The organism is Christiangramia sp. OXR-203 (assembly GCF_034372165.1).
Lineage (GTDB): Bacteria > Bacteroidota > Bacteroidia > Flavobacteriales > Flavobacteriaceae > Christiangramia.
In genome coordinates, this window is record NZ_CP139698.1 from 2,306,131 (window position 1) to 2,363,801 (window position 57,671).

The window sequence follows — 57,671 nt, forward strand, 5'->3', positions numbered from 1 at the left end:
GGTAACCGGGACCGTTGGCACCAATGTTAGAAAATGAGCACTAAAGAAGATAAAAGCAATTCTCTACTGATTAAAAACGATGAAAATTCAATAAGAATTAATGTGATCGGACGAGCTTATCCTTCTGCTGACAATGATTGGGATAAAAGCTGGTTGAAATCTGAATTGGAATTTAAACTTGGCTCCTTTTATGGCAATATAAAAACTAAGGTCCAAATAGACGATTTCACCAACTTTGCGAAAGAGTTAGAAGAACAATATGAAACTCTTCTGACAAATTCATCTTTTGAACCTAGAGAAGAAAATATTAGACTAAACTTTACGAATCAATACGGAGGTTTTATCGAGGTACGATTCATTATAATGGATCAAGTTGGATTAGGGCATGAATTAACTGGAGAGTTTATAATTGACCAATCTTATCTGCCGAATATTCTCGATCAAATAAGAAGTATTATTCAATGTGATGGAAAATCTAAAAAGTGAAACGCTACAAAACACAGGTGCCAACATCGGTTCATCGCAAATAACGGGTTTATTCGAAAAAGTGTAATTTTAGAAACCAGGAAACAAAAGAGTTAATCCGACAAGTCCGGGTCCCTACTCCCGCAACTTGCGATAACCGTAACCGTTGTGCAAAATTTTAATGAAAAGCCGAATTAATAATGAGATATCTCTTAATTTTACTACTAACAACTACAAGAAGTTACTCTCAAAACAAAAACACAGTTAATTGGATAAACGAAAATTTAATAAAAATTGAAGATTCAAACCCTGATTCTTCTCCAGAAAATTTCATTGGTAATATTCCTGACAAATTTGAAAACGCGAAAATATTCGGATTTGGAGAAGCAACTCATCACGGTAAGGAATTTTTTAATATAAAAGCAAAATTCTTTAAATACTTAGTCGTCAATAAAAATGTAAAGGCTTTTTTGATGGAAGAGTCTTATCCAGCAGAGTCGGCAATTAATGAGTGGATAAGTGGAGGAAAAGGAGATATAAATACTATCGCAGAAAATTTCAGCATTCACCCATGGCGGACACAAGAAGTTGCGAATCTTTTAAAATGGATGAGAAGTTATAATTTGAATAAACCTATAAAAGATCAAATTCGTTTTTATGGTATTGATATTCAAAATGTTCAAGGCATAAATATTAAAATCCGTGAGTTTGCAAAAGCGCGTAATATTTTAATTGATGAAAAATTACTTTCGGTATTAGATAGTTGTGTAAATAAAAAAGTTAACTACAACTCTCCATCTGATTGGGCAGATAAGCATAACCCAGAATTGCAAAAAATCAAGAATGTAATTGTAGATTCTGAGATAAAATCTTCAAGTAATTCACTTCAAGAAACTAGGGATGTTCTTAGATCTTTAGACTATTTAATGGACTACACCTATTATGTTCAAGATAATGGTAGTAATGTTCGAGATTTGAAAATGTTTGAAAATGCTGAACATATTATTGATAGCCTTACTAAAAACGGGAAAGCTTTTATTTGGGCGCATAATGAACATATAAACAATCTTGAAAGAATTTCATACGGAAGCGGTTGGACTAGTCTAGGAGCACATTTAAATGAACGGTATCATAATGATTACTACAGCGTAGGATTCGATTTCGGAGTAGGCAATTTGTTAGGATATGTAGCAGAAAAAAACAAACCACATCATTGGGAAATTTTTACCGTCGATAAACCTTTCAAAAGAACATATTCAAAAACGCTATTTGAAGCGAATACGAATATTTTTTTTCTAGATATAAATAAACTTTCGCAAGACGATGAAATTGATTTCTTTAATAAAAAAGAGAAACAGTTAATTTTAGGAGGGCCAGGATATAATCCTAAAGATTTTCATTTAATACCGAAAAAGATTTCAGAAATGTATGATGGATTAATTTTTGTGAAAAAGATTTCTGTACCAGATTATAATCTAGAGAGTCTATAAAACTTTGCACAACATCGGTTCATCGCAAATAACGGGTTTAGTCGAAAAAGTGTAATTTTAGAAACCAGGAAAGAAAAAAGTTAATCCGACAAGTCCGCAACCCTACTCCCGCAACTTGCGATAACCGTAACCGTTGTAGCCAATACTTTAATAAAAAATACTTAAAACATGAAAAATTCAATTCTCATTCTATTATTTCTTTATCCAGTTCAATTCTTTAGCCAAGTAATTGATGAATTGCCTACAGATGAAAATGGAAATTTATATTATAGTGAAGTAATTCAAGTTGAAAATGCTGATAAAAATGAACTTTATTTGAGAAGTAAGCAATTCTTTGCTGAGATATTTAAATCTGCTAATGACGTTATTCAAATGGATGACAAGGATTCAGGAATTATAATCGGGAAGGGATTTAATGATATTTACATCACAGTAATAGGCATTGCCACTCCAATACAAATGTGGTATTCAATAAAAATTCAGTCAAAAGATGATCGTTATAAATACGACATATATGATATATATTTTAAAAGTTATCCCGGGCAATATGGAGTGACTACAACTAGTGCAGAAAAAATGTTTGACAAAGAGAAATACTATAAAAATAATGGCAAACCAAGAAATGTTCTAGAAAAATATAAAATTGAGACAGAGGCAAAAATTAAAAATCTTGAAAGTGCAATAAAATCAAAAATGGAAAACGCGGCTATTTCGAATGATCAAGATAAGGATTGGTAACAAAGATTTAGAAAAAGTACTGGCTACAACAACGGTTAATCGCCAATAAGCGGCACCGTTAGTAAGAAAATAATAAACTTGACCAACAACACAATACTAAGCCGACAAATCCGCGTTCCTTACTCCGCCAACTGGCGATAACCGAGACCGTTGGCAATAATTAAAATTTAATGAAATACTTAATAACATTAGGACTAATCATAAATCTTATCGCCTGTAAAAAACCAGCTGAGGATAAATTTAATATAGATGTTAAAGTGAAAGGAGATTATTCTGGATATCTGTATTTAATTACTAATAAAAAATTAGATAGCTCATTTGTTATAAATGGAAAAAGTCAATTTTCAGGAACAGTTGATTCTCCATTGAAAGCTGGAATAATTACAGACACCATTTCAGGTTATAACAAAGAATTTTATTTGGAGAATAATAATTTAGAACTGGAAATTAATGTTACAAAAAATGATTTTGGTAATGGTCCAGTTGATTGGATAATTGTAGAAAATGTTACGGGATCAAAAACAGAAAAAATTAGAGAAAATTTTGAAGAATTTAAATCTGTGAATGCTGAGAAAGAAAACTGGAATAAAAAGCTTTATAATGAATTACATAAATTAATTACAGAAAACCAAAACAATAGACTGCCTGGCGATCTACTTGCAGAAGTTTCTTCAACTTTCACATTAAAAAAAATTCAGCTTGAAAACTTATATTTTAAGCTTGATAAAAAGGTTCAAGATCCTTTCACAATAAAAAAGTTGGAACAAAATATTTATCCAGATAAAATTTTGAAGGTAGGTGATCAATTATTTGACATTAAAGGTGAAAATTATCTCTCCAAGGAAGTTTCAACTCAAGATTTTAGAGGCGATATTTTATTGATTGATTTCTGGGCAAGTTGGTGCAAACCGTGTATAGATCAGTTTCATGAATTAAAAACAATAGAAAAAAGGTTCAAAGAGGATAATTTAACCGTTATCGGAATTTCCTTAGAAGAAGAAAGAAATAAGTGGAAAAAGGCTATAGATAAATACAATTTAACTTGGACAAACATTTTTATCAATCAAAATATGACAGGTGAAATCTCAAAAATGTATGGTATAAACTCAATTCCATTTAATATTGTGATCAATAGGGAAGGTCAAATTATTGCAAAAAATGTAAGTGAAAATGATATATCCCAAATAATCGATGAATTAAAAGAAGCATCTTAGATTTTTAACTATTGCCAACAACGGCTCATCGCCAATAACGGGTATCATCGAAAAAGTGTAATTTTAGAAACCAAGAAATAAAACAAATAAGCCGACAAATCCGCGTCCCAACTCCCGCAACTGGCGATAGCCGAGACCGTTGTGCGTAATATTTTAATAAAATGAAGAACTTCACATTTTTAATTCTTTTGGCTTTCTCAAGTAGTTTGATAGCTCAAAATGAAAATGAAGATTTAGCTATATTTAGTAAAGGTGAAGCAGTTTATAATCTGATTTACGAAGATTTCGATATCCAATATGAGATAGACCATCTTGATACCACAAAGGTTGAAGAGAAAATTGAATATGAACTTTTAAGGGAGATGAAGTCTTCTATCCTCGAAAGGTCTTTGGAATATTATGAAGAGGTAATTGATAATTATCCTAACTCACAATTGTTATATAGAGCTTTAAACAACGCCGCACTAATTTCAAATCAATTAGATTATAAAGAAGAAGCGATTGAATATTATAATCAAATATTAAATAGTGAAGCCAATGATAAGGAGGAAGGTGGAGTTGGTTCAGGACTAATGGCAGAACCATACGCTCTTTATAAAAATCGAGCTGCAAAAAGTTTAGCTGAGATTTATATATCTCAGAAGAAGTTTAATGAAGCTTTAAAATATATAGACCTTACCAGTAAATATCCTTACCAACATTTTTGTGGAAATGAGTATGCCGCAGATGAAATTTACATTGCCACTTTATATACCAAGGCATATTTAGGATTAAATAAAGTGAAAGAAGCTTTAGATTATTCACCACCTCATATATTTTTCAATGGATTAGCAGATAATTCAGAAATTCTAATTTTAGCTTTAGAAACAATAGAAAATAATTTCTCAAAAAAGGAGATTGATTCAGAATTAGATAAAGGATTGAAAAGTATAAAAATGGTAGTTAAAGAAGATTATCAGGTTGGCATAGTGAACTTATTTGATAGAAATATTCAATTACCTGATGATTCCTTTATCAGTTATACAAATGAAAGTGAATTGAATGAAATTGAAAATTTGAGTGAGAAAGAAAATTATCAAAGAATATTTAAGAATTCTAAATTTTATAAAAGCCTCTAAAATACTACGCACAACAACGGTTAATCGCCAATAAGCGGTAGCATTAGAAAGAATATAATTAACTTGATCAACAAAGCAATACTAAGCCGACAAATCCGCGTCCCTTACTCCGCCAACTGGCGATAACCGAAACCGTTGGCAAGAATAGCTAAAAAAAAAAAATGAATAAAAGAAAGCTTTATATCGGTGCTGCAACTATAGGAGAATTAGAAGTTATAGAAGAAATATCTAATGATGAAGTTTTTCTTAAATCTCTAAATAAACCTAAAATTGATACATATTCGATCACATTTGATTATTTGATCCAATGTGGAGTAGATAAAGTTGTAACTGAGGATTTCGAAAATTTTATTTCTTCAGAAGAAAATCCTCAAATTTTTAATTTTTTAAAAAATAAAACTTCCAAAATTTCTTCTAACAAAATAGATGAATCCAGAGAAGCTATAGAACGAATTTTTAAATATTATTTACCAGAAGGATATAATTCAAATGAGAAATATGATTCCATCTGGTATATACAAAATCTATTAGAAAGCCTTGTTATAGCTGCTAATACTAACACCTCAGTTTTTAAAAATATGAGGAGCGTAACTTCTAATTTAGAAAAAGCTAAAGATGTGTTACCATTAGAATTATATAAACCTATTCATTTTCTGATTAATTCAATTAAACAAGATACTGTTGATTTACCATTTATAGGTCAATCTTTGGAGAAGCGAAATTTAGACCGATTCAATGAAATTTTTGAATCAAAAACTTTTGAAGAATATAAATTATCTCATTCTATTTTGGATACTCAAAATGAGAAAAAAAATTCTGCGATTTCAAATATTCAAAGGAATAGTGTTGATTTATATCGAAAAAATAAGGATTTTTTAAATATTCGAAAAGGAATTATAACTACTCTTTCAATTACACCTAAAATAATTGATGCATCTTTAGGAAAAATACCTGGCTCCATTGCAGACCTTGCTGTTAAGTTTTTAACTAGTTTAATTGAAATTCAAAAACGTGTAATAATATATGACCAAGAACCTCTATACGATGATTTATTTCGTAATAGAATTTTAATTCCCTTAAAGAAACAATTACAAGAAGAAGAATTAAGGAAGAATAAATAGTACAAAGCTACTCTTGCCAACAACGTATATCGCAAATGGCGGGTTTCATAGAAAAGAACTAAATTAGTTTCCATAATAAACTAAACCGTTAAGCCGACAAATCCGCATCCATGATTCCGCGCCACTTGTCGATATACGAGACCGTTGGGCTTAATTAATATGAAAAATATATGGTACAAATTAAATCTATTAAAATTAGTAAACTCTTTGGAGATAAAAATTACAATATAAAACTAAAAGATAATAAACTTATTCTCGTGGCTGAAAATGGCGCTGGAAAGACTACCATAGTTAATATAATCTATTATTTTATAAGTCGACAATGGACAAAATTATTAAAATATGATTTTAAATCTGTAGAAGTAAAATTTTCAGGCAATTCTATCAAACTCGAAAGAAGTGAAATTGATATTATAAATTCAGATAAGATTTCTAGACTTTTAAGAAGATATAGTCCATCAGTAAAAGAAAGATTTTATGAATTACTCAGAAACTATGATATTTCAGAATTAGCCGGAAATTATACTAAACTTGAATATCTAGCTGATGAATTAAGATTGCCAAAAAGTTTAATTATTGAAATTAGCCGTTATGCTGAAAGGGAACAAATAAATTTATTCGAAAGTAAACTTAGAGAAAAAGAACAACTGCTAACTTCCCTGATGGATACACAGATTCTATATTTGCCGACATATAGAAGGATTGAGCAAGATTTAAATGATATACTTCCCGATTTGAAGGAAGAGCTTAGTTCTTATAGGAAAAGAAAATTGCGTTACGTAAGAAATGAACCAGATATAGGTTATGTGGAACTAGTAGAGTTTGGGATGGAAGATGTTGTTGAGAAGGTAAACAGAAAACTATCCGATTTAAAAGAAGATTTCAACTCAAAGTTGAAAACCAATTTAACAGGAGGATATTTACGAGATGTTATAAATAAAAATTATTCAAAAATAACTTATAATCAAATTGAATCTTTAACGCCTAATTCGCTTAGAAGAATTTTCGATCGAATAGATGAAGATGTTTTATCAAAAAATGAAAAAGAAAAACTTTACATATTTATTAGTGATCTAAGAAAAGGGAAGACTATTGAAAAAGAAGAAAATAAAATTTTAGCTTACTTTATTTTTAAGCTTTCTGCGATCTATTCTGAGTTAGAAAAAAATGAAAAAGAGATTACACAGTTTATTCAAGTTTGCAACGAATATTCTACAAATAAAATATTCTTATATGATTATGTGAATTTTCAAATACTTATCCGTCCGCTAAAGCAAGGAGATGTTCTTTTTAACAAGCCTATTGAGTTCAAAAATTTATCATCAGGGGAGAAACAAATAGTATCACTTTTTAGTCACATTTACCTTTCCAATTTAGAAAATTACATCATTATCATTGATGAACCGGAACTGTCTCTATCTGTAACTTGGCAAAAGAGGTTTTTAGCAGATATAGCCAAAAATGAAAAATGTTTAGGATTAATTTCAGTAACTCATTCACCATTCATATTTCAAAATGAACTTGAGAACTATGCTCGAGGGTTAAATGAATTCGAAATAAATTCTTAGGTACAATGGAGGATAGTTTTTTAAAGAAATTAAAAGAAGCAGGAGATTCTTCACAAACATTATTTCTACGTCTCTTACAAGAATATAAATTATCAGAAAAATCTTTACATCTTTTTATTGAGGGGAATGATGATCCTGCATTTTACACGAATTACATAAGTAATTTAGCAGGAAATAATTTTCAAATTTATTTTTATAATAGCAAGAATAAATCCGGTGTATATTCAAATTATAATCAAATAAGCTGGAAATCCTATAATAAGAATAGAGTATTGTTTTTTGTTGACAAAGACTACTCAGATATTCTAAAATTAAGATATCCCATTGACCAGAACATTTTTGTTACAAAATATTACTCTATAGAAAATTACTTAGTCAATGATCAAATTGTTAGAAGAATTCTAACTGATTTAGTGCACATAACAGACCCATCAATTATTAATAACATTATTAAAAAATTCCATCAAGAACATAAGTCCTTCTGTGAGTATATGGTATTACTATCAGCTTGGATTATTTATCATAGAAAGAATGGAACAAATATCAATTTAGGAAATATTAGTTTATCACATATTTTTCAGTTTAATGCTAAATTGGAAATAGTAAAGTTGAATTCTCCCCAAGGAAAAAAATTACTGGATTATCTTGATGAAAAAACAGGAAATCCTGATTCATCAGGTTCCTGGAAATCAGTTAGAAAAATTTATTCCAGCCTATTAAAGATTAATGAAGATAAAATCCACCTTAGAGGTAAATTCGAAATTTGGTTCTTGGTAGCATTTATCAACGCCTTAATTGACAACTTAAACTCTTCTAGAAAAAAAGGAGAACCAAAAGCAAAAATGAATGTAAGTCTAAGTAGCTCTAATGCAGTTGCCTTATTAGCTACAAGACTTAGCATACCTCCAGATTTAAAAAGTTTTATATCAAATAACCTTTCGAAAATTAACTAAGCCCAACATCGGTTGATCGCAAATAACGGGTTTAATCGGAAAAGCGTAATTTTAGAAACCAGGAAATAAAATAGTTAATCCGACAAGTCCGCGTCCCTACTCCCGCAACTTGCGATAACCGTAACCGTTGTGCTTAATTATCTACAAAAGAAAAGAAATTCTAAGAAAATTTTTAATTCAAACCGTTAAAGAATAAATTCGTTGCCCAAATCTTTAAAACTTCAAAATTGAAAAAACTTATTCTAGCATCATTTATCTTATTCTTTACAAAAACATTCGGTCAAAATTTACAATTACGTAATTCACCTAAAATTGAAAGTGAAATTGTCTTCAAAGATGGAACCAAGGAAAAAGGGTTAGTTCGAATGAGTAGCTCAGTATTTGATATTAGGTTTAGAGAAACTCCAGAATCTGATGAAAGAAAAGTCGATTTTGAAAAAGTTGAAAAAATTATAACGCATCCAGATTCTACAAATGCCAGGGTATTTCAATATTTAGATAATTATAAGCATCGCTATAAAATGTTTGTCGAATTAGTTGAAGAAGACATTCTTAGTGTTTACATAAACTCTCCTAATGAACTTGAATTATTCTATTCTGACTTTGATTTAAGATCCGCAGAAGAATTAAGACGTGATGTAAGAACTGAAAATTCCTTCTATATTAAAATAGGTAAAACTCAAGATTTGTATTTGGCTAAAGAAGATCAAATACTTATTCCTGTTGAGAAAAGAAGAAAATTCACAAAAAAATATCTCGAACATTTTTCAGATTGTCCAGAATTAGTCCAAGCTTATAAAAACGAAGAAATCAGTCTAGAAAATTTATCTGACTTTATAGATTTTTATAAAGAGACTTGCAATTAGATAACTAAGCACAACAACGGTTAATCGCAAATAACGGGTATTGTCAAAAAAGTGTAATTTTAGAAACCAGGAAAGAAAATAATTAATCCGACAAGTCCGCGTCCCTACTCCCGCAACTTGCGATAACCGAGACCGTTGGCAGCAAGCCAAAATGAAATTCGTTTTACATCGAAATCCTAATTTTTTAATTCAATAAATATGAATAAAAATGTACTAATCGTTATCATTTTAATATTTAATTATTCCTACAGCCAGGAAACTGTCACGAAGGAGGTATTTGAGAAATCTGAAATAAATATTCTTTCAACCGAAATTATTGACACATCAATTGCTAATAGTAGAGCAGCTTTACAATTCAAGTTTATCGATTACTCGGATAATGAAATAAAATTTTATGAAGCTGAACTCGCAAAAGATGAATTTGTAAGTGTAACAAATTACAAGTATTTTTTTGGTGCAATTGGTTCAATTTCCATAATGACAGTTCCCTTCAAAATTCGATCAAAAAATGAACAAGGATATATAACCGCCAAGGCAGATGTTAAGAATATTGGTGTTTACTTACCATTAGCTTTAAAGGAAAGTAAAAGATATTGGTTAGATAATTCCACAAGCACACATAAATTTTCAATTGGATTTTTGATTGCACCTATGGCCCAAGAACTTAATGATAAAAACACCAGTGATTACTTTCAAAATTCAGAATCCTCTTATAGTGCGTTCATGCTTTCAACTTCCGTCGCTATTACCTACACCTATAATAATTTAACTTTTGCATTAATTCCAGTGGGATTTGATTTTGGATTAGATGACGCAGGAAAAGAATGGGATAACCATGCAAATTACTGGACTGGTTTCGGTATTGGAGTTGATACGAAGTTATTTGGATTTTAGGCCAGCTGCCAACAACGGTTAATCGCCAATAAGCGGCACCGTTAGAAAGAAAATAATTAACTTGACCAACGAACCAATACTAAGCCGACAACTCCGCGTCCCGCACTCCGCCAACTGGCGATAACCGAGACCGTTATATGCTATTGCTCCGCACAATTTTAGCTACTAAGAACAATAATTCTTCTAATCTGACAAGTACGTGCATGTAAGCCTTCATCTGACAAATCCGAAGTAAGAACTTCTAGTAAATCGATAACTTACAAAATTCAGATCCTAAATGAGGTTTTACATTTATCGTTCAATAGAAATTTCATGGGAAAGAACGCTGACATTTAATTGAATATTTACGCTAAAGAAGTTTCAATTGAAACTGGAAAAAAATTAAAGTGCGGCAAACTGGAGTTTCCAACGGATCGCTAAAACAACGACGGACGCTCACTCTTGCGCAATGATTTCAGTTAAGAAGATGATTAGAGATTTAAAATTTGGATGTTCCCGACAGCGGCAAATCTCCCGTTCTTACTCGGACGTATCGCAACAGCATATAACAACGAATATTCGCAATTGTGGCCATTTGAAATAAAATAGTATTTTTAGAATCCAACTAACAAAAACCTAAGCCGACAAATCCGAATACGTACAACCACAACTGACGATTATTCGAAACCGTTGGCAATAATTATGATATGAAGAAATTTATAATTTTACTACAAATATTGACGGCTTCATTTACCTATTCTCAAAGCGATCTTAAAGGTAAGTTTTGTAGCTCATTAAATGGAGTATTCAATTCAACCTGTATTGAGTTTCAAGAAAATACCAAATTTAAATTTTACACTTATGGCTGTTTGGGAATGGAGAGTACTGGAATCGGAGATTTTAGTTTTAAATCTAATAAACTTATTTTAAAATTTGATAAGTTGGCAACGAGTCAAAAAAGTCAAATTGAAATTGAAAATGTTCATAATCAAAATAAGAAAGACTCAATAAAATTACACTTTGAGATTTTAGATGGAAATCTAAACATGAGACCACTTCCAGCTAACATTTTATTAGGGTCAGATTCTTTCGACTTAATGAAAGCTTATCAAGCAAATGAAGATGGGGAAGCAATAATCTCAAAGGGGCGTAGCTCAAAAAAAGAAAAATATAAGATTCTATTTGTAGGCTATGAAATATTTGAGTTCGAGTTGTCTAACTCTTCATCTAAAAATATAGAGATTGTACTGGAATCACAAGGTCCAAGAATTATTTCTAATAAAGTTTACGAGTATGATATAGAAGAAGTAAAGGAAAATTTAATAATCCTAAAAGATGGTAATAGATTCAAGAGATCGAAATCATAACAATTGCCAACATCGGTTCATCACAAATAACGGGTATTTCCGAAAAAGTGTAATTTTAGAAACCAAGAGAGAAAATAGTTAATCCGACAAGTCCGCATCCTTACTCCCGCAACTTGCGATAACCGTAACCGTTGGCAACAATATTTTCAAGAAAAATTTGTATTTGATTCGATTTTGATGCAATTTTACATCAAACAATTAAGCTATGTCAAGACAAAGTATTTCATTCACAAAGGCAAACGATGAGTGGCTAAAATCACAAGTTGATAATCAAGAATATTCTAGCAAAAGTGAATTGGTGAACGACTTGATAAGACAAGCTCGTAATCAACAAATTCAAATAGATTATATAAAAAATAAAATTGAAAAAGCTGAGAAAAGTGGATTTACTACAGATAGTAAAGAACAAATATTAGCTCAATCGAAATCTATACTTAATGAGTAATTACAAATTAAGTAATGTTGCTAAAGAAGATTTAATTAGAATACACCAATTTGGAGTAAAAAGATTTGGAGAAACTCAAGCCGACAAATATTTTAATAGATTTTTCGAATATTTCAATTTGATTGCCGAACAACCTTTTTCGTTTGAATCTGTTGATTTTATAAACCCTGGATATAGAAGATGTGTTTGCGGATCAGACTCAATTTATTATAGAATAGAAAATAATATTGTTGAGATAATGACCATTATTGGCAGACAAGATCTTAGTAATATTTAATCAAGATATTGGAAGAAAATACGGTTGCCAACAACGTATATCGCAAATGGCGGGTTTAATAGAAAAGTACTAAATTAGTTTCCATAAGAAATAAAATCGCTAAGCCGACAAATACGCATCCATAAGTCCGCGCCACTTGTCGATATACGAGACCGTTGTGTGCAATCAGATAATTCAGTTGGTGAAGAAAAATATTTACATAAAACAACAGAATCACACTAAACTGTATATCCTGCCAAAGGATCAGATAGTTTTTGAATCAAACTTAAAAGAACATAATATTCCGTTCTATTCCGACCAGAATATTCAACCTTACACAGATACCGGAATAAGATATTTTGTTCTTGATTCTGACAGATATAAAATTGATCAACTTTTAAAAGACAAAGAAATCATAGCAAGTACAGAAACGATTCCAAGCTATGATTACAGGGATCAAAAGAAAATTGGAACAATTTCAATAATTGTAGTTAGTATTGTAATTATATTAACTTTAATAATACTTTACTTATAATGAGTTTTGGAGCTGGACACGTTCAGGATATGAATAATCGATTAAAACAGAATCGAGCAAATAAACCTTCTAAAAGAGCAAAATTCAAAGAAAATTATAGAGAGGGAATCTACTCCAAAAAACAAGAATCTGATAGAATTAAATTTCACCAGGTTCCTAAAGAAAAGTTAGAAAAAATAATAGAATCTATTAAAATAAAATCAAGAAGTGAAAATCAAAAACAGATTAAAATTCTAGTAATTTCATTAATCATAACTATAATAATAATGATTGCGGTTTTTAGCTTTTAATCCGTAAAGACTGCACACAACAACGGCTCATCGCAAATAACGGGTAGTTGATTGAAAATGGTTATTTTAGAGACCAATTATTAAAAGAACTAATCCGACAAATCCGCATCCTTACTCCCGCAACTTGCGATAGCCGGGACCGTTGTACACAAGTGCTCAATAAGGTTTCGAACTTTAAAATTTAAAAAATGAAATATATAATTTTCCTTTTTTTCATAATAACATTCACTTTAAAAGATAAGAAAAGTGAAAATCAAAATAATGAAAATGAATGTTTAGTGGAGTTGACTATTGATGGAAAAGGAAAAGTATTGTATGATAAAAATATAGTTTCAGATAAAGAAATTTCTGAGATTATTACGGAGAAAATAGAGGAATGTAAATCTAGCTACCGAGTGAAAATTTCTTCTAAAATGATCTTAAATTATAAAGAGAATTATAAAGATTTAGCAGATATAATATTGAAGTCAGTTGAAGACTTCCAATCAAAATATTCTTTAAATAAATTTAAAAAACCTTTGGATTCGCTATCAAATAAACAATTCCAAGAAGTACAAGCAATTTATCCCAATGAAATTATTGCTGATTTTTGCTGTAAGGATTAATAATTAGATTACTGTTTTCGCACCAGTGCACAACAACGGTTAATCGCCAATAAGCGGTAGCTAAAGAAAGAAAATAATTAACTTGACCAACAAACCAATACTAAGCCGACAAGTCCGCGTCCTTAATCCCGCAACTTGCGATAACCGTAACCGTTGTAAACAAGGGCTACAAGAAAATTATTTTTTTAAAGATTTGCAATTCGATAAATCTTATTAAGATTATTAATAATTTGACGTAAAATTTAACGCTATGAAACCGTACATCTATTTGATTTTAATTTTCTCTTTCATTACAATTAGTTCCTGTTCTAAACCAGATGAATGTGAAAATCCAATAGATTGTTTACCTCAAATTACTCAAATCGGGGCGCAGACTTTTGGTTGTCTCATCAACAATGAACCATTTAAGCCTGGAGGTTCCCAGCTAAGCGGACCTACTTTACAAATAGATTATACATTAATTGATGGTCAATATATTTTTAATCTATCCGGAGATAATAAAAAAAGTAACAAGGCTATAGTAATCAGTATAAGAGGAGAAGAACTGCAAGAGAACACAAAATATACACTTTCCAAATATGAAAGAGATTCAAATTTTGGAGAGTATTTAAAATCGGGATCCGATCATCGTACAGATTCTATACATACTGGTGAATTACATATATCGCAATTAGATTTAGTTGACGGAATAGTTTCTGGAACATTTTGGTTCGATGCTATTAATGATAACAACGAAATAGTTGAAATACGTGAAGGGCGATTTGACTTAAAATTATAAATACGATAATTTTAATAAAGATAGTCTTGAAAGATTTAAGATCATTTGTAGTATTCGCCCCAGTTTACAACAACGGTTAATCGCCAATAGACGGCAGCGTTAGAAAGAAAATAATTATCTTGACCAACAAACCAATACTAAGCCGACAAATCCGCGTCCCCTACTCCGCCAACTGGCGATAACCGAAACCGTTATGTATTATGCCAAAACTTGAAAAACCCACTATGAAAAAACTTATTATCGCCCTCACACTACTCTTTATCAATCCTTTATTTAGCCAGGATGAAGAATTTAAATCTATTGACACAAAAGAACAGAATGATCAGTGGAACACTAAATTTAAAACTGAAAATTTAGAACAGCAGATTAAATTAATCCAAGAAAGGATTCTATCTGATTCTAATATCTTCTACACTCCGACAAATGCTCACGGCGAAACTCAATTGCCTGACGGCTTTCAAAGCACCACGCAATACAGACCGCTATATATCTTAAAATCGCAGAACTCAGAGCCAATATTATTGGAAAGCAATATGTCCATAGAGAGAGTTACTTTGATTAATTCGCATCTAACCAAAAATAACGTTGAGAACATATCCTTTTCAAACGATATGAAATCACAATCTCTTTACGGAGCTAGGGCAAAAAGCGGACTTATAACTATAAATTTTTCGGATGAAAAAGTACTGGAAAAATTAGCTACTAAAGAAAGATAATTCTGCAATGGCACAATACATAACAACGGTTAATCGCCAATAAGCGGCACCGCTAGAAAGAAAATAATTAACTTGACCAACAAACCAATATTAAGCCGACAAATCCGCGTCCCTTACTCCGCCAACTGGCGATAACCGAGACCGTTATATGCTATATTTTATGAGAGATTCGAACTTACTATTTCTTTTATTTTTTCTTCCTATTATCAATTCGTTCGCCCAAAACGAATCTAATTTTGATCATTTTGTGATGTCCGAAATTGGAAAAATTAATAACAATAAAACCTTAGATTCCGTTGCTGTAACTCAAGATACCATCAACGAAAAAAGACCATATAGACTGGAAATATTTTTTGGTGAGGATGATAAGAATAAGAAGCTAGTTCTAATGACCGAAAAAGCTATTCTACCTGATTTCCCTGGTGGCAGAAATGTATCAAATGGAGAGAGATTTTGGGAAATCGAAATTATTAATAGGGATCTCTGGATTAAACACGAACTATTACGTGGGCATTTTGAACATAAATTCCAATATAGGGACGGAAAATTTAAATTAATGGAATATAATTCTGTAGCATCAGATGGACGAGGTAAGATCTTTTATCAAAATCTCGATTTCCTAACTGGAATCCGCAGAACTCAAACTGACAGTTATAAGCAAGATAAAGTTTTAAAGAAGGAAGAAGAATTTATCAAAATTGAAGGGAAACCCGATTTGTCTAATTTTGAACCTAAATCAAATAGATACTTTTAAAACACAGCATATAACAACGGTTAATCGCCAATAAGCGGTAGCTAAAGAAAGAAAATAATTAACTTGACCAACAAACCAATACTAAGCCGACAAATCCGCGTCCCTTACTCCGCCAACTGGCGATAACCGAAACCGTTGTAAACAATTTTTAAGCGAGATTTTTATGAGAAAAGAATTGAAATTTTTATTTATAACGTTGTTTTTTTCAACAGTTTCAATAAGCATAAGTGCTCAAAATTCGAAAACCTATAAGCTCAAGGCAGATTTTGAATATCCTTCAGAAAAAGAGAAGTATGAAATGTGGGTTTTCCAAGGGATTAAAAAATTGAATTATACACTTGAAAATGATTCAACTTTAATAAATAAAGATTTTAAAATAATAATAAGGGAATATGAAAATGGAAAATTAAAACAGGAAACTTTAGTTATAGATACAAAAGATGAACCTAGACTTCCTAAAATAAATTCTGACTTTGGATTCAATTTATACGCTCAAAATCTATTAAATTATGAAAAAGTTGCCTTTATTTTTGATAGATTTTCAAACAAGAAATCATTCAAAATAAAAGAAATCTTTAATGATGGGGATTTTAGTTTAAGACAAATAAATGTTGGACAAGATCATCTCAATTTTAGACTAAATGAACCTTTTCAGATAGCATTGATTACACCGCCAAACAGAAACCCAAGCAATGGTGAATTGGGATATTGCCAAGTATCTCAAGGAGGTATTGAAATTGATAAATGGTACGATCAATATAAAATCCCACAGTTTTTTCTAGTTTACCTTGAGATAGGATAAAAACTGTTTACAACAACGGTTCATCACCAATAAGCGGCAGCTTTAGAAAGAAGATAATTAACTTGACCAACAAACCAATACTAAGCCGACAAATCCGCGTTCCTTGCTCCGCCAACTGGCGATAACCGGGACCGTTGGCAGCAAGCATTAAAAATTTCATTATGAAAAAACTTATAATATTATTTCTATTTCTATCAACCAATATCACCGCTCAGGAATTGACCGGTACATGGAATGTCACATCTTATGAAGACGAGATTGTATATTATAATCAAACGACAGATTCAATTTATTATAAAGATGAATCTAGAAAGACAGAAGCGGAGAATTTTAGAAAAATGTTTGAAATGATGATTCTACCTGTTACTTATACCTTTAAAGATAATAATGAATACGAAATGCTTCATCCAATGTTGGCGGAAATTAAAGGAACTTACGAAATAGATAGAAATAATAATTACGTCATATTATCAGAAAAAAATACAATGAATGATACATTACCATTTTCTATGAGTAATGAAATTTTGTATCTCAGAATGAAAATGGAAGAAGGATTTATGAAAATTGGATTAAAAAAATAGTTTCTCTTTAAAAACTAAGGGTTTAAATGTATTCAAGAAGATTATTACTAAATGCCAGCTGCCAACATCGGTTAATCGCCAATAAGCGGCACAATAAGTAAGAAAATAATTATCTTGACCAACAAACCAATACTAAGCTGACAAATCCGCGTCCCTTACTCCGCCAACTGGCGATAACCGAGACCGTTGGCGATCATTCTTTAGAAAGTTTCAGTTTCCATAACTTTTTATATTTTTATGCAAATTATAAAATTAATGGATAATCAAGAAAGGGAACGAATTTTAAATAATGCCAAGGATTTTTTCAGAGAACAAATTGTTGAATCTCACATTGATCGTGCTTGCAAAAGAGCTAGCAGTTTAAAAGAATACAACGTAAATCCATTTTTATTTAAATACTTAGCAAATTTTCTAACCGGGAATGACGATCCATACAGCATTGCAAAAGCATTAGTACTTCCAAGAGTTTTAGGATCTTCCATTACCACATCATTTGGAATGAAAATACAAAGTTTAATTAGTTCATTATTTGAAGGACTTGGTTCGACTACACAAGGAATCGATATTGAATTTATTGATGCAATTGATGGAAGGAAAAAATACTGTCAATTAAAAGCTGGCCCAAATACTATAAACCATGATGATGTTACAACAATTGTAAACCATTTTAATGGTGTTAGAAATTTAGCGAGAACCAACAATTTAAATGTTGGTATTCATGACATGATTGTTGGAGTAGTATATGGTGACGCTAGTGAATTAAGTTCACATTACAACAGAATTAACGAAAATTATCCAGTTTATATTGGACAAGATTTTTGGCATAGATTGACGGGAAAAGAGGATTTTTATCTTGATTTAATAGACGCGATTGGTGATGTAGCACTTGAAGTCGATGCCAGCCAAGTAATTGAGGCTACTATTAAAAAATTAGAAATTGAAATAGCTGAAAAATACCAATAGCTAATTGTTCTTAGCTTGGTAATATTTATTTAAAAATTTAATCACCGAATATCCTATTTCCTCTCCCAAATTTACAGGAACGGCATTACCAATTTGTTTATATTGTTGAGCAGTGGAACCAACAAATTTCCAGTCATCAGGAAATGTTTGAATTCTAGCATATTCTCTAACTGTAAATGGTCTAGTTTCATCAGGATGACATCTTTCAGTTTGTTTTTGGGCAGGACTACAAGTCAAAGTCAAACTAGGTTCATCCCAACCAATTCTTCTGGCCATACCCGTTTTACCTCCACCGAGATAAAAACTTCCTCCCATATATTCCTTTTGTAAATCCAAAGGTAAATCTCGCCAATAACCTTTCGGTGGAACTAAATCAAGAACCTTTTTCTTATATTCAGGATACTTTGCACCATCAGAATTAGGAACATCTTTATCAAACAAGTCTCCTTTTTTTAAGGCATCTTTTAAATTATAAACTTTATTATGCTTTTTTGGATATTCATAGGCAATATCAATATCCTTTCTTACTCCAACTAAAATTAATCTTTCTCGCTTTTGAGGAACTCTGTAATTAATAGCTTTTAAAACTTCAACTGGAACAACTTTATAACCTATTTCATCCAAAATTGAAATCATGCCTTTCAAAGTCTTTCCTTTATCATGGCTTAAAAGCCCTCGAACATTTTCTCCGATGCATATAGAAGGTTGCACTTCCTTAACTACCCTAGCAAATTCATAAAACAAAGTACCTCGAGCATCTTCTAAACCTAATTTTTTCCCAGCATAACTAAAAGCTTGACAAGGAAATCCACCAGTTACTATATCCGCTTTATTCTTGTATTCCCTAAAATCAAAAGATTTTATATCGCCTTCCAAAACATTCCAATTTGGTCGATTCGTTCTTAGAGTTTTGCAGGCCCATTTATCGATTTCATTTAAGGCAACACATTTTAAACCTGATTTTTCCATTCCGATAGCTAAACCACCTGCGCCAGCAAATAGTTCTAAAACTGTAAATTGATCCAAAGGTTCTACGTAATTGGAGATATTATCTTCAAAATTTTCATCAAACAACTTTCCCATTAAATTTTCAATATCGTCTTTTCGATAAACACGATAGTTAGATACGGGTTCCCTAACAGCATTTAAAATACCTTCATTATCCCATCTTCGTAAAGTTTCTTTACTTTTACCAATAATCTCTGCTGTCTCTGAAAGTGATAAATAATTCTCCATAACCAAGTTAGTTAACCTTATACATTGGTTACAAATTTAAATTAAAAAATTTACTACGCAATTAAAATAAAATAAAAGAACGAATCGCCAACAACGTATATCGCAAATGGCGTGTTTAATAGAAAAGAACTAAATTAGATTCCATAATAAACAAAATCGTTACGCCGACAAATCCGCATCCATAATTCCACGCCACTTGTCGATATACGAGACCGTTGTAGCCAATATTTGCAGTGTGATTGCGATTAATATAATAACTACATGAATATTAAGAATCTTATACTTTTAACCCTAATTGCTCTCTTATCATCTTGTGATACTAGCACTGATAAAAAGAACGCAAAAATTGATACTTTCGACAAAGTATTTATCGATAGTCTCGTTCCCATGGCTGATAAAAATTATTCTGTTTTTTACGCAAAAATAAAGGGAAACTCAAATGACTCAATCAGACTGAATATCAGTTCGGATAAAACTGAAGATGAAAAATTTGATTATTACTTCATCGGTGATTTTGAAAAAGAAATACGCATGGACTATTATGGCGAATCAAAAAAATATATAAAGTTAGATCCGTATAAAGCTACAGATGGAAAATTGGAGTTAGATTATCAATTGTAATTTTATTGCAAACACTGGCAACAACAACGGTTAATCGCCAATTGACGGCACCGTTAGAAAGAAAATAATTAACTTGACCAACAAACCTTTACTAAGCCGACAAATCCGCGTCCCTTACTCCGCCAACTGGCGATAACCGAGACCGTTGGCATTAATACTTAAATAGAGAAAATTTAATTTTGAAATCTGATTTAAAGTAATAACTTTGTATTTACAAAAATAAAAGTTATGGAAACTTCAATCATACAAATTGGAAATTCAAAAGGACTTCGTTTAAGCAAAACGATTCTTGAGAAATATCATATAAAAGATAAAGTAGAACTCATTTTAGAAAAGGGTCAAATTATACTCCGACCAATTGATTCGCCAAGAAAAAATTGGGAAGAAAAATTTAAGAAAATGGCCAAAAATAAAGATGACCAACTTCTGATGAATGATGTGTTTGATGATGAAAATTTTGATGAATGGATTTAAATCAATATGATATAGTTCTAGTTAATTTAAATCCGACTGTTGGAAGTGAAATAAAGAAAACCAGACCCTGTGTAATCATTTCGCCAAATGAGATGAATAAATACTTAAGAACAATTGTTGTTGCTCCAATGACAACAAATACGAAAAAATATCCGACAAGAATTCCTGTAAAATCAAATGGAAAAAAAGGAATGATTGCAATTGACCAGATTAGAACAATTGACAAACAAAGAATTGTAAAAATCTTTGAATCATTATCCAACTCGGAAATCAAAAAGTGCAAAGAGGTGCTTAAAGAAACATTTGTGGACTAAGTACTAATGCCAACAACGATTCATCGCAAATAGACGGCACCGTTAGTAAGAAAATAATTAAATTCACCAACAAACCGGGTCTAAGCCGACAACGCCGCGTCCCCTACTCCGCCAACTTGCGATAATCGAGACCGTTGTACGCAAGTATTGACTAAGAATGATTAAAGAAATTAATTAAAAAAGAAGATTATGAAATATTCAATTTTTACTTTTTTGCTTTTTGCTCCATTGTTTCTTGTAGCTCAAAGTTCTAACTATAATGTGTCTTCCTATAAGATAGAAGGAACTAAGGCACCCAATACTCATTACATTGGAGAAGCTTGGTTAAATCCATTAATTCACGATGATGAAGAATTAGGTTACAACATCACCAAAGCAACCTTCAAAGCTAACTCAACTTTAGATTGGCATAAACACGGTTCTGTTCAAGTTTTAGTAATTGTAGATGGTGAGGCCTATTATCAAGAAAAAGGTAAAAAGCCTATAATTCTAAAAGAAGGAGATGTAATTAGATGCGAAAAAGAAACTGAGCATTGGCACTCATCTACGAAAGATAGCGATGTTACATATTTAGCATTCTATAGTGGAGAAAAACCAACAGAATGGACAGAAGTCTTAACTCAAGAATATTACGATCAAGTTCATAAAATGCTAGAAACTAAATGACACAATTAAGAATTGTAAAAAATTCTATACTAGATGATCGAAACGCAATGCCAGCGCACAACATCGGTTCATCGCAAATAACGGGTTTAATCGAAAAAGTATAATTTTAGAAACCAGGAAAGAAAATAGTTAATCCGACAAGTCCGCGTCCCTACTCCCGCAACTTGCGATAACCGTAACCGTTATATGCTATTGCTCCGCACATTTTTAGCTACAATGAACAATAATTCTTCTAATCCGACAAATATGTGCATGTAAGCCTTCATCCGAAAAATCCGAAGTAAGAACTTTTAGTAAATCATTAACTTACATGATTCAGATCCGAAATGAGTTTTTACATTTATCGTTCAACTAAAATTTTATGCATAAGAACACCGACTTTCAATTGAATATTTACGCTAAAGAAGTTTCAGTTTAAACGGGAGAAATATAATGCGCGGCAAACTGGAGTTTCTCACGGTTCGGTAAAACTACGACGGACGCTCACTCTTGCGCAATGATTTCAGATAAGAAAATGATTAGAGATCTAAACTTTTAATGTTCCCGACAGCGGCAAATCTCTCGTTCTTACTCAGACGTATCGCAACAGCATATAACAACGAATATTCGCAATTGTGGCCATTTGAAATAAAATAGTATTTTTAGAAACCAAGAAACAAAAACCTAAGCCGACAAATCCGAATACGTACAACCACAACTGACGATTATTCGAAACCGTTGTAGGCAATGTGAGTTCAAGATTTAAATTACATATATTTGTACAGTGGTAAATAGAGTGGAAAATATCAATTCTAATTTAATTGAGTGGGCAATAACCAGAGCTGGTTATGAACTACACGATTTCTTTATGAAATTTCCCAAAGTAAGAGAATGGATAGAAGGAACTAAGAACCCAACTATTAAACAATTAGAAGATTTCACTCATAAAGTTCACGTTCCATTTGGATATTTATTTTTAAATGAACCACCTAAAGAAGAGTTAGAAATTCCTTTTTTTAGAACAGGTAATCAAGAAGTACAAAATGTCTCTTTAAACACATATCATACTGTCCAGATGTTACAGGATAGACAAGTGTGGTTGAAAGAATATTTGGATGAAAATGGATTTCAGGATTTAGATTTTGTCGGCAAATTCGATGTGAATGATAGCTATGATGATATTGTAGATGATATCCGAAATCAGCTAGACCTAAAGGAAAACTGGGCTAGTAAACATCAAAATTGGCAAGAGACCTTAAACTATATTACATCCAAGATAGAAGAAATCGGAATTATAGTAACTTTTAATGGAGTTGTAGGAAATAACACTAGAAGAAAAATTAGTGTTGATGAATGTAGAGGTTTTGTTTTAGTAGATAAAAAAGCTCCCTTTCTATTTATCAATTCCGGAGATGCAAAAGCAGCTCAAATGTTCACAATGATTCACGAATTGGCACATATATGGCTGGGTGAAAGCGCTGGTTTTGACAATAATTTTATGTTACCTGCTAATGATCCGATTGAAATTTTATGTGATAAAGTTGCTGCCGAATTTTTAGTACCAAAAAATTATTTCATTGATCAATGGAATAGAAATCAGAATTTTAAAATTTTAAGTCGGCACTTTAAAGTAAGTCCTATCGTTATTGCTAGACGAGCACTAGACTTGAACTTGATTTCCAAGGAGACTTTTTTCAGTTTTTATAACAATTACATAAGTGAATTTAAAGCTAAAAAAGAACAACAAAGTTCTGGTGGAGATTTCTATGCGACTTCTAAGAAAAGAGTCAGTCCTAGATTTGCTAATTATGTCAACAAGGCGGTAAAAGAGAATTATCTCCTTTATAGAGATGCATATAAATTGACAAATTTAAAGGGCAATACCTATGATAAATTTATGAACGAACATCTTTATCAGGTATGAAGAAATATTTACTTGATTCTAACTTTTTCATACAAGCCCACAGATCTATTTATCCACTTGACATCGTTCCAAGTTTTTGGAATAAAACTCAAGATTTAGCTTCGAGAGGAATTATTGTTAGTTTAGATAAAGTCAAAACTGAAATTTATGATAACAGTTCTCACGAAGACGATTTGAAAGATTGGTGTACTGCAAATTTAGACGTCAATTTCTTTGAAAGTTCAGAGCAAGTTTTATCAAATTATATTCGAATAGTCCAATGGGTGAACTCAATGAGCAACCATTTTAATGAACGTGCTATACAAGAATTTTTAGAGACTGACTTAGCAGACCCATGGCTTGTGGCGTATGCTATGGAGAATGATTTGACAATTGTCACTTATGAAGTCAGCCAACCAGATCGAAAGAATAGGGTTAAAATTCCAGAAGTCTGCAATCAATTTGGTGTAGAATATGTTGACACAATAAAAATGATGCGCGAATTACAAGAAAGTTTTTAGTCTCACACTGCCTACAACAACGGTTAATCGCCAATAAGCGGCAGCGTTAGTAAGAAAATAATTAACTTGACCAACAAACCAATACTAAGCCGACAAATCCGCGTCCCCTACTCCGCCAACTGGCGATAACCGAAACCGTTGTGAGCAATATGAGAAAAAGATTTGCAATCATATTTTTAGTATTTATCTATTCTTTTCAAGAATCAAATTATAGAATACTTGATTTTGGTCAGTTTAAAATTACAGTACCTAAGAATTGGAACAAGTTCAATGAAAAAGGATTGGATAGTTACATTGGCGGTATAATTACAGATACTAAAGACACTTTAAAATTTGACCTTGGTAGGCACTCCCAAGATTTAATAAAAAGTGATTTTCCTATGGTTTATGATGCTCGAAGATTAGCTGAATTAACTGTAAAGGAACTTGAAATGTTGCCGGATACAAAACATCTAATCGTGGATAGTACAACTAGAGATATAAATTATCATGAATATTTACAGTATCAATTTGAAAACGACTCTATCAGTTGTTTCAAAGCAAAATTTATCACACCGAGAAATAAAAAATTTGGAGGATCTGGAATCTATATTGACAGTTTAAAAGGTAGCGATAAAATGCATTACAAGATTAGTTTTAATTTTTACGGTTGGTATTTAGATGAAAAGACTCAGGACAAATTTTTTAAAGCTTTAAAAACCTTACAATTTAAAGAGGATTGCGAAAACAATTAGATATAGTACTCATACAGCTCACAACAACGGTTAATCGCCAATAGACGGCAGCGTTAGAAAATAAATAGTTAAATTGACCAACAAAACAATACTAAGCCGACAAATCCACGTCCCCTACTCCGCCAACTGGCGATAACCGAGACCGTTGTGAGCAATTTTGCAAAAAAATTCTGCTATAAAAAATGAAACTGACTTTTGAAAAACCAGAAAATGGTTGGTTACCAATAAAATTTCAGAATGAAGATTTTCGTCTGGAATTTACATCTTCGAAAACCCCAGAAAATCCTATAAAGCAATTTTGCAGTAACTTAATTCAAAGTGCTAAAGGAACCGATACTATAACTATTTTTAATACAGAACCTGAATTATACTTATTCAAGATTAATCAAAAGAAAAACGAATTTAATTTTGAAATCATTCATCACGAAAAACCTAAGAGAGAGGTTTCTGTTTACAATGAAAAAGGAACCTTTGAAGAAATATTTTTGCCTTTATTCAGAGCAATCAAGAAATTTTCAACTATAGATTTTAAAAGTTCAGATTGGGAAAAAATAGATTCTCATAAAATTGAAAAATTAGATAAAGTTATTGCAGAAGAAAAAGCTATTAGAAACTAGAAATATGGACGGAAGTTTAGGTCATTTTAAAGCTACTCTGCAACGAAAAAAACAAAGAGCTGAAAAAAAAGGAAACAGAGCTGAACATTATTCTTCAAAACCAGGACAAAAGGTAGAATATAATTTCCCTAAACTTTCAAAAGATGAACTAGAAAAATTAAAGGAGAAAATCAGACTTGACAGTAAAAGAAGAAAGAAAAAGCAGATAATTATTTTTATGATAATAATTATTTTTTCTTCAATTAGTCTATATTTTGTGTTTAACTAGCAAAACAGCTCACAACAACGGCTCATCGCAAATAACGGGTAGCTAGCTGAAAATTGTTATTTTAGAGACCAATTATTAAAATAACTAAGCCGACAAATCCGCGTCTTTACTCCCGCAACTTGCGATAGCCGGGACCGTTACAAACAAGAACGACTGAGAGTTTTAGGAATAGAAGTAAAAATGATATCCAACTATATTAAAACTCCATTAACTACAGATCGAACATCACATATTTTTTCAAGTAGGAGTTAAATCTGACAGAAATAATTAATTTCACGTTGAAATTAAGTGAAGCTAAAAATTTAAAAATGCTATTATGAAAACTTGGGAATTTAGAATGGAGAGTACTCCTAGCATGATAAGTGAAAAATTAGATTCTTCACTTGAGTCGTTCAACGGATTTGTGTTCAATATTAAAAATGATAAAAAGAATTTAATATCATTTAAAATTCGCAAACGACTGCAGTACGCCTGGTACATAATTTATCATAATAACATAATCGTTAATGGCAGATTAGGTGGAACAGAAACTAAAAATGCAACGAAAGTAGAAATCACTTTCAAACAACATTTTTTATGGAAATTAGTGATATTTACACATTTGGTTTTGGGCTCTGGTTTTATAATAGCCCTAATAGCGAATAATAATACAAATATTGCTATATATTCATTTGCGGCAGCCTTAATAGCAATTGGCATATTCTTATGGAGCAAACTACAGAAAAAGTACAATAGAAATGTTCAAGAATATAAAAATCTGATATCTGAAATTTTAGATCTTTAATGAGCATTTGGTTTTCGTTCCAGTTTGTAACAACGGTTAATCGCCAATAAGCGGCACCGTTAGTACGAAAATAATTAACTTGACCAACAAACCAATACTAAGCCGACAAACCCGCGTTCCCTACTCCGCCAACTGGCGATAACCGAGACCGTTGTGTGTAATTTTTATGGAAAGTAGAAATTTTAAATACTTTATTATAGTAATAATCATCCTATTGATTTTGACCGTTCCTTTTATGGATTTTCAAATCATGAAAATTAAAAGTTATACGGAAGAATTAGAAGAAGTAAATAACTTTATCCTAAAAAATAAAACTGAATTAGATAAAATTTCATTTTCAGCTTTAAAGAATAGAACAAGCGAATTTCCAGTCCTAAAAAAAGCTATAAATAAATCCGAATTAAGTGCAATAACACTTTATCAGGAGAAGGGAATAGTATTCAAATTTCAATGCACAAACAATAGCAATGGCAATTTTATTGATAGCGATGATAAATATTATTTGATAAAGATATTAAATGGAAAAACTGAACTTTTAGGCTATGAGCAGTTTGTAGATTATTCGAAAAGTCCAATTGAATTAGGAAATAACTGGTATTTGATTGAACAAAATATCACTTATGATTAAAAATAAATTTAAAGGATTAGGAGAAGTTATTTTGTGAAAAAATGATATGTAAAATAAATAAAAAGAACTTTGATGATATTTTGCAATTATGCAAAAATTCTCAACTAAAATATACTACAGAAAAATTTGATAGGATAGAATGAATTCTGAAAACTATGTTATAGAAAATGTTTACTATTATTCCATTCTTTATAATTTATATTTCCAAAAACACAGATTACTTATCTAAAAAAAGGAATAGAGGAACTTTAGAATAAAAACTTAATCGAGATAAAAAACTACACACAACAAAGAACTAAGGTAAAATCCAAGTACTTCTAAGCTAATTTCGACATATAATTTTCCTGGTAATAGGTTCCTGATTTAGCGATTGCAAATGCTTGCTTTAGTAGTTTATTACATACTGCTATCAATGCTAGCTTCTTGCTTTTCCCCTTCTCTACTATACGCTCATAGAGTTTCCTGCATGCCCTATTGGTTCTACAGGCAGTGAAGCTACACATGAATAGTAAGTTCCGAAGTTTTCGATTTCCTACTTTACTGATTCTACTTCTTCCTCTTACACTGGTCCCGGACTGTCTGATTGTTGGCGTTAGCCCACTATAACAACAAAGTTGCCTCGCATTCTCAAAACTGGTGAATCCATCGGTAAGTACAATCAATAGCATCGCGGTCTTCTTCCCCATACCAGGAATGCTGGTTAACTGCTCCAGCTGATCTTTCTGTGTTTCTTTTACCAATGACTCCAGCTTGGTTTCAATCTGGGTTAGTTCTTTCTCTAATTGCTTCAGCATTCGATTTAAAGAACGACTGACTGTTTTCGAAGGTATTCCTAATGCTTTCTCTCCATGTATTTTATTCTTGACGGCAGTACGCTGTTTCAGGTAAAGATCCTGAAGACTCAAGAGTTGCAAACATTCGGCCTGTACTGCATTTCTTGCTGTGTACAAAGGAACCTCAGTAGCCTGGGCATACTCACAGATTGCTTTGGCATCACTCTTATCAGTCTTGACTTTAGAGAGCTTCATTTGAATAAAACGCTTTACTGAAAGTGGGTTTACAACCGACACCGTGATACCTTTCTCATAGAGATACTGAGCTAACCTGTAATGGTAGTAACCCGTTGCTTCCATTACTATCAGGCTATCTTTTTGAATAGCTTTAAGGAAGCTTTTAAAGCCTTTTAGATCATTGGAGAACTGATTGTGCTTTCCACCTTGATCAACTACATCAAAGAAAGATTTACTAATGTCTACTCCGTAAAAATGTTTAATTTTATCCATAATAGATTGATTGGAAAGAACAGCTACTTTAGTTTTCATCGACTTTAAAACGAGATCCAGGTCTCACAGAACTAAACGAAATTAAAGTAGTAAAGAGAGGGGATTATCATTGTTGACGGAATCTGAAGTTCCCACGGTTCATATAATCTTATTCCTCTCTTTGGTTCTTTCTAATTTAACTATTAAAATTTAGAGAAATTAAACTTAAGACGGTTAATCGCCAATAAGCGGCAGAGTTAGAAAGAAAATAATTAACTTGACCAACAACACAATACTAAGCCGATAAATCCGCATCCCCTACTCCGCCAACTGGCGATAACCGAGACCGTTACTTGCAATTATTTAAAAAAATATATGAAGTCAAGAATTTTACCTATCCTACTTATAATATTTTCTTTGTGTTTACAGACATTTGGTTATACACAAACAAATTCGAACCACGTAAAAGTTAAAGGCTATTATCGCAGTGATGGAACGTATGTAAAACCTCATTATAAAACAGCTCCGAATTCGACAAACAGGGATAATTTTACAACCAGAGGTAATACTAATCCGTACACTGGTGAACCAGGTTATATAATTCCTGATTCTAGTCCGAATACATCTACTAATTCAACTAATAGCTCATATTCATCTAATTCATCATATCAAATATATAACTATACCAGTACTTCGAACTGGTCTAGCAGCTACTATGAAGAAAAACCGATATATACTACCACTAATAATGCAAACTTGATGGAGCGTAAAAGCACATCGTCTGCAATTCAAGTAGTTATCCCTGCTAATTCAAATGTAAAAGTGATCAATTCTTTTTTTGGTGACTGGTGGGAAGTATCTTATAATGGAAAGACTGGTTATTTAAACAGCAATTTATTATCCTTTAATTCTGACTCAAATACAACTAATAATCACAATTCAGGTTGGTCAAATAGCTTTTACGATGATAAGCCAACTTATACTACCACTAGAAATGCATATCTGAGAGAGCACAAAAGCACGTCGTCTGCAATTCAAGTAGTTATTCCTGCCAATTCAAATGTAAAAGTCATCAATTCTTTTTTTGGTGACTGGTGGGAAGTATCTTATAATGGAAAGACTGGTTATTTAAATAGCAATTTATTATCCTTTAATTCTGACCCAAGTACAACAAATAATCGCAATTCAAGTTGGTCGAATAGCTTTTACGATGATAAGCCAACTTATACTACCACTGGAAATGCAAATTTGAGAGAGCACAAAAGCACATCGTCTGCAATTCAAGTAGTTATTCCTGCTAATTCAAATGTAAAAGTAATCAATTCTTTTTTTGGTGACTGGTGGGAAGTATCTTATAATGGAAAGACTGGTTATTTAAATAGCAATTTATTATCCTTTAATTCTGACCGAAGTACAACAAATAATCACAATTCAAGTTGGTCAAACAGCTTTTACGATGATAAGCCAACTTATACTACCACTAGAAATGCAAATCTGAGAGAGCACAAAAGCACATCGTCTGCAATTCAAGTAGTTATTCCTGCCAATTCAAATGTAAAAGTAATTAATTCTTTTTTTGGTGATTGGTGGGAAGTGTATTATAAAGGAAAAACAGGATATATACCTAGCTCTTTATTAACTAAATAACTGCAAGTAACAACGGTTAATCGCCAATAAGCGGCAGCGTTAGAAAGAAAACAATTAACTTGATCAACAAACCAATACCAAGCCGACAACTCCGCGTCCCTTTCTCCGCCAACTGGCGATAACCGAGACCGTTGGGCGTAATTAATCAAAAAATGAATCAAGGTTTACTAATTAATGATTTAGAACTAGGCTATGCTCCTTTAAGTGCATTTCATTTTTCAAAGTTTATAAACGATAAAGAATTTCATTCTAATGTCTTTGATAGTCATATCTATATCATTGCACAAAGGAAGGAAGTGACTTTTAGTAATTTCTTTTTTTGGGAAAGAGAATTAGAATTAAGTTTTGATATTGAACAAGAGGATAGTCCAAATATTATAAGATGTATTCTACCTGTTTCGCAAAAGAACATTTCGGCTAAGCGAGGAGAAATTGTTGAACTAAGAATGCATAATCGAAAAAGTACTCCAGAGAAGAAAATTGGTCCTCCATTTAAAGGTACTCAAGCGTTTACAATTCAATCTAGAAACCCAGTAACAGGAAAAATCAAAAGACTCGCACAATTTACACCTGATAAGCTTTTTCAAAACGTTTGGAAAGGACATATAAAAGCAAAATTCAATAAGTCTTACACTGAATTATTAGAATACAACGTTCAATATGTCGGAAAATCTACAGAGCAAAATATTTGTAAAAGACTGACAGGTCACTCTACATTTCAGGAAATTTTAATCAATCAAACATCTTTATCTTTTAAGAATATTCCCTCAAATGAAATCATGATTATGTTATTTAGAGTAAAGGATAACAATACAATGGTTAAATGGGGAGTTGATTCAACTCCAGAAGAAATAACAGAATATTTGACCAATTATATGTTGCCATCTGATAAAACAATTTCTTTAGATGCTGAAAAAGCATTGATCAAACATTTGCAACCAGAATACAATAAGATACTATATAAATCTTTTCCAAGTAAAACCGATTTAGTTCATCAAGATTTTCACAACTCGATCTTTTATGGATTAAGTGACCCAATCAAATTAATCTTTAAAAAAGGAGAATTGCAGGGTAATGAAGATTGGAGTGAAAGAAATCACATAATAGTTGATAGGTAAAATTAACTACGCCCAACATCGGTTAATCGCAAATAACGGGTTCTGTCAAAAAAGTGTAATTTTAGAAACCAAGAAATAATGGTTAAGCCGACAAGTCCGCGTCCCTACTCCCGCAACTTGCGATAGGTACTGTGTTATAAAACAAGTATTTTTGATTAAAATTTTAGGAAGAAGTCAATGCTAAATTGCTTCTATCCTGTGCAGCAAGGACTTCGGTTCTTGCTGTCTTTTTTTGTTCATATTTTGGGTCGTAATCTTTTTCATTCTTCCATATGCTGTACATTAGTATTAATAATTTTCGCTCCACTGCCACCAGAGCAATCATAGGTTTAGCCTTAGTAGGTTTCACGCGCTCATAAAACTTCTTCAATGTCGGATTACATCGGACAGCGGTCATTGCCGGCATATAAAGTGCCCTACGTATATTTTTATTTCCTTTCTTACTGATCCTGGTCTTGCCCTTATAAGCACCTGATTCTTTCAGCACTACATCAAAACCAGCATAACTGGTAAGTTGTTTGGCATTGTTAAAACCAGTGAAGCCTAAGGTTTCACCCACTACCGTAGCTGCCGATACAAAGGAGATTCCTGGAATACTTTCCAGGTGTTTAATTCTACGCTTTAGATCACTGGTTTCACTGATCAATACCTTCATCTCTTTCTCAATCTCCTCCAATTGTTTAGCGATCAATTTTAAGCGCTGTTGATACCTCTTTAGCTCTCTTTTGTTTGTATAGGCAGCATGTTCAGTCGCATGAAGCCTGTTCTGCTCTATTTGTTTCTCCTTTAGAAGAAAGGAGCGTTCACGACTCAAACCTTTCAATTCTCTCAAAACAGGATTTGGAGGTGTCCAGAGTGGTAATGCTCGTTCACATCCAAGCATAGCCAGCATGCGACTATCTAAAGCGTCGGTCTTCGATCTTTGATCCAAACTCTGGGCATAACGCTTAACACGACCAGATTGCATCACGCTCACCTTAAAACCAGCTTCATAGAGGTAATAAACAAAGGCTTCATGATAGATCCCAGTAGATTCCATAACTATCCAGAGGTCCTCTCTAGAAACTACTTCTTTATCAAGCCAACGTATTAATTTTTTAAATCCGGGAAGATCATTACCTACTTCAAAGGAATCTTCAAACTCTTTTGCCAGGTCAACCGTTAGACGGCAAAGGCATACAGCCAAATTCTCTTTTGACACATCTACTCCCAAGGTTACTTTTAAAATATGGCCCTCCATAATTGTTTGATTATAAACCTTATTCTCTATCACTTTTGCTCGTCTTTGATACGATCTCTACTAAAGGATCCAGGTACTGTTCAAGTTCTCAGAGAAAAATGTAAGGGTGGAATTTCTATCGCACGATATCATTATAGAAATGTATCAACCGTAACCTCCCTATCCCTTCCATTGGTTTAATTATTAATTCCTATTTTTAGCTAAATTACCTCGAGAAATCTAACATACGAACCGTAACCGTTAGCTCCAATAAATTTTTAGAGAATGTGGAGAATATATGAAGAAAAACTACATCAAGTTTTAGTTGAAAATTATCCTGAAAGCAGAATAGAATTTGACGATCAAATTTTTGGAATATACAGCAAAACTGAAAGACAAATTGATATTGCTCTCAGAGGAAATATAGCAGGAAATAAAGTTTTAGGCATTATTGATTGTAAATACTTCAGTAAAAAAATTGATCTTAAAGTTGTGGAAAGCTTTATCGAAATGATGCAAGATGTAAATGCAAATTTTGGAATAATGATTACTAATAAAGGTTATTCTAAAGCGGCTAAAAAAAGAGTTAAGAATTCTAATCTAAAATTAGATATTTTGAACTTTAATGATATCGGAGAATTAACTTTAACTGTAGATTATTTTTTTAATAAGAATATTCTTGGACTTCAATTATCAAAATCAGAATTTCTAAAACGGAATAAACAAAATTCTGGTTATTTCGATCAAGATAAGTCGAACTATAAAAAACGTCTCATTGTTTTTAAGGAAGGATTTGCTAACAGAGAATACTTTGCTTTTAAGAAATTACTTGAGAGTGTTGTAAGAGCATTTAGAGATTTTCCACAAATGGAAAAGGTTCGAATTATAATTCCGGCTAAAAGAAATGAAGAAACTAAATTCTTATACAAGTGTGAAGTTTCAAAAACTGAAATTGAAAATTTTCTAGGTTTAGAAATTGATCATTTAAGAGAGGATATTTCGAATTGGAGATCAGATTTTTTGAAAGATTTGGATAAAAGTAAAATTCTCAAATTCTCGGAAATTTACATTTCAAAAGAAGAATATGTTGAGTACTCAAAAATTAACTGGAGCTAACAACGTATATCGCAAATGGCGGGTTTATTAGAAAAGAACTAAATTAGATTCCATAATAAACAAAACCGTAAAGCCGACAAATCCGCATTCATAATTCCGCGCCACTTGTCGATATACGAGACCGTTAGCTGCAAATATGGATCAAATTCATCATTCCATAACAATAAATTTATGAATGATTTATTGAATTTTCTACATTATTTCTCCTTTCTATGTTAAAAACAAAAGTTTAAAGTGAAAAAATAATTAAATTAGATTTTTTTGTATAATTAAATATGTGATTCTTACCCTACTTCGAATCCATTAATTTCTAATTGATCTTATTTCATAATAGTAAAAAACCCCTGATTGGGGAGTTCTTAATATTGCTTAATTATTAATCTCTTAAATAACCTGCCTATGTAACATGTTATTCTACCAACCAGAGGAATATGCTGCAAATGTAGCATTCTTCGCAGACAACAAAAAAATATTTATAATCTTGAAATTTTTATTATGAAAAATTTATTTTTAACGCTCGCACTTGTTTTGGGAACTGCATCTACATTCGCTGGAGATAATTCACTAGAAGAAGTGGATGATTGTGTAAATGTAACATTATCCTGTGGAGTTTCAGGATGTGTATACGTTACTTCAATGGAAATGCTAATAGATCACATTGAGTTTGCAGAAGCTTATTGGTGTGAGTAATTGAATGCAACAGGGCTGAAATTCCAGCCCTGTTTTTTATAATTTAAAATTTTTTGATATGACGTTAAAAATAAAAATTCATTTTTGCTTAATAATACTATTATTTTTAAGCTTCCAAAATGTTGTAAATGCTCAGAACGGTAATTCAACAAATTATAAGGCTATTTATAGATTAACGTATCAACCAAGTAAAGTGGATAATTTCCAAAAACAGGAAGATATGTTGTTACTTATTGGTTCAGATTATACTAAATTTTTGAGTTTAGGAAAACATAAAAAAGATTCATTACTGAGAAATAAAAAAAATACAAATTCTGGTTTTTCAAGTGTACTAAGAAATCTTCCCCAAACCGAATTTGACTATGTCATCGTGAACGAACTTAGTAAATCCAATATAGTTTATAAACAAAAAGTGCTAAAAGACAATTTCAGTTATGAGGAAAATCCCGAACTAAAATGGGAAATTCGCAATGAAAATAAAACTATAGCTGGTTATGTCTGTAAAAAAGCAAAAACAGAGTATGCTGGACGTGAATATTCTGCTTGGTTTACATCGGAAATTCCAGTTAGCTCAGGTCCTTATAAATTTGGTGGATTGCCCGGTCTAATCCTCGAAATATCTGACAGTGAAGAAGAATATCATTTCAAATTGATCAATCTAAAAAAGATTAAAGATCCGATTCCTTTTTATAACAGTTCAAACACAGTTAAAACCGAAAAAGAGGTCTTCTTGAAGGTTTTAAAAGAGTACGAAGAAAATCCATTTAAAAAGATGGAACAAACGGGTATAAAAATTAATTTTTCTGATAATTCAAAAAAAACGGAAATGCTCAAAGAGCATAAGAAAAAATTAAAAGAAGAAAATCCCATAGAACTTAAAACTATATGAAAAAATTTATTTCTCATCTGTTTTTCTTTTTACCAATACTCTTATTTTCTCAACAAAGCAATAATCCATTACGGATAACTTATGAACTGTCATTTCAAATTGATTCTTTAGATCAATCTTCTGTAGATACAGAATATATGTACTTAGATGTGGACGATAAGGTTTCTGTATTCAGAAGTCAAACTACGCACCTAAAAGATTCTATATTAAGCTCTAAAAATCCTAGGGCATTATTTGGGATTCAAAAATCGAAATTTAGATATAAAATATATAAGGATCGGAAAAATGATGAATTAATCTGTTTATATGATTTTACTACATTTAAATATAAAACAGAGAATAAATTACCCCAGTTAGTTTGGAAAATTGAGAACAGTAAAAAAAATATAATGGGATATGAAACTACTTTAGCACGTACACACTTTAAGGGCAGGGATTATGAAGCATGGTTTGCCCCTAACCTACCGGTTCCGGAAGGTCCTTATAAGTTTAACGGTCTGCCTGGAATGATCCTTGAAGTTTATGATTCAAAAAATCACTATCATTTTACAGCCAAAGGTATAGAGAAAATTAAAGTGTCCGTAAATGTTGCGGATCAAGATTACACCAGAATTTCAGATGCTAATTTAGATTTGTTTCGAAAAAAAATAAAGGAAAAGCCATCCCTAATATTGAACAATCCCGGTATACACATCCCAAAAGAAGGTTTGGATAAATATGATAGAAATCAAAGGGCAAGATTGAAAAATCAAAATAATCCTATCGAACTTGAATAAAGTAAATGAAGATAAAATGCTGTTTTCTCTTTTTGTTGGTATTTATCTTCAGTAAAAGTTTTTCGCAAACAGTTATTACCGGCGAAATTACTGATAAGGACAAGCAACGTTTGAGCGGGGCAACCATTACTATAAGCCAAGATTCAACTGCAAATATAGTTGCTTATGGAATTTCAGATAATCATGGTAAATTTCAAATAGATGTAAAGGCTGATTCAGAATTCTTTTTTATTAAGGTTGCACACTTGGGTTTCAAAAATTGGAATAGCAAACTTCAAAATAAAACTCAACATCTTACAGTGCGCCTTACAGAATCATCAGAAGAATTGAAGGAGGTGCATATAGAATCGAATATAATCGAAATAAGAGGAGACACCCTTAGTTATTCCGTTTCAGCTTTTAAAGATCAAAAAGACCGCGTGATAGCCGATGTGCTAAAAAAAATGCCTGGAATAGAAATACGCAGTTCCGGTCAGATCTACTACCAAGGCGAACCTATCCAAAAATATTATATAGAAGGCCTCGATCTATTGGAAGGACGGTATAACCTCGCCAACAATAACCTCTCGGCAGATGATGTATCGCAGGTTCAAATACTGGAAAACCACCAACCCATAAAGCTATTGGACAGTCTGGAATTTTCCGAAAGGGCTTCTTTAAATATAAAACTTAAAAAAAACGTGACCTTAACCGGCAGTGCTGAATTTGGCAGCGGTCTTTCACCCATTCTTTGGAAAGCAAATATTACCCCGATGGTTTTTACCAAAAAACAACAAGCAATTTTTTCTTACCAGAGCAACAACACGGGCAACGATGTATCTCGCGAGATCAGGGACTTTTCCTTTGAAGATATTGGAAGACAGGAATTTAATATCAACAAAAGGGATTGGCTTTCAATCCGTAAAATTGCAGCACCATCTTTTTCCCAGGAACGCTGGCTGGACAATAATGTACATTTAGGATCAGCTAATTATTTGATTCGGCTTAAAAAAGATATTGACCTAAAGGTAAATGTTTCCTATTTGAACGATAGCCAACAACAAATGGGAAATACTCAAACCCTTTTCTTTACACAGAATGATACCATTTCTATTTCCGAAAGAGTTAATAATAATTTTTATATCGAAAATTTACAGTCCAAATTCATTTTGGAAAAGAACACAGATGATAATTACCTGAAAAACACTTTGGAAATAAATGGCTTTTGGGATTCACAGTTTGGTGATATTCGTACCCAAGATGACCATATTTCGCAATCACTCAACAACCCATTCTCGGCATTTAGAAATAAATTAAAACTTCTTAAACCATTCGGAAAACAATTAATGACCTTTGCATCTAATACAGGCTATACAGAATCCTCACAAACTTTAAATGTAGATCCTGGTCAATTCAAAGAATTATTGAATGAAGAGCAACCTTATACAGAAACAAATCAGATTTTAAAATCTTCCACCTTTTTTACCGAAAACTCCGCAGGCTTTACCAAAGGATTAAAAGATATTACTATTGCACCTGAGATTGGTTTCGCAATACAAAGTGAAAAATTGGATAGTCAATTAATTCTAATTGACTATAATGAAACTGATACCCTCAAAGGAAATTATCGTAATGATCTCAATTTCTTTTCTTCAAATATTTATTTAACAAACAAGTTTACCTATAAGAAAAATAGCTGGAATATACGCCTTCAAACACCTTTCAATTATCGCATTTTTAATATTGAAGATATTGTTTTAGATAAAGAGCAAAACTTAAACCGCTTCACTTTTGAACCTGATTTATATATTAAAAAAGAGTTTTCAGCATTTTGGGAAGCTAGCGTATCCGCAAATCTTAAGAATAATTTTGGCGATGTTACTAATTTATACTACGGATTTATCCTGACCGACTACCGGAATTTACAGCGGTACAATACACTAATAACAGAGAATTTTCAACAAAATTATAGCTGGCGAATTTCCTACCGTAATCCTATTAATTCCATTTTTGCCAGTAGTTCTTATAAATTTTCGCAAACAAAAAACAACCTTTTATATAGCAACCGTATAAATCAAAATGGAGCGACCATTTTTGAAGCGTTGGTAAAGGAAAATTATTCCAATTCACATAATTTAAGTCTTAGGGGCAGTAAATATTTTAGCAAACTCAATACTACTTTAAGTTTAAGCTCTACCTTTTCAAGCATTGAACGGGAACAATTGTTAAATGAGCGTTTTGCAGACATACAAAATCAAAATTTGAATTTTAATGCGAAATTGGAATCTGAAATTACAGATTGGTTAAGCACTACTTATAATGCTGATTTAGGTTATTTATACACTATTATAGAAAGTAGAGAGACTGCACCAATAAGAACTCAATCACATTCCGTAGATTACTTCTTTTATTTAAGTGAGCAGCAATATTTAAGTGCAAATTCTGAATATTATTACAATAGTATTTCAAACAGAAATCGTAATAACTATTTCCTGAATTTAAATTATCAATACACCTTCAAAAAACCGGCTTTTGATTTAAGAGCCAGTTGGAATAATGTTTTAAATACCAATGAATTTGTGAGAGTTTCTAATTCGGAGTTCTCATATATTCAGAGTACCTATAGACTTAGGCCTTCGCAACTTCTGGTAAGTTTAAAATTTTCTTTTTAAGTATAATTCTTTTTTTTCAGAAATTCATTTGTTCTTTAAAATTTGGTTCTAAATTAGCTTATCGTTAACCATATCAGCAGCTAACAAAGAACTAAGGTAAAATCCAAGTACTTCTAAGCTAATTTCGACATATAATTTTCCTGGTAATAGGTTCCTGATTTAGCGATTGCAAATGCTTGCTTTAGTAGTTTATTACATACTGCTATCAATGCTAGCTTCTTGCTTTTCCCCTTCTCTACTATACGCTCATAGAGTTTCCTGCATGCCCTATTGGTTCTACAGGCAGTGAAGCTACACATGAATAGTAAGTTCCGAAGTTTTCGATTTCCTACTTTACTGATTCTACTTCTTCCTCTTACACTGGTCCCGGACTGTCTGATTGTTGGCGTTAGCCCACTATAACAACAAAGTTGCCTCGCATTCTCAAAACTGGTGAATCCATCGGTAAGTACAATCAATAGCATCGCGGTCTTCTTCCCCATACCAGGAATGCTGGTTAACTGCTCCAGCTGATCTTTCTGTGTTTCTTTTACCAATGACTCCAGCTTGGTTTCAATCTGGGTTAGTTCTTTCTCTAATTGCTTCAGCATTCGATTTAAAGAACGACTGACTGTTTTCGAAGGTATTCCTAATGCTTTCTCTCCATGTATTTTATTCTTGACGGCAGTACGCTGTTTCAGGTAAAGATCCTGAAGACTCAAGAGTTGCAAACATTCGGCCTGTACTGCATTTCTTGCTGTGTACAAAGGAACCTCAGTAGCCTGGGCATACTCACAGATTGCTTTGGCATCACTCTTATCAGTCTTGACTTTAGAGAGCTTCATTTGAATAAAACGCTTTACTGAAAGTGGGTTTACAACCGACACCGTGATACCTTTCTCATAGAGATACTGAGCTAACCTGTAATGGTAGTAACCCGTTGCTTCCATTACTATCAGGCTATCTTTTTGAATAGCTTTAAGGAAGCTTTTAAAGCCTTTTAGATCATTGGAGAACTGATTGTGCTTTCCACCTTGATCAACTACATCAAAGAAAGATTTACTAATGTCTACTCCGTAAAAATGTTTAATTTTATCCATAATAGATTGATTGGAAAGAACAGCTACTTTAGTTTTCATCGACTTTAAAACGAGATCCAGGTCTCACAGAACTAAACGAAATTAAAGTAGTAAAGAGAGGGGATTATCATTGTTGACGGAATCTGAAGTTCCCACGGTTCATATAATCTTATTCCTCTCTTTGGTTCTTTCTAATTTAACTATTAAAATTTAGAGAAATTAAACTTAAGACGGTTCATCGCCAATAAGCGGCACAGTTAGTGAGAACATAATTAACTTGACCAACAACAAAATACTAAGCCGACAAATCCACGTCCCCTACTCCGCCATCTGGCGATAATCGAAACCTTTAGCACGCATATATGAAAAATCTAACTTTAATAATTTTTTACTTAATTGTCTTCTCAATTTCTGCACAAGAATTGGATGGAAAATGGTTGATGACTAAAGAAGGTGACACTTATACCATTCCAGAAAATTTAATCTTAGAAATAAATTCGAATTCGTTGAAATACTTTTCATTTGATGAACTACAATCTTCAATTCCAATAAAAATCGAACATAACAATATCATTATAAATCAAAATCAGACTGATTTCGTGGAGTTTATTAATGATGATAGAATTATAATAAAAAGTGAGGGAAAAGTAAGCGAAAAAGATTCTTTGATCATCACAGAATATGTTAGATTAAAAGAAACTAAGACAAAATTATCCGCTAAAGAGATACAAAACTTATCATTTAAGTTTAATTGGAATGATGAAAAATTCAAACTTGTATTTAATAAGGAATTAGGAAGTCCTCAGGTTATGAAGATGATGGAAAAGGATGAATTGACAAAGATTCGTCTTGATAAAATTGATTCAACTTATTTCATTTCAATTTTTCAATTTGGGAAAAGAGAAACAATAATTCCAATAAAAGAAGTTTCTAATGATAAAATGATTCTTTATGGAACGGCTAAAAAACCTTACGAAATAGTAGGAAAGAAAATCGATTAACATACGCATCACAACAAATAGCTAAGGTAAAACCCAAGTACTTTCAAGCTAATTTCGACATATAAGTTTCCTGGAAATAGGTTCCTGATTAAGCGATTGCATATGCCTGTCTAAGCAATTTATTACATACGGCAAGAAGTGCTAGCTTCTTATTCTTCCCCTTCTCTACTATACTCTCATAGAGCTCCTTGCAAGCTTGGTTCTACAAGTAGTGCTGCTACACGTAAATAATAAATTTCGAAGTTTCCGATTCCCCACTTACTGAATTTATTTCTTCCTGTTACACTAGTTCCAGATTGTCTGATCGTTGCCGTTCGCCAACTCTAAAGACAAAGCTGCCTGGTATTCTCAAAACTGGTAAATCCATCGGTAAGTACAATCAACAGTATCGCGGTCTTCTTTACCATTCCAGGTATGGTATACTAGTCAACTGTTCCAATTGATGATTCTGTGTTTCTTCCACTAGAGATTCCAGTTTGGTTTCAATCTGGGTTAACTCCTTCTCTAATTGTAGCATTCGGTTCAGAGAGCTACTGACGGTTTTCGAAGTGGGTCCCTAGGTTTTCTCCTCATATGTTTTATTCTTGACGGCAATATACTGTTACAGGTAAAGATTCTGAAGACTCAAGAGTTGCAAACTTTGCGCCCTTACGGCATTTCTAGCTGTATACAATGGTACTTCGTTCGCCTGAGCATACTCACAGATCGCTTTAGCATCGCTCTTATCAGTCTTAACCTTGGAAAGCTTCATTAAAATAAAAGGCATTACTGAAAGTGGATTCATAACCGATACTTTTATTCCATTCTCATAGAGGTGCTGAGCCAGCCGGTAATGCTAGTAACCGGTAGTCATAAAAAACCTTTTAAACCATTTTTAACTGATCATGGTTGCCATTCTGATCAACTACATCAAAGAAAGATTTGCTAATATCTACTCCGTAAAAATGTTTCATTTTATACATAACAGATTTTTGGAAAGAACAGCTACTTTGGTTTTCGTTGACTTTAAAACAAGAGCCAGGTTTCATAGAACTCGGGCGTTATTAAAGTTATAAAGAGAGAGGACTATCATTATTAACTGAAACCCAAATTCTAACGGTTTCTATATTTAATTACTTTCTTTGGTTCTATCCAATTTAACTATCAAAATTTAGAAAAATTAAACTTAAGACGGTTAATCGCCAATGATTGGTAGCGTAAGTAGAAAATTGTATTTTAGAATTCAATCATAAAAGCAATTAAACCGACAAACCGCGTTCTTACTGGAGCAACTTGCAATAGCCCCGATCGTTGGCAACAAGCTAAATGAACATCGACCTAAAAGAAATATCGTCATTCTTCGAAACCGAATATCCGTTGAATAAAGATGGATTACGCAAATTACTTTCGTTATTTAAATTAGAAAAAGTAAAAAGAGGAACGCAACTTCTTAAAGCTGGAACAGAAGAAAAAAAATTGCGATTTTTGAATAAAGGTGTCATAAGAGAATATTATGCAACCTCAGATAAAGAGGTTAACATTAACTTCTATACAGAGCCTCAGTTTATTACCGATTTAACTTCTTTTAATGCCGATTCTAAAACGAAAAAATATCAAGAGGCTTTACGTGATGTTGAGCTTCTTGCAATCGACAAAAGTTCCTTTAGAAAATTACTGAATGAGTACGACTGTGGAAAATCCTTCATAGATTTATCATTTCAACGATTGCTAAGAAACAAAGAACTTTTTGAATATAATAGAATAACCAAAAGTCCAGAGGTACTGTACAATGAACTTTTCATTTACAGACCAAATTGGCTTGATAAAATTCCACAGTATCATATTGCTTCGTACTTAAATATTACACCTGAAACTTTAAGCCGAATCCGTAAGCGTATTTCTTGATTCAAATCAATGAAAAGCATATCATCTCATGATAATTTTAAATCTTAAAACAAGATTATGAAAATACGTCACTTGCGAAATGCCACAATGGTCATAGAGGCTAAAGAACAATTTATTTTAGTTGATCCAATGCTAGGAGAAAAGGGAACTGCCGGACCGCCTTTTACACTTTTCAGATTTAAACCTAAAAGAAACCCAATTCTTGATTTACCAAACAATGCGATGGATATAGTGAATAAAACAACACATTGTATCATTACACATTTACATCCAGACCATTTAGACAAAAAGGCAGAAAAATTCTTAATATCAAATAACATCCCCATTACCTGTAGTATTAAGGATGAACAGATATTAAGAAAACGAGGTCTGAATGTAGTAGAAACTGTTGATTATTGGAAAGAATCTGATTTTTTAGGAGGAACTATTGAGGGTATCCCAGCAAGACACGGTTACGGTTTTGTTGCAAAACCAATGGGTAACGTTATGGGTTTCTTTATTCAATTACCGAATGAGAAAACTATTTATTTAAGTGCCGACACCATTTACACAGAAAATGTTGATAAAGTTTTAAAACAATTTAAGCCCGATATCAACGTAGTCGCCTGTGGAACTGCTCAACTCGATATTTTTAAACCATTGCTAATGACAATGGATGATATTATTACATTCACCAAAAACTCATCTGGTATTGTAATTGCAAATCATTTGGAAGCTGTTAATCATTGTCCGACTACAAGAACGCAATTAGCAAATGAGTTTAAAAGACATGGCCTATTGGCAAAAGCAAGAATTCCGAATGATGGAGAAACAATAGAAATTGAATAAAGCCAGTTGCCAGCAATGTGAATAATTCATTGCTAACTATAGCTACTTACACAAGTCCTCGTCGACTTTCTATTCGATTTTATTTGCTTACCTTAATACTATGGCACACAATGGAATCGCGAGACCGTTGGCGATTATTAATAACACTAAATGAATAAAGAGCAAAGATGGGTAGAAGCAGGATACCAGACTTTTGCTGTTGAAGGTCCTCAAACATTACGAATCGAGAAACTTGCAAAATCAGTTGGTAAGAATTAATCCTCAGTCTACCATTTCTTTTCTGACATGGAGGTTTTTACTGAACGCTTTTGAACTTTCATATGACACAAGCTAAAGTAATGAGCGAGAAAGAATCAAATGCTCAGAATTAGGCCGAATTAACACAAATAATTTTGGACCATAAACTTGATTTGCTTTTCAATCGCCAGTTAGGAATTTATAAAGATAATTCAGATTCTCAAACCTGCTTTATTAAAACGAATGAGATTTCTTTATCTGGGTTTGTGCCAATATGGAAAAAAGTAATTGATTTAAATGATAATAACCATCTGGCCAAATGGTAATGTTGCTCAGTATAGAAAACTTTTTTCTTCAAATCACGGATGAGACCTTAAATTTGATCTAATCAAACAGGTCAGATATGCAAATTCCGTTTTGCAGAACACAAAAATTCCATAAGTAATTTAAAAGCAACCGCCTTTGTGATGGGCTTTTTTGGTCCGATATTTTTCTTAGGATCCAGGTTCAGTATTTCTGAAGCAGCCCGATCGACCTCAGACTTTTTAAGTTGGCCAATAGACGGTGTTCTAGTTTATACCGAACCTACAACAAGATTTATATCTGCATTCACAGCAGGTTTCTTATTCGGTTGGGGAGTAATGATATGGTGCTTATTAATGTGGGTTCATTTATGAGAAAGCTCCTGAATTTGTATGACGTAGTGTCCTTATTGGTTCACTCTCCTGGCTTGCTTTGGATAATACGGGTCCAATCGCTTCAGATAATAATTTAAATGCATTTTTAAATATCATAGTCCTTCTATTGGCAATTGGACCAATATGGGCGTCAGCTAAAGACAAATAATCACTCAAAATTAAAGTTACAACGGAACAAAAAAATAAATACTACTTTTTAAAAGGTCTGTTAATAATCCACACACTTGGTTTATTAATTTATACAGTTATTGCAATCCAAAATGGTGGTGCCAATTTGCTGGCAAAAGCACAAGAATTGCTACTTCAATGACTTGGATGGGTCAATTCGCCTTAGACTTTCGATGTTATTTAATACTATCAGCATTATGGATTGCTTGGAGAGACAAGTTCTCACTTAATTCAATTGTAATTGCGATAGTAGCAATGATTCTAGGGATTATTGTATTAGCACCATATTTACTCTATTTATTATCTAAAGAGAAGGGTGATTTAAAAAGGGCCTTAATTGAAAACAGATAAAACTACCGCTAAAGTTTTTTGCAGGAAAGTTAATTTTAGATGTGAAAGAAGTATCTAAAACCACCGCAAGCAAACTGCTGAGAGAAATTTATTATTACACTTAGAAAATAAAATTCCATATAAAACTACTGCCAACACGGTACATGAACATTAACAGTTTGAGTGAAAACTCGAACCGTTTTTGTCTAAATTCAAGTATATTGTTTTACCAGAAGTAACGTCTAGAAATACGCTATTGCTCCTACACAAACTGTTGCAACAAGCCGAAAAATCCAACTCATGAGATACATTTTGATAAATAAAAGGAGTAAAAAATCACATAGTATGATAGTAATTGTAATGCTCTCTATAGGCCTATTATGCGTTTCATGTAAGGAAAGATCTGATTCTTCGAAAAACACAGAAGGTGATTTAATAACGAAAATCAATGCTGTTCAGGAACAAGTGATGGCACAAGGAAATGTTTCGGCAAAAGAGGAACAGGCTTTATTAAGTTTATGCAGCATAGTTTCGCAAAATGATGGTATGGCAATCTATACTTCTGACGATAGTATTATATTGAAAGATGTAGAAATTGCTCCAGTTTATAATGGTTGTGAAGATCTATCAGAAAAAGAAACAAGAGAATGCTTCAAAGAAAAAGTAGCGGAATTTGTTAAGGATGAATTCAACTCAGATTTATTGAAGGATTTAAGTCTTTCAGAACCAAAGGAGGTTGAATCCTTTTTTATAATCACAGAAAACGGAAATCTAACCGGCATAAAGGTGAGAGATACAGAATTAAACATTCAAGCTGAAATTTTAAGAGTGCTTAGGAAACTGCCCGTTATGAAACCAGCTATTGATGATGGAAAAAATGTTTCTGTATTATGCTCTATAGTAGTTCGATATAAAGATAATATCGAAATTGATTTCGTTTACATTCCTGAAAGACCAAATTAGAATTAAATGTATAACTTATCGTATTGAGAATATGTCAGTCACCTAAAAAATAGAATTATTAATAAAAAGGAGAACCAGTGTGTCTTAGAAACGAGAAAAAAATGGTGAAATTGACTAATAAATAATACTGCTTCCTCAACCGGAGACAAAAAGCACATTGAAAATTCAAATTTTAAATAGTATGAAGCTCTCAACCATTTTATTTTTACTGCTGATCTTTGCTGAACCAATGCTAGCGCAGGATATTGATTTTGAAAAGTTAGAGGTTAATGGTCAAAGTATTTGTTCTTCGAAAAGTTTAATTCTGGAAAAATTTGGAGAACCTATAGAAATAACAAATCCAGATTATGAATGTGGCTTTCTTTCATCAGCAGAACAAATGAAAGAATTTGAATCAATGGTTTATAAAGACATCGTCTTTACCGGAAATAGAGAAAGTGATTATATTTTAGATGAATTCAAATTCAATAGCGATATATATACTTTAAATTATGGTGGCGTTGACTTGGATAAAGAAACAACAATAGAAAAGCTACAAGAAATATTTGGAAAATTTGATGATAAATATTCATCCGATCAATCAATTTATATATTTATTCCCAACCTGGATAAAATGCAAGGTGACGGTTATTTATTTCAGTTTAAAAAAGGCAAGCTAGTTTTGATTGAATATTGGAGTCGCTGTTAATTTTGTGGTAAATAGAAAATTATAAAAAACATCAAGTTTAATAACTTAACGCAACAAATCCGACATCAAAATCGCCCCAATAATTCCTCTTCTGAATGCAGTTTAGTACTCAGTCCCAACCAAAATTTTTAAGTGCTTAGGTTCATAGTGTTGAGGAACACCAATTAACAAATGATCTAATGCCGCAAAAACTATTCTTTTCAATTCATTTAGGAGAATAGATAAAAAGTCAGATCTAAACTATAATTTTGATAAAACTATCGGTATTTATGCACTATAGATTGTTTACGCTCAAATAATAATCAGATAGTATATAGGACATTCCTTAGCTTTCTAATTAGTCTTTGAACAAATATCTTTTCAGCAGTAATATGAAAATAACCTTTCTTAAGAGAATCCTGTTGCTATTGCTAATTGTAGTTCTATTAGCCTCTGTACTACCCCATCTCATAAAAAGTTATTGGCTAATAGATATATTTTCAAATTTTAAGATGCAACTTCTTATCACTTCGATCTTATTAGTGATTCCTACCTTAATACTGCTGAGAAAACAGGTACTAGCAGTTCTAATATTAGGCATTAACATCCTATGGAATCTTTATTTTATCATCCCGTATTACATCGAAACAACAATTCCTGTAACTGACAGTCAATTCAAGATCTCAAGTATCAACTTACTTTCTAGTAATTCGAATAAACAATTAACATCAAAATTCATCAAGAACGAAAGTCCGGATATAATGATATTAATGGAGCTTACTCCAAATTGGTTAGCTTATCTTGAGCCAGTAATAGCAGCCTATAAGTACAAAGAGATTGTTCCCCGGAATGATAATTTTGGCATCGCTTTATTAAGCAAGTATAAAATGACAAGTTCCGTGGACTATTTCAGTCTAAACGATAAACCTTCCATTATTGGAAATATAAGTATTCTACAACAGGAATTTACGATCGTGGCGACTCATCCAGTTCCCCCTATCGGCCAGCAATCATTCTTGAACCGAAACAAGCAATTGTCCAATATAGCCAGTAATATTCCCGGATATTCTAAAAATCTAATTATAGCCGGTGACTTCAATACTTCATCCTTCTCGCCTCATTTTGATAGCTTGCTGAAGCAGAATTTGAAAGATAGCAGGATTGGTTTTGGTCTTCTTCCAACCTGGCCTGCCGATTATAAGCTATTACAGACAACCTTAGATCATTTCGTAGTATCCAAACATCTACAGATTTCTAAGAGAGCAACAGGACCAGATATTGGATCAGATCACCTTCCAATCACCATGAGCATTGGTTTAGAAGCCAATTAAAATATATAAATTTGTTTCAGCCTGGCCAGCAACATATATTAGATTTGAATTAAACCTCGGCACTTACAATTCTAATAATGCAACAATCAAAAAAGAAGAGCTACTTTAAAGGCAAAACCGTATTTATAATTTCTATTCTAGTTATAACCACCACCTTTCTAAGTGTCTGGCTAAATGGAATGAGCTACAATAGAGGAATCACTACAAACCTCTACCTTTCTTTATCTATTATTGGAGTTATTCTATTCCTGTTCATGACCTACGGACTCTACACCGGCGCCGGACTTAAGGATAATTTCCCCAAATTCAGAAGTTATACAAAGGGTGAATTTTTTGGTGAAGGTACTCCGGGTAATTTTGAAATGCCTACTTCAGCTGTTGGTGATGGGATAGCAGGATTTCTTATTTCCATACTGCTCTGGATCCTCATGACGGTGGCCATGATTTTATTATTCATATTACTGGAAGCTTTGTTCTGGTTCACTTTATTCATCCTTATTTTGATGCTTTACTGGGTGTTTTTTAGAGCATTAAAACTGGTTTTTAATAGATCCGGTAAAACTGCTGGAAATATTGTGCTCTCTATGTCCTACTCATTCACGTACACGATTTTATATTTAGGATGGATCTTTGTGATCGCTTTCCTTGCAGATACTTTTTAAAATTTTGTTTCTAAAAAAAATCCAACTATTACAATATAATCACCTTTCAATACACTATATTCATCAAATTAGATCTGTATTTTAGAATTTACATATGACGCCGTTAGAACGGGTAATACTGTAGCTTGAAGTTATTTATTTTCTGAAACTGTAAATTTTAAATCAGTAATAATTTGTTGATGCTACTATTTTATACTAAAAAAATAACTTCGGAAAGTTTTATGACTATAACCAATTATTTTCAGTCAGTTATGTATATTTAACTATTCCCTGAAGACTGATGTACTCCAATAAGTAGATCCTGTATTCTTTAAAACGACAGAACAATGAAATTCAAATTCGTAGTAATTGCACTACTATTCTGTTTTACCGGCATAAATGCTCAGGAACAGAAGCCAGATCCTAAAAAACCTTATTCGGTTACAGAACTTAGGTTTGAGACTAAAAAATTAAGTGAATTAACCGATTTCGATTGGAATTCTCTGGATACGATCTTTGCAAACAATCCTCCTGAAACAGAAATTAACCTGATTTTCGAAATAAACGGCAAAGTCCGATTAAAAACCACAACAGTAGATAACATCAAATTTGTTGTTTCTGGCAAGGCTTCAGAACTAGATTCTTTAAAGGTCAAAGCTCAGGAGCTTATAAGCAAACTTGAGTCCAATATGAAAGAATGATAATTGGAATTCTACAGGTTACATTTAAAAATGTTCCTATTGACTTATGAATATTTGCTCTCGAATCTATAAAAATAATCCAATGAAAAAGATACTTCTAAGCCTGGCACTACTTCCCCTGTTGATTCAGGCTCAATCCGATCAAATCGAGAATTCAGAAGTCATCAATAAGCAGATCCAGGCTGAAACAGCTATGATCGATGTAACGCTGAACAGTCGGGCAGAGACCGAGGAAATGCAACTGCTATATGACTTTGAGAATATAAACAAATCTGAATTTACTTTTGATGGCGAGTCTTTAAAAGGACGTTACTATGTTTTACGAATGAAAGAATTTCTGGATGGAAAATTGATCGAAACCAGCAGTCTTTTTGACGAACGTGGAAACAAAATGTTTAAGATCGACTCCAGCAGCACTTCTTTTAAATTGATGAGCAAAATCGATCAGGGTGATCTTAAGATCTGGTTAAGGGGTCAACAATTTGGCAGCAAACAATCACACTTTGCACTTACCAATGACAATGGCAGGTATGTCGCCAAAGATTTTTTCGGAAGTAAAAAAAAGCTTGAAGAAGATATCAATAAACCATTTCATTTGATGGCCATCATCACTCCCAACAGAAATCCTGATGGTTCTGGTTCTTATTGCCGCGTCGCACAGTCTGAAATTGATCCTGAAAAATTGGGTACTGTTTTCGATATTCCGCATTATTACCTGATTGAAATTGAATTTATTGAATCTGAAGAGTAAAAATTTATTTTCTTCCGAAGAAAATGAGCAAATAACAAAGGGTTTAGCCCTAAACGTTAGTAGTTCAACATATTATCGCACAGAATGTTTGCTATTATTCGCTATACACTGCTAATAGTGCTGAAGTGTGGAGGTCGATTATATTTGGATATCAAACGGGAATTTCTAAATTTGACAAACATCAAAAATTACATCAATGCATCACAAATTTTACCTGTCGCTGCTACTGGCAGTTACAGTTCTATTTTCTTCCTGCACGGCAGATGATAGCACACCATCAATCGATTATTCCATCAAATCTGACGATCATCTAAAAATTCTGAGTCAGTACGACAATGGCTGGATCAAAGAAGCAAAACATATATACTCAGAAGATCAACCTATACATGAGGTTACATATCATGAAAACGGATTCATCAAATCGGCTAAAGTATATAACTTCTATCATGATCGGGAATTATATATGGAGGTGAGAAGAGATGAGCAAAACCGACCTCTATGGTCTAAGTACTATACTCCTGAGGGCGATGTTTGGTTCGAAACGGAGTATGAGAATGGTTTAGTTTCAGAAAAAATCGTCTACAGCGAACTAGGAACTTCGATACACACTTACACAAATGGAGAAATAAATTCCATTGAATTTATAAGTTCAAACGGCCGGGATAAAAGCATGACCACTTATGATCTGGAAACAGCTGTAAAAACCGTTAAGATCACCGAAAATTCTGAAATGATTCTGGAACAGCAATTTAATGGTCAGGATGATTTTGGTTCGGGTATTCTAACCAGCAACCATGCTCCTAAGGCTAATCCTTTTGATGAACCTCAAAACGGCTACTTAACAATAGGAACTTCTTTTATGCATAGTCCTATCTGGCAATTCAATGCAAATCCTAAAGATGATGTGATCGCTTACAGAAAGTATGCAGGTTTGCACCCACCAGCTTCAAAATTTGCAGTGCAGCACGCAGTTAATTTTGAGATGTATCAATCTATTATTGAACAATATCCTTATACTGAAGACCAGGTTTTAATCCTTGGTTATAAAGAAAATGAAGGAAATGCCGCAATAATTGACGTTAGCAGAGACGAAAGGTTAGCTATTGATGCAGAACGGCTTGAAGATCCCGACTTATTTGCTCTTAAATATGGAGATCAGTACGTAAATAAAATTCATTACGGGAAAAATCTTATAGTCGTTGGCGCATTGCGCAATATGCCAACGCATGTAACAGCGATTGAGCAAGTGAACAAGGTCGCACAAAAACGTATGAACGACATTTTAAACGGTACTAATTTAGTGAGTGAGAATGAAATGGAGATCCTAAATAAAGTATGGTTCGAAGTCAAATTATTTTCCACCTTCAAGAACCAGAGAAATGGGATATTACTCGAGGACACTGAAGATTATCAGGCAGCTTTGGAAGAGTTTACAGCAGCTGAACCCGAGATCATTCAGTATGAATATAAGAAATTCGAACACCTGGTTCAATAACATTTTTAACAGTTCGATACGAAAGCCATCCATTTCCGGGTGGCTTTTTCTTTTCTGAATTTTAATTATTTTATATTAGAGCGTTATTACGATTATATATGGTCAAATTTCTCTTTCGAAGTAGATTCTTAAATATTATTTGTGTTCTATTGCTAATGATCGGCGGAACGGTCCATTCCCAGAATAAGATCTCTGGAACCGTTCTTAGTGCAGAAGATTCAACCGCGATCATTGGTGCTTCCATATACTTTGATGGAACCAGTATTGGGGTTTCTTCAAACCAGGATGGAGATTTTGACATCTCTTTCATGGATAATAATTCCGCACTTATAATTACTTCTCTAGGTTACGAAACTCTTGTATTAGATGCTTCAGAAATATTGAAAAGTCCTCTAGATTCAAAATATTACTTACCCATTAAACGTGAGGAACTGGAGACAGTTTACCTTGAAACAGACCCATGGAGCAGATCCCGAAAACTTCAGCATTTCAGAAAAGAATTCCTGGGAAGGAACTACGCAATGTATGACTGTAAGATCGTAAACGAGGACGCGATTAAGCTTAGATATTCCCCATCAGAAAAAACATTGATCGCTACCGCAAATGAGCCTCTAATCATACATAATAAATATTTGGGTTACGCAATTAGATACCAGCTTGCCGACTTTGAACTAGGATTCCAAATGAACGGCGGTCTACTACTACCCTATTCTACCTATTTCGCCGGTTCAGCCTACTTTCAGCCATTACAGAAGAAAACCGGTAGAAAGGCATTGAGAAACAGAGATCGTAGTTACTATGGCTCGTCATTGCATTTTATGCGATCACTTTACAAACAAAAACTGGAAGAAAACAACTTCGCGATCTTTCATAAACGTTTCCAGGTGCCTACCTATAAATTTTTCAAAATTAGCGAGGAAGGAAATAATAGGAAGATCGAGTTACTGGCAGATGAATTGAGCATTCTCTATGATAAGACAGATCAATCTGCGATTGTTTCCAAAAGTGCATTTACTATAGATCAATTTGGAAATCCCTCACCACCAGAAGCCGTCCTTTTAAAAGGGATAATGTCTGAAAAACGAATTTCAGAACTTCTTCCTCTGGACTATAAAATGAACTAGAAAAGAGTTAGTAATAGTTTAGAATTAAATTCAAAGATCAATTAGAATATAGTGTTACTTAATGATCTACCTTACTTCACTAAATAAACTAAATACAATATGCTTCTTTTCTGGATATCAACTAGTATCGCTTTTGTCATCATTGCATACATAATACATAAATTTTTCTTTAAAGATGTTCGAGGGAACCCATCTGAGGACAAAAGGCTTTGGAAATTCTGGGGTATAAGAACGTTTTACTGGCAGGGAGTTTTTGTTATAGCCCTGGGAGTGCTTGCACTACTTCTGGCTATCATTAAATGGAGCGGCGTCTGGCCTTTACTTAATTAGACTTCGAATTTCTACAGAAATGTTTATTTATAATGATGAAAGATTCAAAAATGTAACGTGAAGGCTAGATGACATAGTTCTAACCGTTATGACATCTTATTTACGGAAGCTAATTCAAATTATAGCTTTTCTAAGTTTTCCTTTTGGAAGGTATGCATTTACAGCTATTTGATTACAAGCACTTTATCTGAAGGACTTAGATCAAAATTATATTTTCGAAAAAAGCTGTAACAAAATTACGTCTAACTCGTTTTACTAGTACACCATCAAAAATATAATTCATGATCAAGATTATTGTAAGCCTCGCTATGCTATTAGCAAGTAGTATTGCCACATCACAAAATCAACCACAAAGCATTCAGACTCAACTGGACTCGATCTGGAAGACCGATCAGGAAATTAGATTTAAACTCATAAAACTTCAGCAGGAAGGAAAGATGAATTCAGATGAAATGAAAGATCTGGTTCAGCAAATGAATAAACAGGATTCAATTAACCTCGATCAGGTAGAAAACGTACTTAAGAACGGATGGCCGGATGACCTCAGCATGCAAGGGAATCAAACCATTTTCCTGGTTATTCAGCACACCGACCTGCAAACTCAAAAAGAATATCTTCCAGTAATTGAAAAAGCTGTTCAGGAAAACAAAACATTCCCAGCGAACCTCGCTCTTTTAAAAGATCGAATTGCTCTACGTGAAGGAAAGAAACAAATTTATGGCAGTCAGATTTTTATCGATTCTAATACCGGTAAGAAATATGTGCAGCCTATTCAAAATCCTGAAGAAGTTGATAAACTACGTGCTGAAGTTAGTTTACCATCCATGGAAACTTATTTGCAACAATCATTTCAAATGGACTGGAACCTTGTAGAGTATTATAAGAATCTGCCAGAGATCGAGAAACTGCTGGAAGAAAGAAAGGCGACAAAATAAAGTTATAAATACTAATATGTTACTATCAGTTGGGAAACTGCATTATGCTTCGGTAATCCCTAAAAGTTCGATTTAAGTTATATTTGAAAGAACTCTGATAGATAACGATACACCAGATGCCTGCTACAAAAAGTAAGATTGTTATTCGAACCATACTTCTGGCTGGAACTGTAATATCGCTATATTTCGTTCCATGGATACTCATCTGGGCATGGATACTACCATTGCCGGACACGGTGCAGGAACAATTAAACGAAGGTATCGAGCATGGTTTTGATGGCACTATAGTATATATTCAGCAGGGAGATCGCCCAGCAGAATTATATGCAGCAGGATGGCATGACCGGGACCGGATGATAAGAGCTTATCCCGAAGCTTATTTTAAAATTGCGAGTATTGGTAAACTGTATGATGCGGTCGCAATTACCAAACTGGTAGCTGAAGATCTTATATCTCTGGATAAAAGTATCCTCTACTATTTTCCTGAGTTTGCTGGAAGAATCGAGCATGCTGAGAATATCACCGTTCGAATGCTGGTCCAGCATCGTAGTGGAATCCCAAATTTTACAGATGTACCTGATTTCTGGATGAATCCCCCGGAAAATAAAGAACAAACACTGAAACTGTTCCTTGACAAACCAGCCAGTTTCTCACCGGGAACAGATTATGCCTATTCAAATTCTAATTATTTCCTTTTAGGTTTGCTAATGGAGAAGGTGACCAATAACTCCAAAGAACAGGTGATACAGCAAGAAATCCTAGAGTCCTTAAAGCTTGAAAATACTTTCTTCAGCCTAAATGATATAGATCAGGATAAATTAATGAGCGGTTATTATGTTGGAGTCGAAGAAGATATCAAGTCTACTAATTACCAGTCAATGATCGCTACTGCACAAGATGTGGGAGTCTTTATCAAAGCTTTAAATACTGGTAATTTACTTACCAAAGAAGAGGAAGAAATCTATTCTACCATCTATGTTTACGATCATACCGGACTGATTCCAGGTTACCAGAGTATTGCAGAATATCATGAAAATATCGATATGGTTGTGATACAGTTCGTTAATACCGCAAATTTTGAAGGTTACACCTGGAGTATTTCTGAAATTGTTTATAACCGAATTATTAAAATCTTAGAGAAGCGGGACTAAGATTTATGAATCTGCCAGTATTAATTTCAATTGTAAATGCTGTAATAGCATGATCGTTTTACCATCTTTTATTTTACCATCTTTCATCATTATTAGTGCTTCAGAAAACTTAAGTTCCAGAACTTCAATATCTTCCTGTTCTTCAGCTACACCTCCACCCTCGCCTATTTTCATGTCTTCGTGATATTCGGCTATAAAGAAATGTACGATCTCGGTCACCGAACCAGGAGACATATAAGCTTCAAAAATCTTTTCGACATTGGAGATCTCATAGCCGGTTTCCTCCTGCGTTTCTTTTCGGATACAATCTTCAGCATTATCCTTTTCCAGTAATCCCGCACAGACTTCGATCATCATCCCTGAAGTGTTACCGTTTAAAAAAGTAGGCATCCGGAATTGCTTCGTAAGAATTACAGTTTCCTTTTCTAAATTGTACAGCAGAATTGCCGCTCCATTCCCACGATCATAAGCCTCTCTACTTTGCCGCTCCCAGTTACCGTCATTTTTTCTGAAGTCAAAGTTTACTTTTTTAAGCGTGTACCAGTTATCAGATAAAATTTCAATTTCTAAATTATCAACTCTTTCTTGTTTCATGTCTTCGGAAAAGTTTAAAGTTCGCAAGATAATGAGCAGTTTTCACTCGGAACTCTTAAAACCAGATATAGTGCAAAAACTTCAGCTCACAGAATTATAAATAATTTACTAACTTGAAGTACTTTGAAAATGAATGTATTACAAAAACCACCAGGCATGTCTGTAGAGCGAGGTCCCAAAAGTTTACACGAGCACAATAAATCATTACTGTATTCACAAAAACCTAAGTTCAAGGAAGATCTTCGGGACCCGATCAATAGTGATCGTATACGTTTGGATGGTGTAAAATTCAGAAATTATTCTTCAGAAGAACTGGAGCAGGTACTTGCTGAAATAAAGTTTAATGCTGCCAGGGATCTACGCCAACAATATAAATTGATGGTCGTCTCCATGATCATTTCAGTTTTGATCATGCTCTTTCTCAAATATAAATTAGATCAAAGATTCAGCATCGTAGAATCTGCAGCTACCAATCTGTTATAAAAAATGTATTCCTTCAGGTTTCAGAAATTTAGAATTCATACCAGGAAGTTATCTGCATCATAAATCATATATTTCAGCTATAAAAATTTAGAGAAATCTAATGAAGAAAATCTTAGCAAGCCTATTATTACTGCTTTCACTTAGCGTAAGTGCACAGGAAATTTCAGAAAAAGAAAACCAGGATAATTACTTACATGAACTTATCGCAGATCTGGTTCAAAAAGAAGAGATTACCAGCGATCCTGTCATCATTTTAAATGAACAACTTCTTACAACAGAGGCTCTGGATACACTTAGCATTTCAAAATTTGAAATAACCTCTTACGCTATTCTTAAAAAAGAACAAAAGGATGTAGAGAATAAGTTCGGAAAACAAGGATTGAATGGAGTGCTTATGGTAAAAACCAACTCTTTTCAAGAGACCGTAAGCGATGAGGATTATCTGGCGAAAGAGGATGTTTTGTACTTAATTGATGGAAAAGCCACACATAGCTCGATGCTAAAACATATGGATCCGGAAACCATTGCAAAAATCGATGTTTTGAAAGACCATGATTCTATCGCAAAGTATACAGATGAAAAAGTCAATGGAATCATAAAGATCCAGCTAAAAAAAGGGAGTAAATAGCGGTTTCATGCAAACCTACTAAGTACTTCACATTTTTTACTAAATTGAAGGAAGTTTAATAAAAGTATTGAATCATGAGTAAACCAGACTTCAGTAATTTGCGCTGTATCTATATTAATTGTACACTGAAAAGATCCCCGGAGGAGAGCCATACTTCAAAATTAATAGAACTTTCCGCAGAGATCATGCGGCGGGAAAACGTAGATGTGGAAGAAATAAGGTTTATCGATCATGACGTAGCAACTGGTGTTTATCCCGATATGACCGATCATGGATGGGATAAGGACGAATGGCCGGCTATTTATGATAAGATCATGGCTGCAGATATCTTCGTTCTTGGAACACCTATCTGGCTTGGCGAGAAATCTTCCATGGCCCAGAAACTTATCGAAAGATTATATGCCATGAGTGGTGTTCAAAACGATAAAGGCCAGTACGTATTCTACGGTAAGGTTGGAGGTACGCTTATCACCGGGAATGAGGATGGGATTAAACATTGTGCTATGGGAATTCTTTATTCACTGCAACACGTTGGTTTTAGCATTCCCCCACAGGCAGATGCAGGCTGGATTGGTGAAGTTGGACCTGGCCCTAGTTACGGTGATACCGAATGGAAGGACGAAAAGCTTGATCCTCCTGCTGGTTTTGGAAGCAATTTTACCAATAAGAATACTACTTTCATGACCTATAACCTAATGCATTTAGCCTCCAGTCTTAAAAAACAGGGCGGTTATCCAGCTTATGGAAATTCAGCGGAAGGCTGGGGAAATGGGAAGCGCTGGAATTTTGAAAATCCGGAATACAGGTAAATCCATATTCACAATATAATTAATGAGGATCTTTTTAAATTTATTGGTTTTTCAGAGGAATATTATTCTTACAGCCTTGCCTATCTCTTTACTGATAGCCGCTCTAACTTCTGAATTTTCAAATTTTGGATTCTTCTATTTTCTTAGCAGTCTTTTGATCCATCTTAGTGTTTATAGCATCAAGCCTCCTAAAGAACTATATTTTTATCTAAATAACGGAATCTCCAGAGTTCATCTTTTCTTAAGCACAATT

General features: G+C 32.9%; 63 protein-coding genes. 57 read left to right on the forward strand and 6 right to left on the reverse strand.

From position 1 onward, the window contains the following. Positions 1-33: 33 nt before the first annotated feature. From T8I65_RS10645 to T8I65_RS10750, 22 genes are all read left to right on the forward strand, one after another. Positions 34-486 carry a hypothetical protein gene (locus tag T8I65_RS10645; RefSeq protein WP_322300587.1) on the forward strand — a complete coding sequence of 151 codons (453 nt, stop codon included), beginning with the start codon at positions 34-36 and terminating at the stop codon, positions 484-486. A gap of 179 nt (positions 487-665) precedes the next feature. Next, on the forward strand, positions 666-1,955 hold the full coding sequence (locus T8I65_RS10650; RefSeq protein WP_322300588.1) for an erythromycin esterase family protein: 1,290 nt from the start codon (positions 666-668) through the stop codon (positions 1,953-1,955). A 168-nt stretch (positions 1,956-2,123) separates the two neighbouring features. After that, positions 2,124-2,693, forward strand: a complete 570-nt coding sequence (locus T8I65_RS10655; protein WP_322300589.1) for a DUF4468 domain-containing protein — start codon at positions 2,124-2,126, stop codon at positions 2,691-2,693. Positions 2,694-2,863: 170 nt separating this feature from the next. Next, positions 2,864-3,907 carry a TlpA disulfide reductase family protein gene (locus T8I65_RS10660; RefSeq protein ID WP_089661298.1) on the forward strand — a complete coding sequence of 348 codons (1,044 nt, stop codon included), beginning with the start codon at positions 2,864-2,866 and terminating at the stop codon, positions 3,905-3,907. Positions 3,908-4,068: 161 nt separating this feature from the next. Beyond that, the gene (locus T8I65_RS10665) at positions 4,069-5,025 is read left to right on the forward strand and encodes a hypothetical protein (protein ID WP_322300590.1); all 957 of its coding nucleotides are present in this window, start codon (positions 4,069-4,071) and stop codon (positions 5,023-5,025) included. A 161-nt stretch (positions 5,026-5,186) separates the two neighbouring features. Further along, positions 5,187-6,146 (forward strand): hypothetical protein, encoded by a 960-nt coding sequence (locus tag T8I65_RS10670; protein WP_322300591.1) that lies wholly within the window; start codon positions 5,187-5,189, stop codon positions 6,144-6,146. A 170-nt stretch (positions 6,147-6,316) separates the two neighbouring features. Beyond that, complete coding sequence (locus T8I65_RS10675) at positions 6,317-7,714, forward strand: AAA family ATPase (protein WP_322300592.1); 1,398 nt, start codon at positions 6,317-6,319, stop codon at positions 7,712-7,714. Between the two features lie 5 nt (positions 7,715-7,719). Continuing rightward, positions 7,720-8,667 carry a DUF4435 domain-containing protein gene (locus tag T8I65_RS10680; RefSeq protein WP_322300593.1) on the forward strand — a complete coding sequence of 316 codons (948 nt, stop codon included), beginning with the start codon at positions 7,720-7,722 and terminating at the stop codon, positions 8,665-8,667. Positions 8,668-8,894: 227 nt separating this feature from the next. Next, a complete protein-coding gene (locus T8I65_RS10685) occupies positions 8,895-9,533 on the forward strand; it encodes a hypothetical protein (protein ID WP_322300594.1) in 639 nt (212 codons plus the stop codon). Between the two features lie 198 nt (positions 9,534-9,731). Then, the gene (locus T8I65_RS10690; protein ID WP_322300595.1) at positions 9,732-10,427 is read left to right on the forward strand and encodes a hypothetical protein; all 696 of its coding nucleotides are present in this window, start codon (positions 9,732-9,734) and stop codon (positions 10,425-10,427) included. A 686-nt stretch (positions 10,428-11,113) separates the two neighbouring features. Beyond that, on the forward strand, positions 11,114-11,773 hold the full coding sequence (locus T8I65_RS10695; RefSeq protein ID WP_322300596.1) for a hypothetical protein: 660 nt from the start codon (positions 11,114-11,116) through the stop codon (positions 11,771-11,773). A gap of 205 nt (positions 11,774-11,978) precedes the next feature. Beyond that, positions 11,979-12,218 (forward strand): ribbon-helix-helix domain-containing protein, encoded by a 240-nt coding sequence (locus T8I65_RS10700; protein ID WP_322300597.1) that lies wholly within the window; start codon positions 11,979-11,981, stop codon positions 12,216-12,218. Continuing rightward, positions 12,211-12,495 (forward strand): type II toxin-antitoxin system RelE/ParE family toxin, encoded by a 285-nt coding sequence (locus T8I65_RS10705; RefSeq protein ID WP_322300598.1) that lies wholly within the window; start codon positions 12,211-12,213, stop codon positions 12,493-12,495. The genes T8I65_RS10700 and T8I65_RS10705 overlap by 8 nt, the downstream gene beginning before the upstream one ends. A gap of 181 nt (positions 12,496-12,676) precedes the next feature. Further along, complete coding sequence (locus tag T8I65_RS10710; RefSeq protein ID WP_322300599.1) at positions 12,677-13,009, forward strand: hypothetical protein; 333 nt, start codon at positions 12,677-12,679, stop codon at positions 13,007-13,009. Next, on the forward strand, positions 13,009-13,299 hold the full coding sequence (locus T8I65_RS10715; protein ID WP_322300600.1) for a hypothetical protein: 291 nt from the start codon (positions 13,009-13,011) through the stop codon (positions 13,297-13,299). Before T8I65_RS10710 ends, T8I65_RS10715 begins: the two co-directional genes overlap by 1 nt. A gap of 188 nt (positions 13,300-13,487) precedes the next feature. Continuing rightward, positions 13,488-13,904 (forward strand): hypothetical protein, encoded by a 417-nt coding sequence (locus T8I65_RS10720; RefSeq protein WP_322300601.1) that lies wholly within the window; start codon positions 13,488-13,490, stop codon positions 13,902-13,904. Between the two features lie 250 nt (positions 13,905-14,154). After that, on the forward strand, positions 14,155-14,682 hold the full coding sequence (locus T8I65_RS10725) for a DUF6252 family protein (RefSeq protein WP_322300602.1): 528 nt from the start codon (positions 14,155-14,157) through the stop codon (positions 14,680-14,682). A gap of 224 nt (positions 14,683-14,906) precedes the next feature. Further along, complete coding sequence (locus tag T8I65_RS10730; protein ID WP_322300603.1) at positions 14,907-15,398, forward strand: hypothetical protein; 492 nt, start codon at positions 14,907-14,909, stop codon at positions 15,396-15,398. 250 nt (positions 15,399-15,648) lie between these two features. Continuing rightward, positions 15,649-16,152, forward strand: coding sequence for a hypothetical protein (locus tag T8I65_RS10735; protein ID WP_322300604.1), 504 nt, complete (start codon positions 15,649-15,651; stop codon positions 16,150-16,152). 163 nt (positions 16,153-16,315) lie between these two features. Next, positions 16,316-16,954 carry a hypothetical protein gene (locus tag T8I65_RS10740; protein ID WP_322300605.1) on the forward strand — a complete coding sequence of 213 codons (639 nt, stop codon included), beginning with the start codon at positions 16,316-16,318 and terminating at the stop codon, positions 16,952-16,954. A gap of 161 nt (positions 16,955-17,115) precedes the next feature. Then, positions 17,116-17,535 carry a hypothetical protein gene (locus T8I65_RS10745; RefSeq protein WP_141878080.1) on the forward strand — a complete coding sequence of 140 codons (420 nt, stop codon included), beginning with the start codon at positions 17,116-17,118 and terminating at the stop codon, positions 17,533-17,535. A 255-nt stretch (positions 17,536-17,790) separates the two neighbouring features. Continuing rightward, on the forward strand, positions 17,791-18,498 hold the full coding sequence (locus T8I65_RS10750; RefSeq protein WP_322300606.1) for a PmeII family type II restriction endonuclease: 708 nt from the start codon (positions 17,791-17,793) through the stop codon (positions 18,496-18,498). Here the strand turns inward: T8I65_RS10750 and dcm are convergent, their stop codons facing one another. Next, a complete protein-coding gene (gene dcm, locus T8I65_RS10755) occupies positions 18,499-19,734 on the reverse strand; it encodes a DNA (cytosine-5-)-methyltransferase (protein WP_416173198.1) in 1,236 nt (411 codons plus the stop codon). Between the two features lie 261 nt (positions 19,735-19,995). Between dcm and T8I65_RS10760 the strand changes: the two genes are divergently transcribed. The 11 genes from T8I65_RS10760 to T8I65_RS10810 all read left to right on the forward strand — a co-directional run bounded on the left by T8I65_RS10760 (position 19,996) and on the right by T8I65_RS10810 (position 27,243). Next, a complete protein-coding gene (locus T8I65_RS10760) occupies positions 19,996-20,355 on the forward strand; it encodes a hypothetical protein (RefSeq protein ID WP_322300608.1) in 360 nt (119 codons plus the stop codon). A 228-nt stretch (positions 20,356-20,583) separates the two neighbouring features. Next, complete coding sequence (locus T8I65_RS10765) at positions 20,584-20,829, forward strand: AbrB/MazE/SpoVT family DNA-binding domain-containing protein (protein ID WP_322300609.1); 246 nt, start codon at positions 20,584-20,586, stop codon at positions 20,827-20,829. Then, positions 20,820-21,143 carry a type II toxin-antitoxin system PemK/MazF family toxin gene (locus T8I65_RS10770; RefSeq protein WP_322300610.1) on the forward strand — a complete coding sequence of 108 codons (324 nt, stop codon included), beginning with the start codon at positions 20,820-20,822 and terminating at the stop codon, positions 21,141-21,143. The genes T8I65_RS10765 and T8I65_RS10770 overlap by 10 nt, the downstream gene beginning before the upstream one ends. Positions 21,144-21,332: 189 nt before the next feature. Continuing rightward, positions 21,333-21,809 (forward strand): cupin domain-containing protein, encoded by a 477-nt coding sequence (locus T8I65_RS10775; RefSeq protein ID WP_322300611.1) that lies wholly within the window; start codon positions 21,333-21,335, stop codon positions 21,807-21,809. Between the two features lie 775 nt (positions 21,810-22,584). Further along, positions 22,585-23,712, forward strand: a complete 1,128-nt coding sequence (locus tag T8I65_RS10780; RefSeq protein ID WP_322300612.1) for an ImmA/IrrE family metallo-endopeptidase — start codon at positions 22,585-22,587, stop codon at positions 23,710-23,712. Further along, positions 23,709-24,212 (forward strand): DUF4411 family protein, encoded by a 504-nt coding sequence (locus T8I65_RS10785; protein ID WP_322300613.1) that lies wholly within the window; start codon positions 23,709-23,711, stop codon positions 24,210-24,212. Before T8I65_RS10780 ends, T8I65_RS10785 begins: the two co-directional genes overlap by 4 nt. Positions 24,213-24,361: 149 nt before the next feature. Continuing rightward, the gene (locus T8I65_RS10790) at positions 24,362-24,946 is read left to right on the forward strand and encodes a hypothetical protein (protein WP_322300614.1); all 585 of its coding nucleotides are present in this window, start codon (positions 24,362-24,364) and stop codon (positions 24,944-24,946) included. A 182-nt stretch (positions 24,947-25,128) separates the two neighbouring features. Further along, positions 25,129-25,563: a hypothetical protein gene (locus T8I65_RS10795; protein WP_322300615.1), complete on the forward strand. Its 435-nt coding sequence runs from the start codon at positions 25,129-25,131 to the stop codon at positions 25,561-25,563. Between the two features lie 4 nt (positions 25,564-25,567). Continuing rightward, positions 25,568-25,831 (forward strand): hypothetical protein, encoded by a 264-nt coding sequence (locus T8I65_RS10800; RefSeq protein ID WP_322300616.1) that lies wholly within the window; start codon positions 25,568-25,570, stop codon positions 25,829-25,831. A 316-nt stretch (positions 25,832-26,147) separates the two neighbouring features. Next, positions 26,148-26,615, forward strand: coding sequence for a DUF423 domain-containing protein (locus T8I65_RS10805; RefSeq protein WP_322300617.1), 468 nt, complete (start codon positions 26,148-26,150; stop codon positions 26,613-26,615). 250 nt (positions 26,616-26,865) lie between these two features. Beyond that, positions 26,866-27,243 (forward strand): hypothetical protein, encoded by a 378-nt coding sequence (locus T8I65_RS10810; protein WP_322300618.1) that lies wholly within the window; start codon positions 26,866-26,868, stop codon positions 27,241-27,243. A 317-nt stretch (positions 27,244-27,560) separates the two neighbouring features. On the opposite strand, the gene T8I65_RS10815 is transcribed toward T8I65_RS10810, so the two are convergent. Further along, a complete protein-coding gene (locus T8I65_RS10815) occupies positions 27,561-28,526 on the reverse strand; it encodes an IS110 family transposase (protein WP_322300619.1) in 966 nt (321 codons plus the stop codon). Between the two features lie 354 nt (positions 28,527-28,880). Here T8I65_RS10815 and T8I65_RS10820 point away from each other — a divergent pair, with 354 nt between their 5' ends. Both T8I65_RS10820 and T8I65_RS10825 read left to right on the forward strand, forming a co-directional pair. Next, positions 28,881-30,152, forward strand: a complete 1,272-nt coding sequence (locus tag T8I65_RS10820; protein WP_322300620.1) for an SH3 domain-containing protein — start codon at positions 28,881-28,883, stop codon at positions 30,150-30,152. A gap of 152 nt (positions 30,153-30,304) precedes the next feature. After that, positions 30,305-31,270, forward strand: coding sequence for a hypothetical protein (locus tag T8I65_RS10825; protein WP_322300621.1), 966 nt, complete (start codon positions 30,305-30,307; stop codon positions 31,268-31,270). Positions 31,271-31,433: 163 nt separating this feature from the next. Here T8I65_RS10825 and T8I65_RS10830 read toward each other — a convergent pair whose 3' ends face one another. Then, positions 31,434-32,543, reverse strand: coding sequence for an IS110 family transposase (locus tag T8I65_RS10830; protein ID WP_322300622.1), 1,110 nt, complete (start codon positions 32,541-32,543; stop codon positions 31,434-31,436). 231 nt (positions 32,544-32,774) lie between these two features. Here T8I65_RS10830 and T8I65_RS10835 point away from each other — a divergent pair, with 231 nt between their 5' ends. From T8I65_RS10835 to T8I65_RS10855, 5 genes are all read left to right on the forward strand, one after another. Then, complete coding sequence (locus T8I65_RS10835) at positions 32,775-33,605, forward strand: restriction endonuclease (protein WP_322300623.1); 831 nt, start codon at positions 32,775-32,777, stop codon at positions 33,603-33,605. A gap of 495 nt (positions 33,606-34,100) precedes the next feature. Then, on the forward strand, positions 34,101-34,295 hold the full coding sequence (locus T8I65_RS10840; RefSeq protein ID WP_322300624.1) for a hypothetical protein: 195 nt from the start codon (positions 34,101-34,103) through the stop codon (positions 34,293-34,295). 58 nt (positions 34,296-34,353) lie between these two features. Further along, a complete protein-coding gene (locus tag T8I65_RS10845) occupies positions 34,354-35,184 on the forward strand; it encodes a GLPGLI family protein (RefSeq protein ID WP_322300625.1) in 831 nt (276 codons plus the stop codon). Continuing rightward, complete coding sequence (locus T8I65_RS10850; protein ID WP_322300626.1) at positions 35,181-35,960, forward strand: GLPGLI family protein; 780 nt, start codon at positions 35,181-35,183, stop codon at positions 35,958-35,960. Before T8I65_RS10845 ends, T8I65_RS10850 begins: the two co-directional genes overlap by 4 nt. 32 nt (positions 35,961-35,992) lie before the next feature. Continuing rightward, positions 35,993-38,611 carry a carboxypeptidase-like regulatory domain-containing protein gene (locus T8I65_RS10855; RefSeq protein WP_322300627.1) on the forward strand — a complete coding sequence of 873 codons (2,619 nt, stop codon included), beginning with the start codon at positions 35,993-35,995 and terminating at the stop codon, positions 38,609-38,611. A gap of 113 nt (positions 38,612-38,724) precedes the next feature. Here the strand turns inward: T8I65_RS10855 and T8I65_RS10860 are convergent, their stop codons facing one another. Beyond that, entirely contained in the window at positions 38,725-39,690 is a 966-nt protein-coding gene (locus T8I65_RS10860) for an IS110 family transposase (protein ID WP_322300619.1), read from the reverse strand. Positions 39,691-40,031: 341 nt separating this feature from the next. On the opposite strand from T8I65_RS10860, the gene T8I65_RS10865 reads away from it, so the two are divergent. Beyond that, complete coding sequence (locus T8I65_RS10865; RefSeq protein WP_322300628.1) at positions 40,032-40,670, forward strand: hypothetical protein; 639 nt, start codon at positions 40,032-40,034, stop codon at positions 40,668-40,670. 601 nt (positions 40,671-41,271) lie between these two features. On the opposite strand, the gene T8I65_RS10870 is transcribed toward T8I65_RS10865, so the two are convergent. Next, a complete protein-coding gene (locus tag T8I65_RS10870) occupies positions 41,272-41,454 on the reverse strand; it encodes a hypothetical protein (protein ID WP_322300629.1) in 183 nt (60 codons plus the stop codon). Between the two features lie 572 nt (positions 41,455-42,026). Here T8I65_RS10870 and T8I65_RS10875 point away from each other — a divergent pair. The 13 genes from T8I65_RS10875 (at position 42,027) to T8I65_RS10935 (ending at position 54,904) form a co-directional block, all read left to right on the forward strand. Further along, a complete protein-coding gene (locus tag T8I65_RS10875; RefSeq protein ID WP_322300630.1) occupies positions 42,027-42,554 on the forward strand; it encodes a Crp/Fnr family transcriptional regulator in 528 nt (175 codons plus the stop codon). A 57-nt stretch (positions 42,555-42,611) separates the two neighbouring features. Continuing rightward, entirely contained in the window at positions 42,612-43,382 is a 771-nt protein-coding gene (locus T8I65_RS10880; RefSeq protein ID WP_322300631.1) for an MBL fold metallo-hydrolase, read from the forward strand. A 1,778-nt stretch (positions 43,383-45,160) separates the two neighbouring features. Continuing rightward, positions 45,161-45,778, forward strand: coding sequence for a hypothetical protein (locus T8I65_RS10885; protein WP_322300632.1), 618 nt, complete (start codon positions 45,161-45,163; stop codon positions 45,776-45,778). Positions 45,779-45,959: 181 nt separating this feature from the next. Further along, on the forward strand, positions 45,960-46,466 hold the full coding sequence (locus tag T8I65_RS10890) for a hypothetical protein (RefSeq protein WP_322300633.1): 507 nt from the start codon (positions 45,960-45,962) through the stop codon (positions 46,464-46,466). 491 nt (positions 46,467-46,957) lie between these two features. Beyond that, positions 46,958-47,776, forward strand: coding sequence for an endonuclease/exonuclease/phosphatase family protein (locus T8I65_RS10895; protein WP_322300634.1), 819 nt, complete (start codon positions 46,958-46,960; stop codon positions 47,774-47,776). 77 nt (positions 47,777-47,853) lie between these two features. After that, positions 47,854-48,438 carry a hypothetical protein gene (locus tag T8I65_RS10900; protein WP_322300635.1) on the forward strand — a complete coding sequence of 195 codons (585 nt, stop codon included), beginning with the start codon at positions 47,854-47,856 and terminating at the stop codon, positions 48,436-48,438. 326 nt (positions 48,439-48,764) lie between these two features. Next, positions 48,765-49,118, forward strand: coding sequence for a hypothetical protein (locus tag T8I65_RS10905; RefSeq protein WP_322300636.1), 354 nt, complete (start codon positions 48,765-48,767; stop codon positions 49,116-49,118). Between the two features lie 82 nt (positions 49,119-49,200). Continuing rightward, entirely contained in the window at positions 49,201-49,869 is a 669-nt protein-coding gene (locus T8I65_RS10910) for a hypothetical protein (protein ID WP_322300637.1), read from the forward strand. 196 nt (positions 49,870-50,065) lie between these two features. Beyond that, a complete protein-coding gene (locus T8I65_RS10915) occupies positions 50,066-51,364 on the forward strand; it encodes a hypothetical protein (RefSeq protein ID WP_322300638.1) in 1,299 nt (432 codons plus the stop codon). 98 nt (positions 51,365-51,462) lie between these two features. Further along, a complete protein-coding gene (locus T8I65_RS10920) occupies positions 51,463-52,488 on the forward strand; it encodes a carboxypeptidase-like regulatory domain-containing protein (RefSeq protein ID WP_322300639.1) in 1,026 nt (341 codons plus the stop codon). A gap of 99 nt (positions 52,489-52,587) precedes the next feature. Next, complete coding sequence (locus tag T8I65_RS10925) at positions 52,588-52,818, forward strand: hypothetical protein (protein WP_322300640.1); 231 nt, start codon at positions 52,588-52,590, stop codon at positions 52,816-52,818. A gap of 281 nt (positions 52,819-53,099) precedes the next feature. After that, positions 53,100-53,753, forward strand: coding sequence for a DUF6624 domain-containing protein (locus T8I65_RS10930; RefSeq protein ID WP_322300641.1), 654 nt, complete (start codon positions 53,100-53,102; stop codon positions 53,751-53,753). Positions 53,754-53,869: 116 nt separating this feature from the next. Further along, complete coding sequence (locus T8I65_RS10935) at positions 53,870-54,904, forward strand: serine hydrolase domain-containing protein (protein ID WP_322300642.1); 1,035 nt, start codon at positions 53,870-53,872, stop codon at positions 54,902-54,904. 3 nt (positions 54,905-54,907) lie between these two features. Here the strand turns inward: T8I65_RS10935 and nudK are convergent, their stop codons facing one another. After that, positions 54,908-55,498 carry a GDP-mannose pyrophosphatase NudK gene (gene nudK, locus T8I65_RS10940; RefSeq protein WP_322300643.1) on the reverse strand — a complete coding sequence of 197 codons (591 nt, stop codon included), beginning with the start codon at positions 55,496-55,498 and terminating at the stop codon, positions 54,908-54,910. Between the two features lie 129 nt (positions 55,499-55,627). On the opposite strand from nudK, the gene T8I65_RS10945 reads away from it, so the two are divergent. From T8I65_RS10945 to T8I65_RS10955, 3 genes are all read left to right on the forward strand, one after another. Further along, positions 55,628-55,981, forward strand: coding sequence for a hypothetical protein (locus T8I65_RS10945; RefSeq protein ID WP_322300644.1), 354 nt, complete (start codon positions 55,628-55,630; stop codon positions 55,979-55,981). 100 nt (positions 55,982-56,081) lie between these two features. Further along, positions 56,082-56,609, forward strand: coding sequence for a hypothetical protein (locus T8I65_RS10950; RefSeq protein WP_322300645.1), 528 nt, complete (start codon positions 56,082-56,084; stop codon positions 56,607-56,609). Between the two features lie 74 nt (positions 56,610-56,683). Continuing rightward, the gene (locus T8I65_RS10955) at positions 56,684-57,418 is read left to right on the forward strand and encodes a flavodoxin family protein (protein ID WP_322300646.1); all 735 of its coding nucleotides are present in this window, start codon (positions 56,684-56,686) and stop codon (positions 57,416-57,418) included. Positions 57,419-57,671 lie beyond the last annotated feature (253 nt).

Excerpts from the sequence above, each read along its gene's own strand:
- T8I65_RS10645 (WP_322300587.1), top strand. The coding sequence starts at position 34 with ATGAGCACTAAAGAAGATAAAAGCAATTCTCTACTGATTAAAAACGAT.
- T8I65_RS10650 (WP_322300588.1), top strand. The coding sequence starts at position 666 with ATGAGATATCTCTTAATTTTACTACTAACAACTACAAGAAGTTACTCT.
- T8I65_RS10655 (WP_322300589.1), top strand. The coding sequence starts at position 2,124 with ATGAAAAATTCAATTCTCATTCTATTATTTCTTTATCCAGTTCAATTC.
- T8I65_RS10660 (WP_089661298.1), top strand. The coding sequence starts at position 2,864 with ATGAAATACTTAATAACATTAGGACTAATCATAAATCTTATCGCCTGT.
- T8I65_RS10665 (WP_322300590.1), top strand. The coding sequence starts at position 4,069 with ATGAAGAACTTCACATTTTTAATTCTTTTGGCTTTCTCAAGTAGTTTG.
- T8I65_RS10670 (WP_322300591.1), top strand. The coding sequence starts at position 5,187 with ATGAATAAAAGAAAGCTTTATATCGGTGCTGCAACTATAGGAGAATTA.
- T8I65_RS10675 (WP_322300592.1), top strand. The coding sequence starts at position 6,317 with ATGGTACAAATTAAATCTATTAAAATTAGTAAACTCTTTGGAGATAAA.
- T8I65_RS10680 (WP_322300593.1), top strand. The coding sequence starts at position 7,720 with ATGGAGGATAGTTTTTTAAAGAAATTAAAAGAAGCAGGAGATTCTTCA.
- T8I65_RS10690 (WP_322300595.1), top strand. The coding sequence starts at position 9,732 with ATGAATAAAAATGTACTAATCGTTATCATTTTAATATTTAATTATTCC.
- T8I65_RS10695 (WP_322300596.1), top strand. The coding sequence starts at position 11,114 with ATGAAGAAATTTATAATTTTACTACAAATATTGACGGCTTCATTTACC.
- T8I65_RS10700 (WP_322300597.1), top strand. The coding sequence starts at position 11,979 with ATGTCAAGACAAAGTATTTCATTCACAAAGGCAAACGATGAGTGGCTA.
- T8I65_RS10705 (WP_322300598.1), top strand. The coding sequence starts at position 12,211 with ATGAGTAATTACAAATTAAGTAATGTTGCTAAAGAAGATTTAATTAGA.
- T8I65_RS10715 (WP_322300600.1), top strand. The coding sequence starts at position 13,009 with ATGAGTTTTGGAGCTGGACACGTTCAGGATATGAATAATCGATTAAAA.
- T8I65_RS10720 (WP_322300601.1), top strand. The coding sequence starts at position 13,488 with ATGAAATATATAATTTTCCTTTTTTTCATAATAACATTCACTTTAAAA.
- T8I65_RS10725 (WP_322300602.1), top strand. The coding sequence starts at position 14,155 with ATGAAACCGTACATCTATTTGATTTTAATTTTCTCTTTCATTACAATT.
- T8I65_RS10730 (WP_322300603.1), top strand. The coding sequence starts at position 14,907 with ATGAAAAAACTTATTATCGCCCTCACACTACTCTTTATCAATCCTTTA.
- T8I65_RS10735 (WP_322300604.1), top strand. The coding sequence starts at position 15,649 with ATGTCCGAAATTGGAAAAATTAATAACAATAAAACCTTAGATTCCGTT.
- T8I65_RS10740 (WP_322300605.1), top strand. The coding sequence starts at position 16,316 with ATGAGAAAAGAATTGAAATTTTTATTTATAACGTTGTTTTTTTCAACA.
- T8I65_RS10745 (WP_141878080.1), top strand. The coding sequence starts at position 17,116 with ATGAAAAAACTTATAATATTATTTCTATTTCTATCAACCAATATCACC.
- T8I65_RS10750 (WP_322300606.1), top strand. The coding sequence starts at position 17,791 with ATGGATAATCAAGAAAGGGAACGAATTTTAAATAATGCCAAGGATTTT.
- dcm (WP_416173198.1), bottom strand. The coding sequence starts at position 19,734 with ATGGAGAATTATTTATCACTTTCAGAGACAGCAGAGATTATTGGTAAA.
- T8I65_RS10760 (WP_322300608.1), top strand. The coding sequence starts at position 19,996 with ATGAATATTAAGAATCTTATACTTTTAACCCTAATTGCTCTCTTATCA.
- T8I65_RS10765 (WP_322300609.1), top strand. The coding sequence starts at position 20,584 with ATGGAAACTTCAATCATACAAATTGGAAATTCAAAAGGACTTCGTTTA.
- T8I65_RS10770 (WP_322300610.1), top strand. The coding sequence starts at position 20,820 with ATGGATTTAAATCAATATGATATAGTTCTAGTTAATTTAAATCCGACT.
- T8I65_RS10775 (WP_322300611.1), top strand. The coding sequence starts at position 21,333 with ATGAAATATTCAATTTTTACTTTTTTGCTTTTTGCTCCATTGTTTCTT.
- T8I65_RS10785 (WP_322300613.1), top strand. The coding sequence starts at position 23,709 with ATGAAGAAATATTTACTTGATTCTAACTTTTTCATACAAGCCCACAGA.
- T8I65_RS10790 (WP_322300614.1), top strand. The coding sequence starts at position 24,362 with ATGAGAAAAAGATTTGCAATCATATTTTTAGTATTTATCTATTCTTTT.
- T8I65_RS10795 (WP_322300615.1), top strand. The coding sequence starts at position 25,129 with ATGAAACTGACTTTTGAAAAACCAGAAAATGGTTGGTTACCAATAAAA.
- T8I65_RS10800 (WP_322300616.1), top strand. The coding sequence starts at position 25,568 with ATGGACGGAAGTTTAGGTCATTTTAAAGCTACTCTGCAACGAAAAAAA.
- T8I65_RS10805 (WP_322300617.1), top strand. The coding sequence starts at position 26,148 with ATGAAAACTTGGGAATTTAGAATGGAGAGTACTCCTAGCATGATAAGT.
- T8I65_RS10810 (WP_322300618.1), top strand. The coding sequence starts at position 26,866 with ATGAAAATTAAAAGTTATACGGAAGAATTAGAAGAAGTAAATAACTTT.
- T8I65_RS10815 (WP_322300619.1), bottom strand. The coding sequence starts at position 28,526 with ATGGATAAAATTAAACATTTTTACGGAGTAGACATTAGTAAATCTTTC.
- T8I65_RS10820 (WP_322300620.1), top strand. The coding sequence starts at position 28,881 with ATGAAGTCAAGAATTTTACCTATCCTACTTATAATATTTTCTTTGTGT.
- T8I65_RS10825 (WP_322300621.1), top strand. The coding sequence starts at position 30,305 with ATGAATCAAGGTTTACTAATTAATGATTTAGAACTAGGCTATGCTCCT.
- T8I65_RS10835 (WP_322300623.1), top strand. The coding sequence starts at position 32,775 with ATGTGGAGAATATATGAAGAAAAACTACATCAAGTTTTAGTTGAAAAT.
- T8I65_RS10840 (WP_322300624.1), top strand. The coding sequence starts at position 34,101 with ATGAAAAATTTATTTTTAACGCTCGCACTTGTTTTGGGAACTGCATCT.
- T8I65_RS10845 (WP_322300625.1), top strand. The coding sequence starts at position 34,354 with ATGACGTTAAAAATAAAAATTCATTTTTGCTTAATAATACTATTATTT.
- T8I65_RS10850 (WP_322300626.1), top strand. The coding sequence starts at position 35,181 with ATGAAAAAATTTATTTCTCATCTGTTTTTCTTTTTACCAATACTCTTA.
- T8I65_RS10860 (WP_322300619.1), bottom strand. The coding sequence starts at position 39,690 with ATGGATAAAATTAAACATTTTTACGGAGTAGACATTAGTAAATCTTTC.
- T8I65_RS10865 (WP_322300628.1), top strand. The coding sequence starts at position 40,032 with ATGAAAAATCTAACTTTAATAATTTTTTACTTAATTGTCTTCTCAATT.
- T8I65_RS10870 (WP_322300629.1), bottom strand. The coding sequence starts at position 41,454 with ATGAATCCACTTTCAGTAATGCCTTTTATTTTAATGAAGCTTTCCAAG.
- T8I65_RS10880 (WP_322300631.1), top strand. The coding sequence starts at position 42,612 with ATGAAAATACGTCACTTGCGAAATGCCACAATGGTCATAGAGGCTAAA.
- T8I65_RS10885 (WP_322300632.1), top strand. The coding sequence starts at position 45,161 with ATGATAGTAATTGTAATGCTCTCTATAGGCCTATTATGCGTTTCATGT.
- T8I65_RS10890 (WP_322300633.1), top strand. The coding sequence starts at position 45,960 with ATGAAGCTCTCAACCATTTTATTTTTACTGCTGATCTTTGCTGAACCA.
- T8I65_RS10895 (WP_322300634.1), top strand. The coding sequence starts at position 46,958 with ATGCAACTTCTTATCACTTCGATCTTATTAGTGATTCCTACCTTAATA.
- T8I65_RS10900 (WP_322300635.1), top strand. The coding sequence starts at position 47,854 with ATGCAACAATCAAAAAAGAAGAGCTACTTTAAAGGCAAAACCGTATTT.
- T8I65_RS10905 (WP_322300636.1), top strand. The coding sequence starts at position 48,765 with ATGAAATTCAAATTCGTAGTAATTGCACTACTATTCTGTTTTACCGGC.
- T8I65_RS10910 (WP_322300637.1), top strand. The coding sequence starts at position 49,201 with ATGAAAAAGATACTTCTAAGCCTGGCACTACTTCCCCTGTTGATTCAG.
- T8I65_RS10915 (WP_322300638.1), top strand. The coding sequence starts at position 50,066 with ATGCATCACAAATTTTACCTGTCGCTGCTACTGGCAGTTACAGTTCTA.
- T8I65_RS10920 (WP_322300639.1), top strand. The coding sequence starts at position 51,463 with ATGGTCAAATTTCTCTTTCGAAGTAGATTCTTAAATATTATTTGTGTT.
- T8I65_RS10925 (WP_322300640.1), top strand. The coding sequence starts at position 52,588 with ATGCTTCTTTTCTGGATATCAACTAGTATCGCTTTTGTCATCATTGCA.
- T8I65_RS10930 (WP_322300641.1), top strand. The coding sequence starts at position 53,100 with ATGATCAAGATTATTGTAAGCCTCGCTATGCTATTAGCAAGTAGTATT.
- T8I65_RS10935 (WP_322300642.1), top strand. The coding sequence starts at position 53,870 with ATGCCTGCTACAAAAAGTAAGATTGTTATTCGAACCATACTTCTGGCT.
- nudK (WP_322300643.1), bottom strand. The coding sequence starts at position 55,498 with ATGAAACAAGAAAGAGTTGATAATTTAGAAATTGAAATTTTATCTGAT.
- T8I65_RS10945 (WP_322300644.1), top strand. The coding sequence starts at position 55,628 with ATGAATGTATTACAAAAACCACCAGGCATGTCTGTAGAGCGAGGTCCC.
- T8I65_RS10950 (WP_322300645.1), top strand. The coding sequence starts at position 56,082 with ATGAAGAAAATCTTAGCAAGCCTATTATTACTGCTTTCACTTAGCGTA.
- T8I65_RS10955 (WP_322300646.1), top strand. The coding sequence starts at position 56,684 with ATGAGTAAACCAGACTTCAGTAATTTGCGCTGTATCTATATTAATTGT.